Here is a 54,746-nt window from a genome sequence, read left to right as displayed (position 1 = left end):
CAAGATCGAGGTGGGCGCGCTGGCCGAGGCCAACTACCGCGCGCTGTTCCGCCGCCACTGCCGCCAGGCCGGCCTGGCCTGCGACGAGGCGGCGCTGGGCTATTTGATCGGCCAGCTGCACGGCGGCAGCGGGCGCGCCCTGCTGGCCAGCCTGCCCGGCGAGATCGTCGGCCGCATCGCCGACTTCGCCGGCTTCGCCGGCGTGGCGCCGCAGCTGAGCATGGCGGCGCTGGACCAGGCCTGGTCCAGCATGTTCGCCGTCGCCGCCGCGCCGGCCGAGGCCGAGCCGCAAGAAAGCATGCAATGAAGAACCGGCGCGCCCTGGTGATGCTGGCCTGCGCCGTGCTGCTCGGCCTGGTCGCGGTGCTGCTGGCCTCGCGCTGGCTGCTGCGGCAGAACCCGGGCAGCGGCAAGCAGATCGTGGTGGCGGCGGCCGACGTCAACCTCGGCCAGCGCCTGGTGCCGGACATGCTCAAGCTGGCCGAGTGGCCGGCCGACAGCCTGCCGCCGGGCGCCCTGCTCACGCCGGCCAAGCTGCAGGGCCGGGTGCTGAAGAGCAGCGCGCTGCGCGGCGAGCCGCTGACCGAGGCCAAGCTGGCGCCGGTCGGCACGCTGGGCGGCCTGTCGGCCCTGATCAGCGAGGGCCGGCGCGCCATCACGGTGCGCGTCAACGACGTGGTGGGGGTGGCCGGCTTCGCCCTGCCGGGCAATTTCGTCGACATCATCGTGCACACCCAGAGCGAGGCGGCCGGCGGCGGGCGCGACCAGGCGATCTCGAAGATCGTGCTCGAACGCATGCTGGTGCTGGCCGTGGCGCAGGAGGTCAGCCGCGACGACACCAAGCCACGCGTGGTCAACGCGGTGACGCTGGAGGTGACGCCGGAGCAGGCCGAGAAGCTCGACCTGGCGCGCAGCGTCGGCACGCTGTCGCTGGCGCTGCGCAACCAGATCGACCCGCGCCCCGGCGTGACCGGCGGCGCCACCAAGGGCAGCCTGCTGGGCCTGCGCGCCGAGGCGCCGGCCGAGGCGCCGGCAGCGGCGCCTGCGCCGCCGCCGCCGCGGCTGGTGCACGCCGCCGCCGCGCCGGCGCGCCACTGCATCGCCGTGATCGACGGCATGCGCAGCGCGCAGGAGTGCCTGTGAGCGCCGCGCGCACGCCGGCGCGCCGCGCCGCCCGGCTGGCCGGCGCGGCGCTGTGCCTGTTGTCGTGGCCGGCGCTGGGCGCCGCCGTGTCGGCCGCGTCGCAGCCGACCTCGGCCTTGGCGCGGGCGGCGGCGCCGGACGGGGCGGCCCCTGGGGTGGCCCAAACGGCGGCCGCGCAGGGCGCCGGCCGGCCGGCGCCGAGCGCCGCCGGCGGCCCGCGCTGCGCCGGCCAGGCGGCCACGCCCGGCAGCCTGGCGCTGGCGCTGGGCAAGTCGACGCTGATGCGCCTACCCGACACCGTGCTCAGCCGCAGCGTCGGCAACCCCGAGGTGCTGCAGGCCATGCTGGTGGCGTCGGACACCTTGTACCTGGTGGGGGCCGACGTCGGCAGCACCAACCTGATCGTGCAGGGCCGCAACGGCCTGTGCAGCGTGGTCGAGGTGACGGTGGCGATGGACGGCGCCGGCCTGCAGGCGGCGCTGGCGGCGCTGCTGCCGGAGGAGAGGAACATCCGCGTCAGCGCGGCGGCCGACACGCTGGTGCTGAGCGGCAGCGTGGCCGACGCCGGCGCCGTCGCCCACGCGCTCGAGCTGGCCGGCGCCTTCGTGCGGCGCCCGGCCAAGGCGCTGCAGCTGCACAAGGAGGGCAAGGACGGCGACAAGGCCGAGACGGCGTCGGCCGCGCCGGCCGGCGGCGGCGGCGTGCGCGTCATCAACCTGCTCAGCGTCAGCGCGCCGCAGCAGGTGATGCTGGAGGTGAAGATCGCCGAGGTGTCGAAGAGCCTGCTCGACAAGCTCGAGGGCGGCGCCTCGCTGCGCTTCGCCTCGGGCAGCTGGGTCGGCACCCTGCTGAGCAATTTCTTCAGCAACACGATGCGCAGCGCGGTCGGCGTCGGCAGGACGGCCGGCAACCACGTCGGCCTCCAAGCGGAGAAGCAGGACGGCCTGGTGCGCATCCTGGCCGAGCCGACGGTGATGGCCATCAGCGGCCAGGAGGGCAGCTTCCTGGCCGGCGGCAAGATCTTCATCCCCGTCGCGCAGGACAACAACAAGGTCACGCTGGAGGAGAAGGAGTTCGGCGTCGGCCTGCGCTTCACGCCGACCGTGCTGGCCGGCGGGCGCATCAACCTGAAGGTGGCGCCCGAGGTGTCCGAGCTGTCGCGCGAGGGCATCGGCATCTCGGCCGTTGGCGTCGCCGGCAGCGCCGTGCTGCCGCTGATCACCACGCGGCGTGCCGCCACCACGGTGCAGCTGCTCGATGGCCAGAGCTTCGCCATCGGCGGCCTGATCAAGAACAACCAGGTCAGCAACATCCGCGCCCTGCCGCTGCTGGGCGAGCTGCCGGTGCTCGGCGCGCTGTTCCGCAGCAGCGACTTCCAGCAGGACCGCAGCGAGCTGCTGTTCGTCGTCACCGCCCACCTGGTCAAGCCGCTGCCACCCAACTACGCGCTGCCGACCGACCGCCTGGCCGCGCCGGAGCGCGCCGCGCTGTTCCTCGGCGGCCGCATGGAGGGCCCGGCCGCGCCGGCCGCGCCCGCCGCGCCGCCGCCGGCGCAGGGATTCGAGTTGAAGTGAGGCCGGCGCCACGCGCCGCCACCCAGAAGGAGGAGCCACCATGCACAGCTTTGCACCACGTCCCCGGGCCGCCGCCGCGCTGGCCGCCGCCGTCCTGTTGTCCGGCTGCGTCGCCACCACGCCGGACTGGGACCAGCACTTCGGCGAGGCCAACCGGGTCGCCTGGGCGCAGCAGGTGCTGCAGCCGGCCGCCGGGCAAAACCCCGACCCGGTCGCCGGCCTGGACGGCGCGGCCGCCGTCGCCGTGCGGGCGCGCTATCTGAAGTCCTACACCGAGCCACCGGCGCCGGCCAGCTTCACCATCGGCGTGAGCGGCGGCAAATGAGCACGCCGCGCCTCCGCCCGCGCCAGCGCGGCGCGCTGCTGATCAGCTTCGCGCTGATGCTCGTCGTCGTGCTCGGCTTCGTCGGACTGGCGCTGGACCTGTCGCGCCTGTACAACCGCAAGGTCGAGCTGCAGAACCTGGCCGACGCCGCCGCGCTGGCCGCCGCCGGCCAGCTCAACGGCACGGCGGCCGGCGTGGCCGCCGCCGCCGGGCAGGCCGCCGTGGTCGCCGCCGCGCACAAAATTGGCTACTGGTCCCCCGTGGTATGGAACGCCGCCGCGCTGAGCTTCGCCAGCACGCCGTTCGCCCCGGCCGGCGCCTGGCAGTCGCTGGCGGCGGCGCAGGCGGCACCGAGCGGCATGCTGTTCGCCCGGGTCGACAGCAGCCAGCTCGACGCCGCCACGGGCGGCGTCGCGTTGACCTTCATGCGCGCGTTGATGCCCGCCGCCGCCGACCCGCAGCTGGGCGCCAGCGCCGTGGCCGGCCGCGCCTCGCTCAAAATGACGCCGCTGGCGGTGTGCGCGATGGGGCCGGCGACGGCGCAGCGGCTCAACCCGCCGGCCACCGCCGAGCTGGTCGAGTACGGCTTCCGCCGCGGCGTCGGCTACAACCTGCTGAACCTGAACCCGAACGCCACCACGCCGGTGTACTACTACGTCAACCCGCTCGACCCGCCGGGCGCGGCCGGCGCGCCGGCCAACCTGGCGCCGGCCGTGCTGGCGCCCTTCGTCTGCAGCGGCACGCTGGCGCTGGCGCGCATCGGCGGCGCCTCGATCAGCGTGGCGCCCGGTCCGGCAGCCTTTCCGCTGGCGGCCGAGCTGAACTCGCGCTTCGACCTGAACATGGGCGTCAACTGCCAGCCATCCGTCGCGCCGCCCGACAAGAACATCAAGGCCTACACCGGCAGCGGGGCGGGCTGGTGGATGAGCGTGACGCCGGCCGGCCAAACGGCGGCGGCCAAGACCGGGGCCGCCTCGCTGGCCACCGTGGCCGACACGGCGCCGCCGGTGGCCGGCGTGGCCGCCACCAGCTACGGCCCGCTGTGGAGCTACGCCGGCGCCGTCGCCTGGAGCGCGGCACCGCCCTACACGGCGTTGGCAACCACCAGATGGGGCGCGCTGTATCCCGGCGTGCCGGCCGCGCCGGCCGCCGTCTCGTATCCGGCGACACGGCCGTACCTCGCCAACATTGGGGCGAATTTCCAAGCACCCAATCCGTCCCGTCCGGGGCTGCGCAACCGCCGTGTGCTCAACATCGCGCTGTTGTCCTGCCCGGTGCCGGCCGGCGCCAACGCGCTGGCCCAGGTGCTGGCAGTCGGCCAGTTCTTCATGACGGCGCCGGCCAGCGGCGCCGCCGTCAGCGGCGAGTTCGCCGGCGTCGTCGACGAGCAGACGCTGGGCGGCCCGGCGGAGCTGTACCAATGAGGCCGCGCGTGCCGCCGGGGCGCCTGCAGCGCGGCGTTGCCGCCGTCGAGCTGGCGCTGATCCTCGCCTTCGGCTTGGCCCTGGCGCCCAGCGTGGTGGTGCTGGGGCGGGTGTTCTGGACCTACACCGCGCTGCAGAAGGCCACACACGACGCGGCGCGCTACCTGGCCAGCGTGTCGGTGATTGATATGACGACGTCCGCCAAGGCCCTTGCCGCCGCCGACGTGGCGCGGCACATGGTGGTCCAGGCCGCCGCCGCCGCGCATATCAGCCCGGCGTTGTCGGCCGGCCTGGTGACGGTGCTGTGCGACGGCTTCAACTGCGGCTCTGCTCCGGGCGCGCCGGTGCTGATCCAAGTGCATGTGTCGGTGACCATGTTCGACCAGTTGAACGGCGACGACGATAGCCTGTTCGGCGGCGACACCGCCATCGTCGCCGGCGCGGTGGTGCATTATGCGAACTGAGCCGTCCGCACCGCCCCGGCGCCCGGCCGTCCCGGCGCGCCGCGCAGGCGGCGCCACGGTGGTCGAGTTCGCCTTCGCCGTGTCGCTGTTCTTCCTGTTCGTGTTCGGCATGCTCGAGTTCGCCCGCGCCGTGTACCTGTGGAACACCGCGCAGGAGGTCACCCGGCGCGCCGCCCGCGCCGCCGCCATAGCCGACTTCGGCGACGCCGCCGCGCTGGCCGCCATCCGCCAGAACGCGGTGTTCCGCAGCACGCCCGGCGCGCTGGCGCTGGGCGGCGACGTGGGCGACGGCCACGTGCAGATCGGCTACCTGTCGCTCGACGTCAACGGCAATCTACAGGACATCGCGGCGGCGGCCCTGCCGGCCGGGCGCGGCGCCAACGCGCGCAACTGCACCGCCAACCCGCAGGCGGCCGACTGCATCCGCTTCGTGCGCGCCCGCCTGTGCGCGCCCAGCTCGGCGGCGGACGCCTGCGACGGCATTTCCTATACGCCGATGGTGGCCCTGCTGGCGCCGCTGTTCAGCGCCGACGGCCTGCTGCCGCTGTCCCTGCCGCCGTCGACCACCGTGCTCAAGGCCGAGTCGCTGGGCTACACGCCCGGCGCCGTACCGTGACGGCCGGCCCCACCCCACCACCCACAAAGGATGCACAATGAAAGCGTTGATGATTAGCCATGACAGCCTGCTGCACGCCGAGGTCGCCGCGCAGGGCTCGGCGCGCATGCCGGCGGTGCAGCTGGTGGCCTCGCGCAACGGCCTGCGCGAGGCGGTCGAGCGGCCCACCCCCGAAGCGCCCGAGCTGGTGATCGTCGACGCCAGCGGCCTGGCGGTCGACGAGGTCGAGCTGGTCGAGCGCCTGTGCAAGCTGTACCCGGACAGCTCCTTCATGCTGCTCACCCGCGAGGCGCAGCAGGACCTGCTGATCCGCGCCATGCGCGCCGGCATGCGCGAGGTGCTGCAGCTGCCGCTGCTGCACCGCGCCTTCCACGAGGCGATGGACCGCATCGAAATCGCCGCCGGCGTCACCCAGCAGCGCGACGGCAAGGTGCTCGCCTTCATCTCCTGCAAGGGCGGCAGCGGCGCCACCTTCCTGTCGACCAACTTCGGCTACGCCCTGGCCGCGCTGGCCGACAAGAAGGTGCTGCTGATCGACCTGCACGGCCAGTTCGGCGACGCCACGTTGTACGTGTCGGACCAGAAGCCGGGCATGACCTTGTCCGACATCTGCGCCCAGATCGGCCGCATGGACGGCGCCTTCCTCGAGTCCTGCCTGGTGCACGTGGCGTCGAACTTCGGCGTGCTGGCGGCGGCCGACGACCCGACCCACCAGGTGGAGATGAAGTCGGAGCACATGGACGCCATTTTGCGCGTGGCGCGCCAGCACTACGACTACATCGTGCTCGACGTCGGCCGCCAGATCGACGCCATCTCGCTGCGCGCGCTCGACCATGCCGACGCCATCTACCCGGTGCTGCAGCTGGCCCTGCCCGACATCCGCGACGGCCGCCGCCTGCTCGACATCTTCCGCTCGCTCGGCTACCCCAGCGAGCGCACCCGCCTGATCGTCAACCGCTACGAGAAGGGCGGCAAGCTGCGCCTGGCCGACCTCGAGCACGCGCTCGGCGCCGACGTGGTGCACACCGTGCCGAACGACTACCTGTCGGCCACCGACTCGGTCAACCAGGGCATCCCGGTGCTGCAACTGTCGCGCAGCAGCGCGGTGGCGCGCAGCCTGGCCGAGCTGGTCGAGCTGGTGACGGCGCGCCGGGTGGCCGAGAGCAAGGGCTTGTTCGACCGCCTGTTCGGCCGCGGCGAGGTGGCGCTGTGAGCGCCGCCGCCGGCGGGGGCACGCCGTGAGCCTGCGCGAGCGCCTGGCCGGCGCCGACGACGCCCGGGCCCAGCCGGGCGGCCAGCAGGGCCTGGCGCACGCCGCCTACCAGGAGCTCAAGCGCAGCATGCACCAGATGATCCTCGACCGCATCGACCTGGAGCGCCTCAAGCGCCTCACGCCGGAGCAGTTCAAGCACGAGCTGGCGCTGCTGGTGCAAAGGATCATCGAGGATGAGCGCATCGCGCTCAACCAGAACGAGCGGCACAGCCTGGTGCTCGACATCCAGCACGAGATGCTCGGCTTCGGCCCGCTCGAGCCGCTGCTGGCCGACGCCGACGTCTCCGACATCCTGGTCAACACCTTCGACCAGGTCTACGTCGAGCGCCGTGGCCGGCTCGAGCTGACCGAGGTCACCTTCCACGACAACGCCCACCTGATGAAGATCATCGAGAAGATCGTCTCGCGGGTCGGCCGCCGGGTCGACGAGTCGAGCCCGATGGTCGACGCCCGCCTGCCCGACGGCTCGCGCGTCAACGCCATCATCCCGCCGCTGGCGGTGGACGGGCCGATCCTGTCGATCCGCCGCTTCGCCGCCAACCCGCTGACGATCGACAAGCTGCTGGCCTACAAGAGCCTGACGCCGCCGATGGTGCAGGTGCTGCAGGCGCTGGGCCACGCCAAGGTCAACATCCTGATCTCGGGCGGCACCGGCAGCGGCAAGACCACGCTGCTCAACGTGCTGTCGGGCTTCATCCCGGCCAACGAGCGCATCGTCACCATCGAGGACGCCGCCGAGCTGCAGATGCGCCAGCCGCACGTGGTGCGGCTGGAGACGCGGCCGCCCAACATCGAGGGCAAGGGCGAGGTCAACCAGCGCGCCCTGGTGCGCAACGCGCTGCGCATGCGGCCCGACCGCATCATCCTCGGCGAGGTGCGCGGCGCCGAGGCGCTCGACATGCTGCAGGCGATGAACACCGGCCACGAGGGCTCGCTGGCGACGATCCACTCGAACACGCCGCGCGACGCCCTGGCGCGGCTGGAGAACATGGTCGGCATGGCCGGCGTCAACCTGAGCGCGCGCGCCGCGCGCCAGCAGATCTGCTCGGCGGTGACGGTGGTGATGCAGGTGTCGCGCCTGACCGACGGCGCGCGCAAGCTGGTCAGCCTGCAGGAGATCACCGGCATGGAGGGCGACGTCATCGCCATGCACGAGATCTTCCGCTTCGAGCAGAGCGGCGTCGACGCGGCCGGCCGGGTGCAGGGCCGCTTCTTCGCCACCGGCGTGCGGCCGCACTTCGCCGAGCGCCTGCGCATGTTCGGCGCCGCCGTGCCCGACAGCGTGTTCGACCCCGACCGCGTGTTCGAATAGGGGGCCGGCGTGGACCTGGTCTTTTCGGCCTTCGTCGTGCTGCTGTTCGCCGCCGTGATCCTGCTGGTCGAGGGCGCCTGGCTGTGGTGGAGCGCCAGCCACGGCGGCGGCGCGCGGCGCATCGCCAAGCGCCTGCGGCTGATGTCGGCGCGCGGCGGCGGCGGTGGCGACAAGGTCAGCATCCTCAAGCAGCGCCGCTACAGCGCCAACCCCTGGCTGGAGCCGCGCCTGCGCCGCCTGCCCCGGCTGGCGCTGCTCGACCGCCTGCTGCTGCAGGCCGGCGGGCGCTGGTCGGTGGCGCAGTTCTTGGCCTGGTCGGCCGCGCTGCTGCTGGCCGGGCTGCTGCTGCCGCCGCTGTGGTCGCCGCCGCTGGCGCTGGCGCTGGCGGCGCCGGCGCTGGGCGCGGCGCTGCCCTATCTGCTGGCGCGCCGCCTGCGCCGCGCCCGCCTGCACAAGCTCGAGCAGCAGCTGCCGGAGGCGGCCGACTTCCTCGGCCGCGCGCTGCGCGCCGGCCACTCCTTCGCCAACGTGCTGCAGATGGTGGCCGACGAGTTGTCCGAGCCGATCGCCGGCGAGTTCCGCGCCACCCACGAGGAGATCAACTACGGCGTGCCGATGAACGAGGCGCTGCAGAGCCTGGCGCTGCGGGTGCCGCTGACCGACCTGCGCTACCTGGTGATCGCCGTGCTGATCCAGCGCGAATCGGGCGGCAACCTGGCCGAGGTGCTGGGCAACATCAGCCGGCTGATCCGCGAGCGCCTCAAGCTGCAGGCCCAGGTGCACGTGATGTCGGCCGAGGGCCGCCTGTCGGCCTGGATCCTGGTGCTGTTGCCGCTGGCGGTGATGCTGGTCATGTCGCTGACCAACTACGCCTACATCAGCGTGCTGTGGACCGATCCGGCCGGCGTCAAGCTGTTGTGGTACGCCGCCGGCGGCATGCTGGCCGGCATCGTCTGGATGCGCGGCGTGATCCGCATCCGCATCTGAGCAAACGCTTCGAACCGGGGGAGGGGCCATGAGCGGCGCACAAATCGCATTCCTGTTGCTGGTGTTCGTGGTGGCGGCCGGCCTGGCCGGCCTGGCCATGCTGGCCTTTTCCAAGGTGCCGCTGCGCGAACGCCTGGGCGGCTTCATGGCGCCGGACCAGGCCGCGCCGCGCCAGGAGGGCGGTTGGGTCGAGCGCGCCGCCAAGGTGGCGCAGCCGTTCACCCGCCTGTCGCTGCCGGAGGAAGGCTGGGAGCGCTCGCCGCTGCGCACCCGCTTCATGAACGCCGGCTGGCGCGACGCCAACGCGCCGACGCTGTACTTCGCCGCCAAGACGGTGCTGGCGCTGCTCATGCCGGCCCTGCTGGCGGCGCTGGGCAGCGGCGCCCTGCGCGACGGCGGCGGCAACGGCTGGATGCTGCTGCTGCTCGGCGGCGCCAGCGTCGGCTACTACCTGCCCAACCTGGTGCTGGGCAGCGCGGCGGCGCGGCGCCAGCGCGAGATCTTCGAGAACCTGCCCGACGCGCTGGACCTGCTGACGGTGTGCGTCGAGGCCGGCCTGACCCTGGAGCGGGCGCTGAGCAAGGTGGCCGGCGAGATCCACATCAAGAGCCTGGCGCTGGCGCAGGAGCTGCAGATGGTGATGATGGAGCTGCGCGCCGGCTTCAGCAAGGACAAGGCGCTGCGCAACCTGGCCCTGCGCAGCGGCGTGGAGGACGTCGACACCCTGGTGGCGATGTTGATCCAGTCCGAACGCTTCGGCACCTCGATGGGCGACTCGCTGCGGGTGCACTCGGACAACCTGCGCAGCCGGCGCAACCTGCTGGCCGAGGAGGCCGCCGCCAAGGTCGCCCTCAAGCTACTGTTCCCGCTGATCTTCTGCATCTTCCCGACGCTGATGGTGGTGCTGCTGGGACCGGCGGCGATTCAGATCCAGCGCGTGCTGATGCCGGCCATGGCCGGCTCCTGAGCGGCGGGCCACCACCACCGCGCGGCGGCGCCGCGCAACCGGGAGAAGCGCGATGCGCACCACGATTCGTCTGATCAGCCTGGCCTGCGCCAGCGGCATGCTGTTCGCCTGCAGCGGCATGGGCCGGCCGCCACCCTTCCAACAGGCGGCGCCGCAGCCGGCGCCGCCCAGACCCGAGCGGGCGGCGGCCGGGCCGGACGCCGACGGCTACTACGCGCTGGGCCGGGCGCAGCACGGCGCGCTGCGCTACGAGGCGGCGCTGGCGGCCTACCGGCGCGCGCTGCAGCTCGACCCGGCGCACGTCAACGCGCGCAACGGCCTGGCGGTGCTGCACGCCGGGCGCGGCGAATACGCCGAGGCGATCGCGCTGTGGCGCGCCCTGCTGCCGGCGCCTGGCGCAGGCGCCGGCACGAGTGCGAGTAGCGGCGCCGGCCCGCAGGCGGCCTTCTTGTGGGGAAATCTCGGCTACGCCTACTTCCTCAGCGGCGCCGACGAGCCGGCGCTGGCCGCGCTCGAGCAGGCCTGCCTGCTCGACCCGCTCAACGCGCTCAGCTGGGAGCATCTGGGCGAACTGCTGCAGCGCATGGGGCAGGGCGAGCGCGCCGCCCTGATGCGCCGGCAGGCGGCCAGCCTGCGCCAACACGACTACCGGCGCGACTATGCGCTGCTGGCCGGCGGCGGCGGCGGGCCGGCCGGCGCGCCGGCCGCGCCGCCGGCATCCGCCATCGCCACTGCCACTGCCGCCACCGGCACCGGCTCCGTCACAGCGGGGCCGCCCGCCTGGCCGCCGGCCTTGGCGCAGACCGAGGTGCGGCGCGAGGGCGCGGCCCTGGTCAGCGTGCATCGCGTGGCCGCCGGCGCCGCCGTGTCGTCGTCGGCGGCGCCGGTGGCGGCAGCGGCAGTGCCGGCGCCGCCGCCGGCAGCGGCGCCGAGCGACAGGCGGGTCGGTTTCCGCCTGGCGGCCTTGACCGGCGAGGACATCGACCCGGCCGCCACGCTGGCGTCCGTCGCGTTGTCCCCCCGGAGCTGGGCCACCTCGGCGCCGGCCCGGCTGGAGATCAGCAACGGCAACGGCGTCGCCGGCATGGCCGCCGCGCTGGCGCGCACCGTCGCCGGCGACGCGCTGCAGGTGGTACGGTTGAGCAACGTGCGCCATTTCGCCGTGCCGTCGAGCCGCATCGAGTACCAGCAGCCGCAGGAGGCGGCGGCGCGCGCGCTGGCGGCGCGGCTGGGCTTGCGCGTGGCGGCGCAGGGCGAGGCGCGCGGCAGCGCCGAACTGCGCATCGTGCTGGGCCGCGACCTGCTCGATCCGGCGCTGCTGCGCCAACGCTACCTGAAGTAGCGCGGCCGGCGCGCCGAGCCGGGCGCGGCGGCGGCCGGCGGCGGCCGGCGTGCGGCCGACTCGGGCGCGGGCGGGCGCTCGGCCGGGAGGGGGCGGGACGACGGGTGAGAGCGAGGGGATCAGCGAGCGGGGCGAGCGAGCGGAACGTGGTCGGGTGCGGGCGAAGGGCCGGCGCCGGCCGGATCGCGCCGGCGCGGCTAGCGCTGGCCGGCGGCGCTGGCCGCGTCGGCGGGCGCGTAGCGGGCGACGATGTAGAGCAGCGCCTGGGCCTGCCAGTCGATGCCGTCGATGAAGTCCTGCAGCAGCGCGCAGGCCTGCTCGTGGCCCAGCTCGGCGCCGGCGGCGTTGAGCAGGCGCACGTTGCTGCGCGGCGCGCTGATGCGCCGCAGGTCGACCCGGCTGGCCGCCTGCATCTGCCAGTCCCAGCCCAGCGTCAGCGCCGGCTGGCCCTGGCTGACCCACTCGGTGTAGCCGGTGATGGCGCTCAGCACGGCGTCGCCGCCGCCCGGCGGGCAGTCCTCGTCCAGGCCGGAGATCAGGTGCACCACCTGGCTGTCGCGCAGCGCGTGGAAGGTCAGGCGGACGGTGCCGTCGTTGAGCATGGGGGCGGGGCTTTCATGATCGGGGCCGGCGGGCGCGGCCGGCCAACCCGGCCAGCGGCACGGCGCGGCGGCGCCCTTACGCGCCGGCCTCATCGCCCAGCTCGATCCAGCAGGCGAAGATCGGATGGCCGCCGACGATCATCGGCGGACCGGCGCGATGGGCGTGGATGCCGCCACGGCGCAGCAGGCGCTCGATGCCGATCGGCGAGACGGTGATCAGGCGGCGCGCGCCGTGCGCCTTGGCGCAGGCGATGGCCTGGTGCAGCAGCTGGATCGAAAAGCCGGCCGAGAACTGGTCCAGCGCCGAGCTGGCCTGCTGCTCGAAGTCGACCGCCGCGAAGCGCGACAGCTCCCACACGTCCGGGCTGCAGGGCACCGGCGCGCCGTTCATCAACTGCGGGAAGACCTCGCCCAGCAGATACGGGCTGCTGGTCGGCAGCAGGCGGGCGCAGCCGTTGATGTGGCCGGCCTCGTCCTTCGACACCACGTACAGCGTGTCGTCGTGGTCGAACTGGTCGACCTCCTGCCGGTTGCGGGTCTCCAGTTCCCAGCCCAGCGTTTCGATGAAGACCTTGTAGCGGTAGCTGGCCATGTCGGCCATCAGTGCCGCGGAAAGAGTTTCTGCTTTGCCTGAGATAACGTTCATGTCTGCCCCTGATTGGTTGAAGATGCGATCTCTTCATTGGACCCGAACGCGGGGGCAGCGGTAAGCTGTCAATCTTGACAGTCACTCCAAGTTGCCGTTCAGACCAGGCGCGGCCGGCTCAGATAGTCCAGGGTGGCGGTCTGCCACGGTTGCCGGTCGACATAAAATTCAAGTAACATTGCCGTTTTTGCTTGACCATGGTCAACCCTGCTGCTATCGTCGACCAACATGACATTGCTGCGCGGCGCGTGCAGGCGGCGCGGCCGGGCGCCGGGTCCGGTGGCCGGCAGTTGCCAGTCCCAGCCCAGCGAAATGGCCGGCCAGCCGGCGCTGACCCACTCGGTGTAGCCGGTGATGTCGGTGGCGACGGCGGCCGACATGGCGCGCGCGCCGCCCTGCCCATCCAGACAGGAGATCAGATGGCCCAGCGTGATGGCTTCCAGCTCTTGCAGCGACAGGCGCACGTAGCCGTCGGCCGAGACGGACAGCGGGGGAAGGGGCGTGGTCAGTAGCATGGCGTCGTGGTCTTTCTGCGGAAATACCGAAAAGGCTGGGCAACTGTAGCGTAGCGCGAACGCGCCCGGGCCGGCAGCTGTCAACTTTGACAGGTGGCGCCAGGCCGGCGGCGGCTTGCATCTTGCATGTCGATACTTCATGGAGGGGGGATGCATTTGCACAAGACCAACAACGCCACCTGGCAGGAGCTCAGCATGCAGGCGCTGCTGTCGGCCGGCAGCGAGACCGAGCTGTTCGCCGTGCTGTCGAAGACCGCCGAGGAGCTCGGCTTCCAGTACTGCGCCTACGGCATGCGCATGCCGCTGCCGCTGACCAACCCGAAGACCGTTCTGCTCAACAATTACTCGCGCGCCTGGCAGGAGCGCTACGCCAGCCAGAATTATCTGGCGATCGACCCGACCGTGTCGCACGGCATGAGTTCGGTGCTGCCGCTGGTCTGGTCGGACGACCTGTTCACCTCGTCGCGCCAGTTCTGGGAGGACGCCCGCGCCCACGGCCTGCGCGTCGGCTGGGCCCAATCCTCCTTCGACGCCAAGGGCGTGGCCGGCATGCTGACCCTGGCGCGCTCGGACGACGACCTGTCGGCCGCCGAGATCAGCGCCAACTCGCTGCGCATGTCCTGGCTGGCCCAGGCCGCCCACGAGAGCCTGGCGCGGCTGATCGCCAAGCGCTCCAACGAGCAGCCGGTCGTGCTGACGGCGCGCGAGGTCGACGTGCTGCGCTGGACCGCCGACGGCAAGACCTCGGGCGACGTCGGGCAGATCATGAACATCTCCGAGCGCACGGTGAACTTCCACGTCAACAACGCCGTCGAGAAGCTGGGCGCGGCCAACAAGACGGCGGCGGTGATCAAGGCGGCGCTGCTGCGGTTGTTGTGAGGTAGACGCGGCGCGCCGTATCGCAGGCCGCCGCCGCGATGACCAATTCCGCAATGTTGATTCATCTGGGTTATGATGCATCTCGGCAATATTCGCCGGGATGAACGCTCCGGCGCCGTCATTTTTCATAGGGAATCGATATGATTGTCGGGATAGACCTGGGCACCACCAACAGTCTGGTCGCCGTTTGGCAGGATGGTGCGGCGCGCCTGATACCGAACGGTTTGGGTGAAGTGTTGACGCCGTCTTGCGTCAGCGTCGACGAGGACGGCAGCATCCTGGTCGGCCGCGCCGCGCGCGAGCGACTGCAGACCCATCCGACGGCGAGCGCCGCCGCGTTCAAACGCCACATGGGCAGCGACAAGCGGATCATGCTCGGCCAACGCGCCTTCCGGCCGGAGGAGCTGTCGGCGTTGATCCTGCGCTCCTTGAAGGAGGACGCCGAGGCCGCCCTCGGCCAGCCGGTGACGGATGCCGTCATCACGGTGCCGGCCTACTTTTCCGACGCCCAACGCAAGGCCACGCGGGCCGCCGGCAAACTGGCCGGCCTGAACGTCGAGCGCTTGCTCAACGAGCCGACGGCGGCGGCGCTGGCCTACGGCATCCATCAGCGCGGCAGCGAGAGCAAATTTCTCGTGTTCGACCTGGGCGGCGGCACCTTCGACGTCTCGGTGCTCGAGTTGTTCGAGAACGTGATGGAGGTGCGCGCCTCGGCCGGCGACAACTTCCTCGGCGGCGAGGACTTCGTGCACTGCCTGGTCGAGCGCTTTTTCGCGCACGAGAAACTGGCGCCGGCCTACCGCAACGACGCGCAATTCATGCAGCGCCTGGCGGCCCAGGTTGAACTGGCCAAGCGCGCCTTGAGCGATGCGCCGCGGGCGACCATCCGCGTCGCCGACGGGGATGCGGAATTTTCCATGGAGCTCGACGAGGCGGCGCTGGAAAAATCCTGCGAAGGCCTGCTGGCCCGGCTGCGCGAGCCGGTCGAACGGGCGCTGCGCGACGCCAACCTGGTCAGCAGCGAACTCGACAACGTCGTCCTCGCCGGCGGCGCCACCCGCATGCCGGCGGTGCGCCGCATGGTGGCGCGGATGTTCGGCCGGCTGCCGGCCTGCGACATCAATCCAGACGAGGTGGTGGCCCTCGGCGCGGCGGTGCAGGCCGGCCTGAAAATGCGCGACGCCGCCCTCGACGAGGTGGTGATGACCGATGTGTCGCCCTATTCGCTGGGCATCGAGACCAGCAAGCCGCTCGACGCGATGACATTCTCCTACGGCCATTTCGATCCCATCATCGAGCGCAACAGCGTGGTGCCGGTGAGCCGGGTGAGGAGCTACTATCCGGTCCAGGACGGCCAGCGCTGTCTGGAGATCAAGGTGTTCCAGGGCGAGGCGCGTATGGTGGCCGACAATATACGCCTGGGCCAACTGCACGTGCCCCTGCCGGCCGGCGCGCGCGCCGACGGCGGCGTCGACGTGCGCTTCACCTACGACGCCAACGGCATCCTGCAGGTCGAGGCGACCGTCCAAAAGACGCGGGAAACGCTGGCCCTGGTCATCGAGGGCAACCCGGGCACCATGAGCGAGCAGGAGATCGCGCACAGCCTCGCCGCCCTGTCCGGGTTGAAGATCCACCCGCGCGAACGCATCGAGCATCGCACCATGCTGGCGCGCGGCGAGCGCCTCTACCAGCAGTTGCGCGGCAAGGCCCGCGAGCACATGGGCAATCAAATCCTGCGCTTCGAGCGCACCTTGGAGACGCAGGACCAGCGCCAGTTCGAACCGGCCGCGAAGGCCTTTCTCGAGGTGCTGGAATACTTCGAGCAGCAGAGCGTACTCCACAGCGAGGACTGAGGCGTGCCAGAGCGCCAGCACTTCCTCACCAGACTGGGCCTGGACGGCGACGCCGACGCGCGGACCATCCGGCGCGCCTACGCGCGCGAGTTGAAACAGATTGACCAGGAGCGCGACGCCGTCGGCTTCCAGGCGCTGCGCGAGGCCTACGAGGCGGCTCTGTCTTGGTCCGATCTGGGCGCGGTGGCAGCTCCCGCTTCGGCTCCCGGTCACGGCGCGCGCCCGCCGCCGGCCACGCCCGACTACGGCGCCGCGCGCGTCGCGGTGCCGCTGCGGGTTCCCGAGGCGGCGCCGGCGTCGACCAACCCGATGCCAGCGCCAGCCGACCCGGCGCCGGCAACAACCGACCCAGCGCCGGCGCTGGCCGAACCGACGCCAGCGCCAGCCGACCCGGCGCCGGCAGCAACCGACCCGACGCCGGCGCCACAAGTCAGCGTCGATGAGTGCCTGCCGGCGCCGCTGGCGCAAGGCGGCGTCAATCCGAATCAACTGGCGCAGGCGGCGTTGCAGACCTTCCGCGCCGCCTGCGCCGATCTGCTGCAGGGGCAGCGGGCCCGGCAGGAATCCACGTGGCGCGACGCCCTGCGGCGGTGTCTTGACGACGAGGCGATGGAAAATATCGCCGCGCGCGGCATCTTCGAGGCGCGCATCGCGGCCGGCTTGGCGCATGGCTGGGCGGCGGGCAACGAGATCCTGTTTGGCGCCGCCTGCAGCGTGTTCAACTGGGCCGAGGACCGGCGCCGCCTGCTGCGGTTTGGCCACGACGGCACCGTGTTGGACCGGGCGCTCGAAGAGCGCGACATGTTCAACGCCATACCGGAACTGGAAAAGGAGGCGCAACGCGCCGTCATGGCCAGGCTGCGCGACGCCAGGCCGCCGACCCGCGAAGAACTGCGGCGCGACCGATTCCACTTCGAGCGCCTGACGGCACGTTTTCCAACCATGATGGCCTTGCTCGTCGACGCGAACCATCTGCAGCAGTGGCGTCGTTCGTATGCGCAGATGTCCGAGCCGCAAGGCGAGCAGCCGCGCGCGGCGGGCATTGGCCGCTGGCGGCGCTTCGCCGGCCACCCCATCGTATTGGCGCTGAGCGGCGCCGGCACCATCGCCGTCGTCTTGGCACTGAGCGCCTTGTTGCGTCTGGCATCCAATCTCCTCGACTCTCCGCCGGATGCGGCCGCGTCTGCGTCATCGAATCCACCAGCGCTGTCGGCGCCGGCGAACCCGTCCGGCGAGCGGGACCAGCCGCCGACGCAGGAGCGCATGGCCGAGATGAAGGCGCGGATACAGTACATCCCGTCGCGGTACACGGCAGGCACCAAGCTGCAGGTCAAGTACCAGGTTTCCCTCGACGAGGAGCGCCACGTCGTCCGCGTCTACAAGGTAAGTGGATCGGGCAATTTGCTGTTCGACGAGGCGGTCGCCAAGGCAATTCTCGACACGCCGCCGTTCCCCAAGAACACGATGCGGGAGTTTCGCTTTTCGTGCGCCTATGTGGGGGAATTTGGCGCGACGGCGCCCGAACCGGATGGTGGCGAGCACGGCGGATAGCGGCCGGCGATGGTCTGGCTACTTCGTTGCGGGCTGTATGTTTTTCTTCAGCGCGAGGATGGCGTGGATGGCGTCCGCATCCTGCATCCAGGCGGCGTATTCCCGCCGGTCCATGCCGAGGAAATCACGCAGCGTGAGGTTCTGGCCGGCAATGCCGTCGTGCCACTGCGCGACATAATCGTCGATTTGTTCGGGCAATGCCGTGCCGAGCAGGCAGCGCTCCATGAACGTGGCTGTGTTAGACATCGATCTTCCTCCCCCTGACCGCATCCTTGATTTGCTCACCTGAAACGGCGTCGAACGCCCCAAGGTGGTGGCCCCGCAGATTGAAGCCTTCGAGTTCGCCGTGCAAGGAATCCCAAGTGTAATACCGGCTGCGGTCCGGACTCGCCCAGATCTGCTGGCCGCCTTGCACTTTTACCTTATCACAGGTATCGAGAAAGGATGGAGTTGGTTGCGGAATCGGGACCATACAAATCGCAGCGGAAGCAGTCAACGATTTGGCTATGTAGCGATGATGGTAGCGTGATCAGGTCGGCCGGGATGTGGGCCGGGACAAGGTTTGGTGCCGCAGCGGACACGGTCAGCCCGGCTGCCACGTCGGCTGCCCCGGCCTAGGGGCGCCGGCGACCAATAGATGTTTGTGGATTTCGCAAAAGTACTCGCCGTGCCATCCGTAGTGCGGATCATTGCAGATCGAGTACACCACGCCTTTCGGCAGTTCGTTCTTGCGTGTCTTGAAATCATGGGCCAGCGACGCGAGTACCGAACCAGGCTCCGGCCAGTCCGTTCTGATTGGCGGTTCAGATACCGCGTTTCCACGCTCCAGCTCGACATGGAGGATGTGTTGTAGTTCCTGGCATAGGCATCCAGCAGGCGCCGTAAATTGTTTCTTTCCCATGAATTCCCCCAATGCCGTTGGTGTGGAGACTCGCGTTTCCAAGTATCAGCGCAACCCTGCCGGCTCAACTGTCGCCAGACTAGTATTCTGCTGTAGGAAACCGGTCTTCAGTTTGACCAAACGCGGGTTGCATGAGGCGGTCATGCGCCCATACGTTTGCCTCCTTCTCCTCGATCGAGTGGGCGCCATCGCGGCCTGGATCGTCCAGAAACACGGCGGTCTTTTGTTTGCTGAGCAGTAGGATGTGCGCCGCCTGGTGGAAGAGGCTGAACCAGAACTGCTCAGTGGTCTTGCCGAGTGACAGTTGAATCATCGGCCGGTGCGCGTTGAGCCAACGGGCAACGGCGGACACGCGGCTGCGCGGCAGCGCCGCCACCACAACCAAGGTGACACCCGCAGCGTTCAACAGGCTCCGCAGACGCGGGCCGGCCTGCTCCGGTGCTTGCCTCGGCAGCGTTGAAATCTGCCCAAGTGCCTGACGAAAGGACGTCTCGTTGTAGCGCGGGGTATCCATCCGCTCGGCCGCCCGTTCGCCAAGGCGCAGCCATGCCGAGATGGCGGCCACGTCGTCCTGGTCCTCATGGCTGCGCCGAAATGCCGACTGCCTACGCGCGTACTGGCCGTCCCATTGCGCCGGACTGGCCACGCCGAAAAAGGCCAGCAACTCGCCGACCACCTCAGGCTTGCTCTTGCCGACCGGGCGGCCCCTGACGAGCGCGCCCACCTCCATCAATTCCTTGAGCGGGAACAGCTCAAGCCAAGGAATCGCCGCCGCGTTGTGCTCGGCGGCGGCGAGCAGGGCCGCGCGTTCCCGGTACTGCGCCTCGCGGGTCAGCCAGAAGCCGATGGATGCGCCCAGCACGTTCCGCAGACGGATGGCGGCGTCTTCCGTCAGCGACACCTTTTCCTTGATGAGCTGGTTGACGTGCTTGAGCGAAAATCCAAGGCGGTCCGCCAACTGCTGCTGGGTCCAATCGCGTTCGTCGAGCAGGTCGAGCATCGTGTCGCCCGGCGGCGACACCCAGTCCGGCACGAGCGGTGCGCCGTCGAAGACCACGGCCGAGCAGCGGACCGACATCATTGCCAAGTATGGGCAGGGCGAGAGCGTCAGCGCCCTGGCCCGCATGTACGAGGTGTCACGGGCGAATATCTTGGGAGTAGTAAAACCTCAATGATAGCGAACAACGCCCGTCGCTATTACGCCTAACCCTTCATTCGATTGGTGACATACCCGGACATCGCGCTGGAAAGTATGGCACCGCCAAGCAGCGTTTTAAGCGTGCCGATTTGGTCGTCGTTTAGAAAATGCCATGACTCCGGCGTAATCATATGGAATGTAAAAATAAAAATACTCACAATCAAACAGGCCATGACAGACCAGAAGACTATTAGCGTGGCCCGATTGATATGGTTGCGAAAGGTCTGATGGCGGTTGTGCTCTTGCTTATCGGCGTCGGCCTGTAGCGAGCCGTTGGAAATTGCGATAGCCTCCTTGCTTGCTAGCGCATCATTGCCGACTATGTCGTTTGGAGTAAACGAAGACTCGCCGAAGACGGCGTCCGCCTCAGCGGCGGCAGCGTCTTCAGACGCAGTGATATTGTCTTGGGCCGTCACAGTGCGGAATGCGATGGTGCCTTCATGATCGATTCGTAGAAATTCTGAATCAAATCATTAGAAATTGGCGACGAACGTGGCGCGGACGCCCACGTCTGGTACCACGGACTACCTGGCTGATGAGTTGCAGCGGACAGAGTAACCCCGCTCGCCCGGCCATAGTTCTTCGTCACGAAGTCCATTGTGGCAATCTCGTCCGGCGTGAATTGTTCATCTGGCGCATCTATCTGGACAACCGGGCCGCTACCATAGCGCTTAATTGCCTGATATACACTCGGCACAACCGGACCGTATTGCCAAGCCTCTACCGACTCGGGGAAAAGCACGCGACCGTGTTTCCCGAGCATCCAACCCTGAGCGACATAAACCAGCTTGAGCAATTGCATCGGCGTAAGGGTTATTCCCAGATGTGTAGCATTCGCGAGTATTTGCTTCGCCACTGCAACGGCTCTAGACCTTTGGGCAAACATAATTATCTCCAAGTCTTAGGGCGCACTGTATGCATATACAGCATCGTAACAGAGCTTCCGTTTGCATGCCTATTCAATATGCAGCCTTCTGTTGCATTGCGCAAGAGGCTTGTGTATCGAGTTTTCCTAAACAGTGCCTACATGTAGCCAAACAGCAAAAAGCCCAACCTGTTGAGGCTGGGCTAAGTGCTTGATTTTACTGGTGCCGACTGCCGGTTTCGAACTGGCCACCTGATGATTACAAATCAACTGCTCTACCAAATGAGCTAAGTCGGCGAAACTTGTACGGGGCGAATTATACGCTATTTAATTCGCGTGAGGGTGGGCCGGCCGCCCTTTTTGGGCGGCTCGTCGTCGCCCCCGGGGCCGCTGGCAGCCTCGCTTCTGGCCTCGTTCTGGCTGCTCGGCACGGCCGCCAGCGCGGGCGCCGGGGCGCTTTGCTGGGGCGGTTCGGCCTGCTCGCCGGACTTGTCGCCGGCCACCGGCGGCTCGAAGGCCATGCCTTGGCCGTTCTCGTTGGCGTAGATGGCCAGCACGTTGTTGACGGGCACGTAGATCTCGCGCGAGACGCCGCCGAAGCGGGCGTGGAAGCGGATGCTGTCGTTGTCCATCTTCAGGCCGGAGGTGGCGCCGAAGCTGATGTTGAGGACGATTTCGCCCTTTTTCACGTATTCCATGGGAACCGTGGTGCCGGCGTCGACTTTGACGGCCAGATAGGGGGTGTAGCCGCTATCGGTGCACCATTCGTAGATGGCGCGCAGCATGTAGGGCTTGGTTGAGATGTCGGGCATGATCGGTGGGGCTAGTGAGACAAACGCGGCGCGCCGCCGGGGCGGGCGCGCCGATACTTCGAGTGAGGCGGTGCTGCGCCGTGCGGCCGCGCGCGGCGCGGCCGGCATCGCTTAACGGCGCATGACCTTTTCCGACGGCGTCAGCGCTTCGATGTAGGCCGGACGCGAGAAGATGCGTTCGGCGTACTTCATCAGCGGCGCGGCCGTCTTCGACAGTTCGATGCCGTAGTGGTCCAGGCGCCACAGCAGCGGCGCCACGGCCACGTCGAGCATCGAGAACTCGTCGCCCAGCATGTACTTGTTCTTCAGGAACAGCGGCGCCAGCGTCGTCAGGCGGTCGCGGATCTCCGCGCGCGCCTTGTCGTGGCTCTTGTCGTTGCCCTTGGCGCGCTCGGACTCGAGCACGTGGACGTGGACGAACAACTCCTTTTCGAAGTTGAACAGCATCAGGCGGGCGCGCGCGCGCATCAGCGGGTCGGCCGGCATCAGCTGCGGATGCGGGAAGCGCTCGTCGATGTACTCGTTGATGATGTTCGATTCGTACAGGATCAGTTCACGTTCGACCAGGATGGGCACCTGGCCGTAGGGATTCATGGTCGAGATGTCTTCCGGCTTGTTGAACAAGTCGACGTCGCGCACTTCGAAGTCCATGCCTTTTTCAAACAGGACCAGGCGGCAGCGTTGAGAGAATGGGCAGGTTGTGCCCGAATAGAGAACCATCATTTTTATAGTTCCTTAGAAACAAAGGGGGTGAAGCCGCGAACGGATCACCCCAGACCGCACCCGCCAACGCGGGCAACGCAAAACAGGCGCCGGACTGGCCGGCGCCCTCACTTATTTGACTTCTTTCCAGAACGAGGCGTTCAAACGCCACGCCAGCAGGGCGAACAGCGCCAAGAACAGCACCACCGCCACGCCGATGCGCTTGCGGGTCTGCTGGGCCGGCTCGGCCATCCACTCCATGTAGCCAACCAGGTCGGCCACGGCGTTATCATACTCGAGCTTGCTCAACTGGCCCGCTTTGACCTGCTGGAAGCCACCGAACTTGTGGATCTTCTTGCCCGCCTCGTGGGGATCGGCCACCTCGTCGAACTTGGCCGTCTGGATGCCCTGCAGTTCCCACAGCGCGTGCGGCATGGCCACGTTCTCCAGCACCAGGTTGTTCCAGCCGGTCGGCCGCGCCGGGTCCTGGTAGAAGGTGCGCAGGTAGGTGTACAGGTAGTCGCCGCCGCTGCCGGCGCCGGACGACTTGGCCCGCGAGATCACCGACAGGTCGGGCGGCACGGCGCCGAACCAAGCCTTGGCGTCCTTCGCGTTCATGCTGGTGGTCATCATTTCGCCGACCTTCTCGCCGGTGAACAGCAGGTTCTCCTTGATCTGCGCCTCGCTCAGGCCCAGGTCCTTGAGGCGGTTGTAGCGCATCGAGGAGGCGTTGTGGCAGTTCAGGCAGTAGTTGACGAACAGCTTGGCGCCGTGCTGCAGGGCGGCCATGTTGTTCGAGCGGTCGGGCGCCTTGTCGAGCGGATGGCCGCCCTCGTTGGCCAAAGCCAGGCCCGGCAGCAGTGCCAGGATGGCGAGCAATTTCTTAGCAAAATTCATGTGATGTCCTTTGTGTGCTTGAGCAGGTCGTCGATTAGTGCGGATGGAACGTCACGCGATCCGGCACGGTCTTGAACTTGCCCATCGTGCTCCACCATGGCATCAGCAGGAAGAAGCTAAAGTAGATCAGGGTGCACACCTGCGACACCATGGTCTTGGTCTCGGTCGGCGCCTGGGTGCCCAGGTAGCCGAGGATCAGGAACGACACGCCGAACACCAGGTACACATACTTGTGCCAGTGCGGACGGTAGCGGATCGACTTGACCGGCGAGTGGTCCAACCACGGCAGGAAGGCCAGGATCACCACCGAGCCGCCGAAGAAGACCACGCCCCAGAACTTGGCGTCGAGCACCTGCGGCAGCATGCCGACGATGGCCACCAGGGCGACGGCGGCGAAGGCCGTCTTGACCATGCTCGACAGGCGCGACTTGAGCCAGACGAACACCACGTAGGCGGCGACGGCGGCCATCAGCACGTACATGAAGTCGGCGGTGGTGGCGCGCAGCACCGAGTAGAACGGCGTGAAGTACCAGGTCGGCGCGATGTGCAGCGGGGTCTTGAGCGAGTCGCCCGGCAGGAAGTTGTTGTACTCGAGGAAGTAGCCGCCCATTTCCGGCGCGAAGAACACCACCGCGCTGAAGATCAGCAGGAACACCGAGACGCCGAACAGGTCGTGCACCGTGTAGTAGGGGTGCGACGGGATGGAGTCGAGCGGATGGCCGTCGGCGCCCAGGTTTTCCTTCACCTCGATGCCGTCCGGGTTGCCCGAGCCGACTTCGTGCAGCGCGATCAAGTGCGCCGCCACCAGGCCCAGCAGGACCAGCGGGATGGCGATCACGTGGAAGGCGAAGAAGCGGTTCAGCGTGGCGTCGGACACCACGTAGTCGCCACGGATCCACAGCGACAGGTCGGGGCCGATGAAGGGGATGGCGCCGAACAAGTTGACGATCACCTGGGCGCCCCAGTACGACATCTGGCCCCACGGCAGCAGGTAGCCGAAGAAGGCCTCGGCCATCAGGCAGAGGAAGATGGCGAAGCCGAACAGCCAGATCAGCTCACGCGGCTTGCGGTAGGAACCGTACAGCAGGGCGCGCGTCATGTGCAGATAGATGATGATGAAGAAGGCCGAGGCGCCCGTCGAGTGCATGTAGCGCACCAGCCAGCCGGCCGGCACTTCGCGCATGATGTATTCGACCGAGGCGAAGGCCAGGTTGGCGTCCGGCTTGTAGTGCATGGTCAGGAAGATGCCGGTGACGATCTGCAGCACCAGCACCAGCATGGCCAGCGAGCCGAAGATGTACCAGAAGTTGAAGTTTTTCGGGGCGTAGTACTTGCCCCATTGGTCGTTCCACAGCTTGGTCAGCGGGAAGCGGTCATCGACCCAGCCCAGCGCCTTTTGTGCCGCCGGCGCGTCGGCCGGGAATTTGGTTTCTTTGAAAGCCGCCATGATTATGCCTCGCCATTCTGGTCACGACCGATGACCAGCTTGGTCTCGCCGGCGTACATATGGCGTGGCACTTGCAGGTTGTCCGGTGCGGGTTTGTTCTTGAAGACGCGGCCGGCCATGTCGAAGGTCGAACCGTGGCAGGGGCAGAGGAAGCCGCCGGCCCAGTCGTCCGGCAGCGAGGGCTGCGGGCCGGGGGTGAATTTCGACGACGGCGAGCAACCCAGGTGGGTGCAGATGCCGACCGCCACCAGGATTTCCGGTTTGATCGAGCGGTGTTCGTTGCGGGCGTATTCCGGCGTGAACTCCTCCGGGTTGCGCTTGGAGTCCGCGTCGGCGACCTTGCCGTCGGTCTGTTTCAGCGACGCCACCATCTCCGGCGTGCGCTTGAGGATCCAGACCGGCTTGCCGCGCCATTCCACCGTCATCATCTCGCCCGGCTTCAGGTTGGAGATGTCCACTTCCACCGGCGCGCCGGCGGCTTTGGCCCGCTCGGACGGCTGGAAAGTACTTACCAAGGTTCCTGCTGTGGTCAAACCGACCACACCACCCGCCGCGCACGTGGCGACGAGCAGCCCGCGTCGGCCAGAATCGACCTGCTTTTCGTTACTCATACAAACCCCAATCAGTCAAAATGCACAAAATGCAAAACCGTTAAGAAGTGTTAACCGGACTCCTAGCAACCTTAAATTATAGGTGAAGCGTGGTGCGATTTAAAGAAAAAACGTTGCAATGGCCATAATTGGTGCGATTTCCAGGCCTTTTTGCCCTTGAAATTTGACGACTTCGGCCCTACTGACGGACGCCAACTGCGAAATTTGATATAAGTCAAATTTATAACGTAAATTCGCGGCGGAAACGCAAGCGGTTCGGGTGTTTGGATTCTAATTGAAAAAATAGTATGATCCACACGCAAGTTTGTTTACAAAAGACCACAGGTCGTAGGAGTGTATGAATGGCAATGATGCAGGAATTTAAAGAATTCGCCATGAAGGGCAACGTGGTCGACTTGGCCGTCGGCGTGATCATCGGCGGCGCCTTCGGCAAGATCGTCGATTCGCTGGTGCAGGACATCATCATGCCGCCGATCGGCAAGCTGTTCGGCGGCCTCGACTTCGCCAACTACTACCTGCCGCTGAACGGCCAGGACGCGGCGCTGAGCCTGGTCGAGGCGAAGAAGCTGGGCGCGGTGTTTGCATACGGCAACTTCGCCACCATCCTGCTCAACTTCGTCATCCTCGCCTTCATCATCTTCCAAATGGTCCGCCTGATGAACAAGGCGCGCAAGGTCGAGGAGCCGGCCGCCGCCGCGCCGGCCCCGGCCACGCCGGAAGACATCGTGTTGCTGCGCGAGATCCGCGACTCCCTGAAAAAATAAGCCCGGCTCGGGCGCTCTGTTAGCAAGGCTATGCGACGACTCTGGTTATTGTTTGCGCAAACGGTGACCGTCGCCCTGGCGCTGTACTTCGTCTACACGGCGCTGGCGCCGCGGCGCGGTGGCGACGCCGGCGGCGCGCCGGCCAGCCAGCTGCGCCAGCTCGGTGGGCAGAACGGCGCCCAGCTGAGCGAGGCCGTCGGCGGGCCGGCGCCGGCCTCCTACCGCGCCGCCGCCGCGCGCGCCATGCCGGCCGTGGTCAACATCCTGACCAGCAAGGCGCCCAAGCGCGGCAAGCATCCGCTGCTGCCCGACCCCTTCTTCAAGAAATTCTTCGGCGAGCGCGGCGACGACGGCGACGACGACGAGTCCAGCCTCGGCTCGGGCGTGATCGTCAGCCCGCAGGGCTATATATTGACCAACAACCACGTGGTCGAGGCCGCCGACGAGATCGAGGTGGTGCTGGCCGACGGCCGCAAGGCCGCCGCCAGCATCGTCGGCACCGACCCGGAAACCGACCTGGCCGTGATCAAGATCGGCCTGGCCAAGCTGCCGGTGATCGCCCTGGGCCAGGCCGAGCAGGCCCAGGTGGGCGACGTCGTGCTGGCCATCGGCAACCCCTTCGGCGTCGGCCAGACGGTGACGATGGGCATCATCTCCGCCCTCAAGCGCAACAACCTGCACATCAACCACTTCGAGAACTTCATCCAGACCGACGCGGCGATCAACTTCGGCAACTCCGGCGGCGCCCTGATCGACAGCAACGGCAATCTGCTCGGCATCAACTCGGCGATCTACTCGCAGAGCGGCGGCTCGGTCGGCATCGGCTTCGCCATCCCCGTCTCGACCGCCAAGTCGGTGATGGAGGCGATCATCCAGTCGGGCCACGTGGTGCGCGGCTGGATCGGCGTCGAGACGCAGGAGATCACCCCCGAGCTGGCCGACAGCTTCGGCCTGAGCCGGCAGAGCGGCGCCATCATCGCCGGCGTGGTGCGCAACGGCCCGGCCGACCGGGGCGGCATGCGGCCCGGCGACATCCTGCTGACGGTCGAGGGCAAGCCGGTGGCCGACACCAACGAGATGCTCAACCTGATCGCCCAGCTGACGCCGGGCGGAAAAGCTAAAATGACGGTGCTGCGCAAGAGCCGCGAGACCACCCTCGACATCACCGTCGGCAAGCGGCCCGCCGCCACCAAGTAGGCGCCGCGCCGCCGGCCACGCCCCGCCGCGCCCCGACCCGACCATTCCTCCCATCCGGACCACCCCATGCACCTGCGCGACCTGACCCAATTCCTCAAAGAACTGTCCGAAAACAACAACCGTCCCTGGTTCATCATGAACAAGCCGCGCTACGACATCCTGCGCGAGGAGTTCCTCGAGGTGGTGACACAGTTGATCGTCGAGCTGGGCAAGTTCGATCCGGCCGTCAAGTTCTGCAACCCGAAGAAGGCGATGTTCCGCATCAACCGCGACGTCCGCTTCGCCAACGACAAGAGCCCGTACAAGACGCGCTTCTCGGCCGCCATCGCGCCCAACGACATGCGCCGCCCCAGCAAGGCCGGCGGGCCGACCTACTATATGCAGATCGACGGCGCCGGCCACCTGCTGTTCGGCGCCGGCGAGTACATGCCGCCGCCGCCGCGCCTGCGCGCGCTGCGCCAGCACATGGTCGACGACGCCGCCGGCTTCGGCAAGGTGCTGAAGAACAAGCGCCTGCGCGCCACCTTCGGCGACATCCAGAACGAGGGCAAGCTGATGCGTCCGCCCAAGGGCTTCGCCGCCGACGCCGAGCACATCGAGTACATCAAGCTGAAGAGTTTCTTCGTCTGGACCGAGGTCGACTTGAAGTTGAACCAGCCGGAGCTGTTGGTGGGCCAGATCGCCAGCGGCATGCAGGACGCCTTCGCGCTGGTCAGCTGGATGCGCGAGACCAAGGACGAGCCGGTCGAGGAGTAGGCGGCAGCCACCCCGGGGCGCGACTCGGCCGCCGGGGTCGGACCCCGTACGGGGTCCGACCCCTTGCCTGTGGGGGTATGCCGCCGCGCTACTTCGCCGCGCCGGCCGCCATCTCGTCGCGCGGGTCGCGCGCCAGCAGGCGCGCCACCATGGCCTGCGGCAGGTCGCCGTCGAACAGCACGCCGGCCACGGCGTTGGTGATCGGCATGTCGACGCCCAGCTTGCGCGCCAGTTCGCGCACCGCCTTGGCGCAGGGCACGCCCTCGGCCACATGGCCCAGCTCGCCGACGATGGTCGCCAGCGGCTTGCCCTGGGCCAGGCCGAGGCCGACGCGGCGGTTGCGCGACAGGTCGCCGGTGCAGGTCAGAATCAGGTCGCCCATGCCGGTCAGGCCCATGAAGGTCTCGACCTGGCCGCCCAGGGTGCTGCCCAGGCGGGTGATCTCGGCCAGGCCGCGGGTGATCAGCGCGGCGCGCGCGTTCAGGCCCAGGCCCAGGCCGTCGGCCACGCCGGTGGCGATGGCCAGCACGTTTTTCACCGCGCCGCCCACCTCGACGCCGACCAGGTCGGTGCTGGCGTAGACGCGGATGTTGCCGCCGTGCACGGCCGCGACGACGTCCTCGCGCAGCGCCGCCGAGTCCGAGGCGATGGTCAGCGCGCAGGGCAGGCCGCGCGCCACCTCCTGCGCGAACGAGGGGCCGGACAGGGCGCCGCCGGGCACCGCGCCGCCCAGCACCTGCTGGACGATCTGGTGCGGCAGCAGGCCGGTGTCGTACTCGAAACCCTTGCACAGCCAGACGATGTTGGGGATGGCGCGGCCCTTGAGCTGCTCGAGCAGCGGGCGCAGGCCGGCCACCGGGCAGGCGGCGACCAGCAGCGCGCCGGGGCCGTGGGCGTGGGCCAGCGCGGCGGCGAAGTCGGCGCCGACGGCCAGCGCCGGCGGGAAGGGGCAGCCGGGCAGGTAGGCCAGGTTGTCGCGCGCCGCCGCCATCTCGGCCATGACGGCGCCGTTGCGCCCCCACAGCAGGACGTCGTGGCGCTGCGCCAGGGCGATGGCCACGGCGCTGCCCCAGGCGCCGGCGCCGAGCACGGTGATACGGCGGCGGGCGCCGCCTTGCTTCAGGGGGGAGTCAGACATGGTGGTGGTGTGGCGGTGATGGGCGATGGCAACATTGTTGCATATCGCGGGGGCGCCTACAGGCCCCAGACCTCGGTATTTTTCACGTAGCCGACCAGGCCGTCGCGGTGGCGCACCTTGATCCAGGCGGCGCCGTTGGCCGGCTCGGCCAGTTCCAGCAGCACGCCCTTGTCGACGGTGAACACGGCCAGGGCGGCCTCGTCGGCCGTGGCGCGCACCTTGACGCCGGCGCTGCGCACCACCAGGTTGCGTTTGTTGGACAGGCCCTTGGCCTCGGTCCAGGCCAGTTCGCCGCTGAAGTCGCGCACCTTGACCCATTCGCCGTAGGTCAGCACGACCTCCAGCGGGGCGCCGCGCGGCACCACGAACAGCTTGCCGCCCTTGGTCGAGGGGGCGTCGTACAGGATGGCCGGGGCGGCGCCCACCGTCTTGTAGTCGAACGCCTGGCTACCCGCCGCTGCCAGCAAGAGGGTGATGCCTGCGATCAAACGGGGAAATGTCATGGCCTGCCTTGCTCAAGTGAATAAAGCCCGAAGACCGGGGACGGCCTTCGGGCGCGACAGCGCGCAGGGCGCGGCGTGTCGGTACTGCATGCGTACTGCTTGCTGCTTAGTGGGTCGCTGCGCCGTCCGCTGGTGCGGCGGCCTTGGCGGCGTCGGCCACGGCTTGCAGGCGTTGCTGGTAGAACACTTCGAAGTTGATCTCGGCCAGGTGCACTGGTGGGAAGCCGGCGCGGGTGATCACGTCGGCGATGTTGGCACGCAGGTAAGGGTAGACGATGTTCGGGCAACCGATGCCCAGCAGCGGATCGAGTTGCTCGGCAGGAATGTTGCGCGCCTCGAAGATGCCGCCTTGCTTGCCTTCGACCAGGAAGGCGACCTTGTCCTTGATTTTCGCGGTGACGGTGATGGTCACGGTCGACTCGAAGATGCCTTCGGCCAGGGGCTCGGCGCCCACGTCCAGTGCCACTTCGATGGTCGGGGCTTCTTGCTCCAGGAAAATAGCCGGGGAATTCGGTTGTTCCAGCGACATGTCTTTCAGGTAGACGCGTTGGATTTGGAAGACTGGTTGCAGGTTTTCGTCGGACATGGAACGCTTTCGTTATATTGGAAACAGGCGGCGGGGCCGCTCAGGTTGGGGGCTTGCGATGGGCTTTTCGACGGCTCAAATCAAACGCGAGGGCAATTGTATCAAAACCAATATAAATTCAAACTATTTCTACCCTCGCGTCGCTATTTGGTGCCGTTTATCCTTTTAACAAGGGGTCGAGGCCGCCGGCTTGATCGAGCGCATACAAATCGTCGAAACCGCCGACGTGGGTGTCGCCGATGTAGATCTGCGGCACGGTGCGGCGGCCGGTTTTTTCCATCATCAGCACGCGCTGTTCCGGATCGAGGTCGACGCGGATCTTTTCGATCGCGGTCACGCCCTTGGCTTCGAGCAGGCGCTCGGCGCGGACGCAATAGGGGCAAACGGCGGTGCTGTACAGTGTGACGTGGGCGCTCATGGGGTTTTCCTTTGGCTTATTTGGCGATCGGCAGGCCGGCGCTCTTCCAGGCGCTAACGCCGCCCTCGAGGTTGAGCACCTCGGCGAAGCCGGCTTGTTGCAGCTGGTTGGCGGCCTTGGCGGCGCGCGCGCCGCTCTGGCAGACCACGATCACGCTCTTGCTCTTGAACTTGTCGAGCTCACCCATGCGGGTGGCCAGCTCGGCCAGCGGGATGTTCTTGGCGTCGGGCAGGTGGCCGTCGGCGAACTCCTTGGCCTCGCGCACGTCGACAATGGCCGCCTTGCCACGGTTGATCAGCTGCGTCACCTCGAGCGCCGAGGCGCGTTTGCCGCGCTGGGTCAGCAGCGGCCAGAGCAGGGCGCCGCCCGACAACAACACGATGGCGAGGATAAAAATATTGTCAATGAAGAATTTCACGGGGATCCAATGGTTTAAGTCAATGCGCGCATTATAAAATAGAAGCTGGCAGAGTTCTGCAATCGCATTCGTTTGACCGATGTTTGTCCACTAGTTTCCTTAAATCACCTTTTGAAGATTGCCTTATGTATAAAATCGTATTCATGCGCCATGGCGAGTCCACCTGGAACCTGTCGAACCGCTTCACCGGCTGGACCGACGTCGACCTGACCGAGAAGGGCGTGGCCGAGGCCAGCGCCGCCGGCCGCGTGCTCAAGGAGGCCGGCTTCAGCTTCGACCTGGCCTACACCTCGGTGCTCAAGCGCGCCATCCGCACGCTCTGGCTGTCGCTCGACGCGATGGATATGATGTACCTGCCGATCAAGCACGACTGGCGCCTCAACGAGCGCCACTACGGCGCCCTGCAGGGCCTGGACAAGGGCGAGACGGCGGCCAAGTACGGCGACGAGCAGGTGCTGGTGTGGCGCCGCAGCTACGACACGCCGCCGCCGCCGCTGGCCGAGGACGACCCGCGCACCTCCTTCAACGACCCGCGCTACGCCGGCCTGCCGAAGGCCTCGATTCCGCTCACCGAATGCCTGAAGGACACCGTGGCCCGCGTCATGCCGGCCTGGGACGAGGAGATCGCGCCGGCCATCCGCGCCGGCAAGCAGATCCTGATCTCGGCCCACGGCAACAGCCTGCGCGCGCTGATCAAGATGCTCGACGGCATCAGCGACGAGGACATCGTCGGCCTCAACATCCCCAACGGCCAGCCGCTGGTCTACGAGCTCGACGCCGACCTCAAGCCGATCCGCAGCTACTACCTGGGCGACGCCGCCGCCATCGCCGCCGCCCAGGCCGCCGTGGCCAACCAAGGTAAGGCCAAGTAAGTTTTGCCCTTCCTCTCCTCCCGTATCGGCGGCCGCGCTGCGGCCGTTCTGCTGGGCCTGCTGCTGGCGCTCGCCGGCGGCGCCGCCCAGGCCGCGCCCAAGGCCACCGAACGCAGCAAGCAAAAGGCGGTCGCCGAGGCCGAGCGCGCCGGCCTGCAGCAGAAGCTCAGCGCCCTCAAGCGCGACATCAGCCAGACCGAGAGCGCCAAGGACAACGCCGCCGACACGCTGGCCGAGTCCGAGGGGGCGATCTCCAACGCCAACCGGGCGCTGCGCGACCTGGCCGTCGAGCAGGGCGAGACCAACGTCAAGCTGGGCCAGCTGGGCGCCGAGCAGACGCGCCTGGCCGCCACCGTCGAACAACAAAAGAAACAGCTGGCCAAGCTGCTGCGCGAGCAATACGTCGCCGGCAACGAGGACCGCATCAAATTACTGCTGTCGGGCGACAACCCGAACCGCATCAACCGCGACCTGCAGATGATGGCCTATGTCTCGCAGGCGCAGGCGCGCCTGCTCGAGTCGCTGCGCGCCAACCTGCGGGCGGTCGAAACCAACCAGGCCGAGGCGCAGAACGCCAAGGACGAGCTGGCCGAGATCGCCGCCGAGGAATTGCAACAAAAGGCCCTGCTGGAGCAGGAGAAGGGCCGCCGCGCCGCGCTCTTGGCCACCCTGTCGAAGCGCCTGGTGGCGCAGCGCAAGGAGGCCGGCAACGTCGAGCGCGACGAGCAGCGCATGGCCGGTCTGGTCGACAAGCTGGCCAAGCTGATCGAGGAGCAGGCCGCCGCCGCCGCCGCCGAGAAGCGCCGCCTGGAACAGGTGGCCGCCGCCAAGGCCGCCAAGGCCAAGGCCGAGCAGGAGGCGCGCCTGCTGGCGCGCGCCAAGGCGGCCGAGGCCGAGCGCGAACGGCTCGCCCGCCTCAAATCCGACAAGGCCGACAAGGCCGAGCGCAACAAGGCCGGCAGCATCAAGCCGGCGCCGCCGGCCAAGCTCGATCCGATCGACGCCGACGAACCCAAGCTGGCGCACAAGCCGGAGGCGCGGCCCGACACCCGGCCCGACATCCGCCCCGAGCCCAAGCCGGAACCGAAGGAGGAAGCGGTGCGCGCGCCGGCCCGCGCCGCCGACGTGGCGCTGGCCCCGGCCGCGCCGGCCGGCGCCTTCGCCGGCCTGCGCGGCCAGCTGCGCGCGCCGGTGGCCGGCAAGCTGGCGGCCCGCTTCGGCGCCAAGCGCGGCGACGGGCCGAGCTGGAAGGGGGTGTTCATCCGCGCCGCCGAGGGCAGCGACATCCACGCCGTGGCCGGCGGCCGGGTGGTGTTCTCCGAGTGGCTGCGCGGCTTCGGCAACCTGATCATCGTCGACCACGGCGGCCAGTACATGAGCATCTACGGCAACAACCAGAGCCTGCTCAAGCGCGCCGGCGACGTGGTCAAGGGCGGCGAGCCCATCGCCAGCGCGGGAAACAGCGGCGGCAACGAGGAATCGGGTTTATACTTCGAGCTTCGCCACCAGGGCCGGGCGTTCGACCCCGCCACCTGGGTCAAGTTTTAGCAAGCACACCAAGCACAGCATAGCGGAGCGCGGATACACAACATGGGCAACAAAGTCAAAAGCCTGGGCCTGATCGGCCTGGGCATGGTGGCCGGCATCACGGCTTCGCTGCAGTTCTCCGCCAGCGCCCAAAAGGCCGGCGGCCTGCCTTCGCCGCTGCCGCTCGAGGAGTTGCGCCAGCTGTCCGACGTGTTCGGCCTGATCAAGTCCGACTACGTCGAGACGGTCGACGACAAGAAGCTGCTCACCGAGGCCATCAGCGGCATGGTCGCCTCGCTCGACCCGCACTCGGTCTACCTCGACAAGAAGGCCTTCCGCGACATGCGCGAGGCGGTCGCCGGCAAGTTCGTCGGCATCGGCATCGAGGTCGCCATGGAGGACGGCTACATCAAGGTCGTCTCGCCGATCGAGGACTCGCCCGCCTTCAAGGCCGGCATCAAGGCCGGCGACCTGATCACCCGCATCGACGGCGCCGCCATCAAGGGCCTGAACCTGGACGAGGCGGTCAAGAAGATGCGCGGCGAGCCGCACTCCAAGGTGCTGCTCAACATCACCCGCAAGGAGCTCGACAAGCCGCTCACCCTGAGCATCGTGCGCGAGGAGATCCGCGTGCAGAGCGTCAAGGCGAAGATCGTCGAGCCGGGCTACGGCTGGCTGCGCATCGCGCAGTTCCAGGAGCCCACCGTCGAGGACATGGCCAAGAAGCTGGCCGCGCTGTACGCCCAGGAGCCGCATTTGAAGGGCCTGGTGCTGGACCTGCGCAACGACCCGGGCGGCGTGGTGCCGGGCGCGATCGGCGTGGCCGCCGCCTTCCTGCCGAAGGACGCGGTGATCGTCTCGACCAACGGCCAGCTGGCCACCTCGAAGGAGACCTTCTACGGCCGGCGCGAGTTCTACGCCCCCAACAAGGGCGCCGACCCGCTGGCCAAGCTGCCGGCGGCGCTGAAGGACGTGCCGATGGTGGTGCTGGTCAACGCCGGCTCGGCCTCGGCCTCGGAGATCGTCGCCGGCGCGCTGCAGGACTACAAGCGCGCCATCATCATGGGCAGCCAGACCTTCGGCAAGGGCTCGGTGCAGACGTTGCGCCAGCTGACCCCGGACACGGCGGTCAAGCTGACCACGGCGCGTTACTACACGCCGCACAACCGCTCGATCCAGGCCAAGGGCATCGTGCCCGACCTGCTGGTCGACGAGACGGCCGACGGCGACGGCATGAACGGCCTGCGCGTGCGCGAGGCCGACCTGGTGAAGCACCTGAACAACGACGACGACAAGGGCGCGGCAGCACCGGCCAAGGCCGCCGGCAACGACGAGCTGGAGGAGGAGCAGCGCCTGGCCGCCCTGGCGCGCAAACAGAAGCCCTTCGAGTTCGGCGCCAAGGACGACTTCCAGCTGGCCCAGGCCTTGAACCACTTCAAGGGCCTGCCGCTGAAGCTGGCCAAGGCCGAGACGGCGGCGCCGGCCGTCGCCGCCGAAACCAAGCTCGACGGCAAGGCCAGCGCCAAGCCGGCGTCCGCCGCGGCCGCCAAGGCCAAGGCCGAGGTCGAGGCCAAGCCGGCCGACAAGCTCCAGCCGCCGAAAAAATAGCCCGCCATCCGGCGCCGCACCTGCGAACAACGACATGAACGACGCCCAACTGCTGCGCTACTCGCGCCACATCCTGCTCGACGAGATCGGCATCGAGGGCCAGCAAAAGCTGCTGGCCGCGCGCGTGCTGGTGGTCGGCGCCGGCGGCCTCGGCTCGCCGGCCGCCATGTACCTGGCCTCGGCCGGGGTCGGCCGGCTGACCCTGGTCGACGACGACCTGGTCGACCTGACCAACCTGCAGCGCCAGATCGCCCACACCACGGCGCGGGTCGGCCAGCCCAAGGCCGAGTCGGCCCGCGCCACCCTGTTGGCGATCAATCCCGAGATCGAGGTGCTCGCCCTGGTCGAGCGCGCCGACGAGGCGCGCCTGGCCGAGCTGGTGGCGGCGGCCGACGTGGTGCTCGACTGCACCGACAACTTCGCCACCCGCCACGCCGTCAACCGCGCCTGCGTGGCGGCGGCCAAGCCGCTGGTGTCGGGCGCGGTGATCCGCTTCGACGGCCAGGTCAGCGTGTTCGACCCGCGCGGCGGCGCGCAGCCCTGCTACTCCTGCCTGTTCCCGCAGGACCAGCAGTTCGAGGACGTCGCCTGCTCGACCATGGGCGTGTTCGCGCCGCTGGTCGGCGTGGTCGGCGCCATGCAGGCGGCCGAGGCGCTCAAGCTGGTGATGGGCATCGGCCAGTCGCTGGCCGGCCGCCTGCTGCTGCTCGACGGCCTGCACATGGAATGGAACAGCATCGCCATCGGCCGCAACGTCGACTGCCCGGTGTGCGCCGCGCGCGACGCCGCCGACGCTGGCTGAACGGCAAGCCTGACATCTTGGCAAGACCCTGTTAGCATGTCCGACGATCCGACCCCGCCGCGCGCCGTCCGGGGTGGGTCGCCGCATCCGTCGTTCCGTCGTCCCGCGTTGCAATCACCCATAAGGAGATGAATTTGAAGCTGAGCAGACTTCCCGCCCTACCCCTGGCGTTGAGCATGGCCGTCGCGGCCGCCTTCAGTGCGCCGGCCTACGCCGCCGCCACCACCACCACCTTCCTGATCATCGCCGAGAACGGCAAGCAGATCGGCCAGCAGGTGGTCGAGCGCGCCGACGACGGCCTGACCAAGGTGAACTTCATCTACAAGGACAACGGTCGTGGCCCCGAGTTGACGGAACAGTTCCGCCTCGGCGCCGACGGCACCATGACCGACTACGCCGTCAAGGGCAATTCCACCTTCGGCGCCGTGGTCGACGAGCGCTTCGAGCGCAAGGGCGACCTGGCCAGCTGGAAGTCGACCTCCGAGCAGGGCCAGAAGAGCGTCAGCGGCGCCGCCGCCTACGTGCCGCTGAACAGCTCCTTCGAGGTCAGCTCGGCGGCCATCGGCGCGCTGGCGGCGGCGCCGGACGGCAAGCTGGCGCTGCTGCCCTCGGGCACGCTGGCGCAGCGCGTGCTCGACAGCATGGAGGTCAGCAGCGCCGACGGCAAGACGCAGACCGTGCAGCTGCTGGCGCAGACCGGCATCGGCCTGTCGCCCTCGTTCATGTGGGCCACCACGGGCGCCAAGCCGCGCCTGTTCGGCGTCATCATGCCCGGCTTCGCCAACATGCTCGAGCAGGGCTGGCAGGCCAACGTGGCGGCCATGGCCGAGCGCCAGAAGGCCGCCGAGAGCAAGATGCTGACCGACGTCGCCGCCCAGCTGCAGCATCCGCTGCCCGGCCTGACGGTGGTGCGCAACGCCCGCGTGTTCGACAGCGACAAGGCGACCCTGGGCGCGCCGTCCGACGTCTACGTGCTGCGCGGCCGCATCAGCGCCGTGCTGCCGGCCGGCGCGCCGGTGCGCGGCGCCGTCAACGAGATCGACGCCGCCGGCCGCGTGCTGCTGCCCGGCCTGTTCGACATGCACGGCCACGTCGACCGCTGGTCCGGCGCGCTGAACCTGGCGGCCGGCGTCACCAGCGTGCGCGACATGGGCAACGACAACGCCCAGCTGCAGCTGATGCTCGACGAGACGGCCGCCGGCAAGCTGCTGGCGCCGCAGGTGGTGCCGACCGGCTTCCTCGAGGGCGAGAGCCCGTACTCGTCGAACGGCGGCTTCGTCGTCAAGGACCTGGCGCAGGCCAAGAACGCCATCGACTGGTACGCCGAGCACGGCTATCCGCAGCTGAAGATCTACAACTCCTTCCCGCACGCCATCCTCAAGGACACCGTGGCCTACGCCCACGGCCGTGGCATGCGCGTCTCCGGCCACATCCCCGCCGGCCTGCGCGCCCAGCAGGCGATCGACGCCGGCTACGACGAGATCCAGCACATCAACCAGGTGATGCTCAACTTCCTGGTCACGCCGAGCACCGAGACGCGCACCCTGGAACGCTTCATCCTGCCGTCCGAGAAGGTGGCCGGGCTGGACTTCCAGTCCAAGCCGGTCAAGGACTTCGTCGCCACGCTGGCGCGCAAGAAGATCGCCATCGACCCGACCCTGGCCACCTTCGCCTTCCTCAAGCAGCGCGACGGCGACATCAACGAGCCCTTCGCGCCGATCGCCGAGCACATGCCGCCGGACGTGCGGCGCGGCTTCTCGGTCGGCACCATGAAGATCGCCGACGCCGCCACGCTGAAGCGCTACGAGCAGTCCTACGCCAAGATGGTGCAGTTCGTCGGCATCCTGTACCGCGCCGGCGTGCCCATCGTCGCCGGCACCGACGAGCTGGCCGGCTTCACCCTGCAGGCCGAGCTGGCCATGCTGGTCAAGGCCGGCCTGACGCCGGCCCAGGCGCTGCAGGTGGCCACCAAGAACGGCGCCCTCTACACCCGCACCAGCCACGAGCGCGGCAGCATCGCGGCGGGCAAGCTGGCCGACCTGGTGCTGGTCGACGGCGACCCGACCCGCGACATCGCCGACGTGCGCAAGGTGGCGGCGGTGATCACCCGTGGCTACCTGGTGTATCCGCACGAGATCGACGCCGCGCTGGGCATCGTCCCCTTCGTCAAGGACGCGCCGCAGTTGAAGGCGCTGGCGCCGGTGTCGAGCAAGCACGCCGCCGCCGGCGGCAACGAGGGCGCGCTGGGCCGTGTCAACGGCATCGCCCGCAAGCGCGACTAGGCGTGGCCGGGGCTCCGCGTCACGTAATTGTCATAAAAACGGCTAAATTGGCGCCATGTTGGCGCCATTAAGCCGTCTTTAAGAGTGCGCGCCGCAAAATACATGTCACACCTTGGCCGCTGCGGCGGTTCGGCCTTATACTCTCCCCTCATTTCAATTCAATCATCATTGCCGCCCCTCCTATGAAAAAACTGTCTATTCCACGTCGTGTCGCGCGCGGCTTTACGCTGATCGAAATCATGGTGGTGGTGGTCATCATGGGCGTGCTGGCCGCGTTGGTGGTGCCCAAGCTGCTCAGCCGCACGGGCGAGTCGAAGATCGCCGCCGCCAAGGTCGACATCTCGACCGTCATGCAGGCGCTCAAGCTCTACAAGCTGGACAACCAGCGCTATCCGACCACCGAGCAGGGCCTGCAGGCGCTGCTGAGCAAGCCGAGCACCGGCCCGGCGGCCAACGGCTGGAAGGCCGGCGGCTATTTGGAGAAGATGCCGAAGGACCCGTGGGGCTACCCCTACCAGTTCCTCTCGCCTGGCGTCAAAGGCGAGGTCGACGTGTTCTCGCTGGGCGCCGACGGCCAGCCGGGCGGCAGCGGCGACGACGCCGACATCGGCTCCTGGGACATCTAAGCCCCCCGCGCCGTCGAGCGGAACCTGTCCACCATGCGCACCGGCCTTCGCAACGGCCGCCAGCGGGCCTTCACGCTGATCGAGCTGCTGGTCGTGATGGTCATCTTCGGCGTCACGCTGGGGCTGGTCTCGCTCAACGCGCTGCCCAGCCAGCAGCAGTCGCTGCAGCAGGAGGCGCAACGCATCGCGCTGCTGCTGCAACTGGCGCGTGACGAGGCCATCGTGCGCAACCGCCTGATCGCCTTCGAGGCCGAGCCGGAGCGCTACCGCTTCCTGATCCGCAACGAGCAGCGGTGGCAGCCGGCGCAGGACGACCTGCTGCGCGAGCGCAGCTTCAAGCACGGCCCGCTCAACCTGCTGCTCGACCCGCCCAGCGGCCTGCCCGGCGCGCCGCTGCGCATTACCTTCGGCCGCGAGCCGGTCGACAAGCCCTTCGTGCTGACCCTGGCCGGCGACAAGGGCAGCGTGGCTATCCGCGCCGACGGCGTCGGCCACTTCAGCGTCGACTGATATGCGAGTTCACCCCCATCCGTCCGGCCGCCGCGCGCGCGGCTTCACCCTGCTCGAAGTGCTGGTGGCGCTGGTCATCGTCGGCACCGCGTTGGGCGCCTCGCTGCGCGCCGTCGGCAGCCTGACGCAGAACAGCGACGGCCTGCGCGCCGCCATGATGGCCACCTGGTCGGCCGAGAACCGGCTGGTGCAGATCCGCCTCGACAAGGTGTTCCCGGCGGTGGGCAAGCAGAGCTTCGCCTGCCCGCAGGGCGACATGCAGCTGGTCTGCGAGCAGGAGGTCATCGTCAGCCCCAACCCGCGCCTGCGCCGGGTCGAGGTCAGCGTGTACGACCAGGCCCAACCCGAGCGCCGCATCATCAAGCTGGTGCAACTGGTGCTGAACCAATGAGGCCGGCCATGCGCACATTGCCGCGCCGGGCCGGCTTCACGCTGGTCGAACTGCTGGTGGCGATCTCCATCCTGGCCATCGTCGCCGTGCTGGGCTGGCGCGGCCTGGACGGCATCATCCGCTCGCGCCAGGCGCTGACCGCGCAGATGGAGCAGACCCGCGGCATGCAGCTGACCTTCGCCCAGATGCAGAGCGACGGCGAGCACCTGGCCGACGCCGTCCTGCTGCGCAACCGCGCCAACCTGCTGGCGCAGAACGACCGCCTGACCCTGGTGCGCACCGTGCTGGCCGAGAACGAGCCGTCGCGCCTGCAAGTGGTGTCCTACCGCGTCAAGGACGGCGTGCTGACGCGGCGCGAGTCGAACGGCACGCGCGAGCTGACCGAGCTGGACGCTTTGTGGCAGGCCGCACTGGGCGACGCCGAGCCGGCGCCGGCGGTGACGCTGCAAACGGCGGTGGCCGGCATCACGCTGCGGCTGTGGCAGAACGGCGGCTGGCAATCGACCAGCACCGGCGCCCAGCAGACCGCGCCGGTCCCGCTGGTCAACACCGGCCCGACCAGCCTGGAGGTGACGCTGGTGTTGGCGGGCCAGCAGACCGGCATGGTCAAGAGCTTCCTGCTGGGGGGCCTATGAGCGCGCCCCGGCGGACGCCGCGCCCGGCGCGCCAGCGCGGCGTGGCCGTCATCACGGCGCTGCTGCTGACCACGCTGGCGGTGACCATCGTCGCCAGCCTGTTCTGGCAGCAGCAGGTGCAAGTGCGCTCGATGGAGAACCAGCGCTTGCACCTGCAAACCAAATGGATCTTGCGCGGCGCGCTGGACTGGACCCGGCTGATCCTGCGCCAGGACGGCCAGGACCACGGCGGCTACACCTGGGACCAGGACGTCTGGGCCACGCCGCTGGCCGAGACGCGGCTCGACGATTACGTCGAGCGCGAGCGGGTCGACGGCGAAAAGTACGACGCCACCCTGTCGGGCCAGATCATCGACGCCCAGTCGCGTTACAATCTCGCCAACCTGGCGGACAAGAAGCAGGCCAATCCGGCCCAGGTCGCCGTGTTCGCCCGTTTGCTGCAGAACCTGCAGCTCAACCCCGCGCTGGCGCAGGCGGTGGCCGACGAGGTGGCGGCCGGCCAGTCGCCGGCCTTGACGAGTACGCCGGCGGGCGGCGGCAGGGAGACCATGGCGCCGCTGCGGGTCGAGGATCTGCTGGCGGTGCCGGGCTTCACGCCGCAGACGGTGGAGCGGCTGCGCGACCTGGTGGTGGTGCTGCCGGCGCAGACCGTGATCAATCTGAACACCGCGCCGGCCGAGGTGATCGCCGCGCTGATACCGAATTTTTCGCTGGCCGAGGCGACCGCGCTGGTCAATGCCCGCAAGCGGGCGGCGTTCAAGGACAAAGGCAGCTTCAAGGCCTTGCTGGGCGGGCGCGACGTGCCGGCCGGCGTGACGACCGACTTCAAGAGCGACTACTTCCTGGTGCGCAGCCGGGTGCGGCTGGACCGCGCCGCGCTGGACGCCGAGGCGCTGATCTGGCGCCAGCCCGGCCTGCTGAAGACCGACGTGTTGTGGATACGCGAATACTGAGATGGCGATGAACGAAAGCGAGACCCTGTGACAACCTTATATATCCGCTATCCGGCCAAGGCCAGCATCGAGCACGGCGCGGCCCAGTCCTGCCCGTTCGCGCTGGTGGGCGACGGCGGCAACCTGCTGCAGCAGGGCGCCGCCGCGCTGGGCAACCTGGCCGACCTGGTCGCCTCGGCGCGCCGCGTGGTGCTGCTGCTGGCCGCCTCCGACGTGACGCTGTTGCGCGTCAAGGTGCCGCCGCTGTCGGCGGCGCGGCTGAAGGCGGCGCTGCCCAACCTGGTCGAAGAGCAGGTGCTGGGCGACCCGGCCGACTGCGTGCTGGCCGCCGCCCCGGCGGCCGACAACAGCGGCATGCGCACCGTGGCGGTGGTGCAGCGCGCCTGGCTGGAGGTGCTGGTCAAGGCGCTGCTGGCGCAGGGCGCGCACAGCGTCAGCGCGCTGCCGGCGCAGTTGTGCCTGCCGTTCCAGCCGGGCAGCGTGTCGGCCGCGCTGAACCCCGGCGACAAGGGCCTGGAGCTGACCCTGCGCCAGTCGCAATACGAAGGCCTGGGCCTGGCGCTCGGTGCCGAGCCGCAGGACGCGCTGCACACGCTGCGCGCCTTGGCCGGCGACGCCCCGGTCAGCCTGTACCTGGCGCCGGCCATGCACGCCGCCTGGCAGCCGCTGCTGGCCGCGCCCGAGCTGGCCGGCATCGCCCTGCTGGAAGACCATTGGGCGCACTGGGTGGCCGCCGCCAAAACGGCGGCGCCGGACCTGGCGCAGGGCCTGGGCGCGGCCAGCGCCAGCGCGCGCCAGTGGCAACGCTGGCGCTGGCCGCTGCGGCTGGCCGTGCTGGCGCTGCTGGTCAACGTGGTCGGCCTGAACGCCGAGTGGTTGCGCCTGCGGCGCGAGGCCGACGGCGTCAAGCAGGCCATGCTGCAAACCTTCAAGGCCGCCTATCCGAAGGAGACGGTGATCCTCGACCCGGCCGCGCAGATGCGCAAGAACATCGCGGCGGCCCGCGTCGACGGTGGCGCCGCCGCGCCCGACGAGTTCCTGGCCCTGTGCGCCGCCTTTGGCGAGGCCGCCGCCGGCCTGGCCGGCAAGGACTTCGTCGCCTCGCTCGACTACCGCGAACACGCGCTGCAGGTCAAAGTCAAACCCAACACCGTCGACGGCGCCGCGCTGGCCCAGTTGAAGGCGGCGCTGGCGACGCGCCAGCTGGAGTTGTCCGAGGCGGCGCCCGGCACCTGGCAGATCCGCCTCGGCGGCGGGAGAAAATCATGAACAAACTGAAGCAAGCCATGCAGGCCTACCAGGCCGCCGGGGCCGCCTTCTGGCAGGCCCGCAGCGAACAGGAGCGCCGCTTCCTCGGCGTCGGCGGCGCCGTGCTGGCGCTGGCGCTGGGCTACGCGCTGCTGCTGGCCCCGGCCTTGGACGGCCGCGTCAAGCTGCAGCGCGAGCTGCCGCTGCTACGCCAGCAGGCCGCCGAGCTGCAGGCGCTGGCCCTCGAGGCGGACCAGTTGAAGGGACAGAACCAGGTGGCGCCGGCGCCGCTGACACGCGAGACCCTGGCCACCAGCCTGGCCGCGCGCAGCCTGACGGCGCAGTCGATCAGCCTGACCGGCGACTACGCCAAGCTGCAGTTGAACGGCGTGCAGTTCGCCAACCTGATGGCCTGGCTGGAGGCGCTGCGCGCCGACAGCCGCGTCGCCGTGCAGGAGGCCAGCGTCAGCGCGCAGTCGCCGGCCGGCACGGTCGACGCGGTGCTGACGCTGCGCCAGGGCGGCGCCAAATGATCGCTCCAAAGTTCGCCCAAATGAGCGCCCAACCGAGCGCCACAACGATCGCCAAAACGATCGCCAAAACGAGCGCCGTGCCCGTCCCGTTCGAGCCGACGCCGTCGCGCCGCGCGCGCGGGCAGGGCGCGCCGGCCGGCGAGCGGGGCGGCCGGTGAAGCGCGCCGTGCTATGGTTGCTGATCGTCGTGCTCAGCGCGGCGGCCACGCTGCTGTTCTGCTTCCCCGCCAGCTGGCTGGGCGCGCTGGTCGAGCGCCAGACCGGCGGCCGTTTGACGCTGGGGGACGCGCAGGGTACGCTGTGGCGCGGCTCGGCCTTCGTCGGCGGCGCCGCCGGCGGCAAGGGCCCGGTCACGCCGCTGCTGCCGGGCCGCTTCGTCTGGCGCCTGTCGCCGCTGGCGCTGCTCGGCACGGTCGACCTGCGCTTGGAAAACCCGGACGCGCTGGCCCAGCCGGTCGACTTCCGCGGCGGCTGGTCGCGCTGGCAGCTCAGCCCGTCGGCGCTGCTGCTGCCGGCCGAGGGCCTGGCCGGCCTCGGCGCGCCGCTGAACACGGTGGCGCCCAGCGGCACCATGCGCCTGGAGTGGACCACGCTGGCGCTGGCGCTGGCGCTGGAGCAGAACACGGTCGCCGTCGAGGGCCGCACCACGCTGGAGATGAGCGACATGGCCTCGCGCCTGTCGCCGATCCGGCCGCTGGGCAGCTACGCCCTGGCGCTCGACTGGCACGGCCAGCAGGCCCGGCTGACGCTCAGTTCGCACAAGGGGCCGCTGCTGTTGAGCGGCACCGGCAGTTTGGATCACGGCCGCTTCCAGTTCTCCGGACAGGCCGAAGCAGCAACAGGATATGAAGAGACGTTGGCCAATTTGTTGAATTTACTTGGTCAGCGCCGTGCCAACAGCGCCAAAAACATCATCGCGTTAGAGTTCAGATAATGAAAAAACAGTCCGCCAACACCCTCCACCTTCCCGTCCTGCGCCGCCTGAGCGCCGCCGCCCTGCTGTGCTGCGGCGTGGTCGCGGCCAGCGCGGCGCTTGCGCCGATGGCCGCGCGCGCCGCCGCCAGCGACGAGGCGGCCCTCAACTTCGTCGCTGCCGACATCGAGTCGGTGATCAAGGCGGTCGGCCACTACACCAACATCACCTTCGTCATCGACCCGCGCGTCAAGGGCACGCTGACGGTGGTGTCGGAGAAGAGCGTGAGCAAGTCGCAGGCCTTCAGCCTGCTGACCTCGGCGTTGCGCCTGCAGGGTTACGCGGTGGTCAGCGGCGACGGCTACGCCAAGGTGGTGCCGGAGGCCGACGCCAAGCTGCAGTCGGGACCGACGGTGATCGGCGCCGGCGCCGTGGCGCCCAAGGGCGACCAGATCGTCAGCCAGGTGTTCCACCTCAACTACGAGTCGTCGGCCAACCTGGTGACGGTGTTGCGTCCGCTGATCTCGCCCAACAACACCATCAACGCCAACCCGGGCAACAACTCGCTGGTGATCACCGACTACGCCGACAACCTCAAGCGCCTGGCCAAGATCATCGCCGCGCTCGACGCGCCGGCCGCCACCGACCTCGACGTGATCCCGGTGCGCTACGCCATCGCCAGCGACCTGGCCAGCATGGTCAACAAGCTGATGGAGCCGGGCGCCGCCGGCGGCAGCGCCGACAGCGGCCGGGTCAGCGTGCTGGCCGACTCGCGCACCAATTCGCTGGTGCTGCGCGCGCCGTCGGCGGCGCGGGCCAACCTGGCCAAGTCGCTGATCGCCAAGCTGGACCAGCCCACCGCCCAGCTGGGCAACGTCCACGTGGTCTACCTGAAGAACGCCGACGCCACCAAGCTGGCCGCCACGCTGCGCGCGGTGACCAGCGGCGAGAGCGGCGCCGGCGCCAGCCAGAGCGGCGGCGCCAGCGGCAGCGGCACGGGCAGCAACCAAAGCGGCACCAACCAGGCCGCCGGCCAGGGCGGCAGCACCGGCTCGACCAACCCGGCGCTGAGCAACAGCGCCACCGGCCAGCAGGGCGCCACCGCCGGCGGCGCCGGCTTCATCCAGGCCGACGCCTCGACCAACACGCTGATCATCACCGCGCCGGAATCGGTCTACCGCAACCTGCGCGCCGTGATCGACCAGCTCGACGTGCGCCGCGCCCAGGTCTACATCGAGTCCTTGATCGTCGAGGTGACGGCCGACCGCGCCTCCGAGTTCGGCGTGCAGTGGGTCGGCGCCAGCGGCACCGAGAACAGCCCCTACCGCATCGGCGGCCTGCAGTCCTTCACCTCGGGCAACAACAACCTCGCCACCATCGCCAGCACCATCAACAGCGGCAAGCCGACGCTGCCCGGCGCCGGCCTGTCGATCGGCGTGTTCAAGCAGGTCGCCGGCCAGCTCGGCCTGGGCGCGCTGGCGCACTCGCTGGAGACCGACGGCAACGCCAACATCCTGTCGACGCCGAACATGATCACCCTCGACAACGAGCTGGCCACCATCAAGGTGGGCCAGAACGTGCCGATCCTGACCGGCCAGTTCACCAGCTCCTCGGGCAACAACACCAACCCCTTCCAGACCATCGACCGCAAGGAGGTCGGCCTGACGCTGAAGGTGCGGCCGCAGATCTCCGAGGGCGGCACGATCAAGATGGCGATCTACCACGAGACCTCCAGCGTCGACAAGTCGTCCCTGACGGCGCCGGCCGGCATCACGCTGAACAACCGCGTCATCGAGAACAACGTGATCGCCGACGACGGCCAGATCATCGTGCTCGGCGGCCTGATCGAGGACAGCACCGGCGACGGCACCGACAAGGTGCGCGGCCTGGCCGACATCCCCATCCTCGGCAACCTGTTCAAGTACCAGTCGCGCACCCGCAAGAAGACCAACCTGATGATGTTCCTGCGCCCGGTGGTGATCCGCACCAAGGAGCAGAGCAACAGCCTGGCCACCGACCGCTACGAGTTCATGCGCAGCGCCGAGCAGGCCATCAAGCCGGCCGACAGCATCCTGGTCAACGACTTCGGCCAGCCGGTGCTGCCGGCGCTGCTGAACGGCCAGCCGCAGGGCGGCGCCATGGCGCCGCTGCCACCGGTGGCGCCGCGGCCGGCGCCAAGCCAGGTGCCAGGCGCCGTCCCTAACGGCAGCAAGCCAGCGCAATGAGCCAGCTGCTGCCCTTCGCCTTCGCGCGCGACTTCCTGCTGCTGGCCCAGCCCAGCGACCAGGCCGAGCACACGGTCGAGCTGCGCGTCTGCGGCGCCACCAAGCCGGCCGCCATCGCCGAGGCGTCGCGCCGCTTCGGCCGCGTCATGCTGAAGAGCGTGCCGCGCGCCGAGCTCGACGAGGCCATCGCCGCCGCCTACGCCGGCGCCGGCGGCAACGCCTCGCAGGTGGCCGACGAGTTCGACGCCGACCTCGACCTGACCAAGCTGCTGCAGGACGTGCCGGCCATCGAGGACCTGCTCGAGTCGTCCGACGACGCGCCGGTGATCCGCATGATCAACGCCCTGCTGACCCAGGCGCTGCGCGACGGCGCCTCGGACATCCACATCGAACCGTTCGAGCAGACCTCGGTGGTGCGCTTCCGCGTCGACGGCAGCCTGCGCGACGTGGTGCGCCCGCGCAAGGCGATCCACGGCTCGCTGATCTCGCGCATCAAGATCATGGCCCAGTTGGACATCGCCGAGAAGCGCCTGCCGCAGGACGGCCGCATCACCCTGCGCATCGGCGGCAAGCCGGTCGACGTGCGCGTCTCGACCCTGCCGACCGGCCACGGCGAGCGCGCCGTGCTGCGCCTGCTCGACAAGGAGGCCGGCCGGCTCGACCTGCAACACCTCGGCATGGGCGCCGACATGCTGCCGCAGTTCGACCGCCTGATCAAGCAGCCGCACGGCATCGTGCTGGTCACCGGGCCGACCGGCTCGGGCAAGACCACCACGCTGTACGCCGCGCTGTCGCTGCTCAACGCGACCACCACCAACATCATGACGGTGGAGGACCCGATCGAGTACGACCTGGCCGGCGTCGGCCAGACCCAGGTCAACGCCCGCATCGACATGACGTTCGCCAAGGCGCTGCGCGCCATTTTGCGGCAGGACCCGGACGTCATCATGATCGGCGAGATCCGCGACCTGGAGACGGCGCAGATCGCCGTGCAGGCCTCGCTCACCGGCCACCTGGTGCTGGCCACGCTGCACACCAACGACGCCGCCGCCGCCGTCACCCGCCTGCTCGACATGGGCATCGAACCGTTCCTGCTGTCGTCCTCGCTGCTCGGCGTGCTGGCGCAGCGCCTGGTGCGCAAGCTGTGCGGCTCTTGTAAAACCTTCGACGGCACGCACTGGCAGGCGGTTGGCTGCGAGCACTGCGGCCACACCGGCTACCAGGGCCGGGTCGGCGTCTACGAGCTGCTCGAGACCACCGAACAGATCCGCGCGCAGATCCACAACCGCGCCTCCGAGGCCGAGGTCAAGGCGGCCGCCGTGCGCGGCGGCATGCGCACCATGCGCGAGGACGGCGAACGCTGGCTGCGCGACGGCACCACCACGCCGGCCGAGATGCTGCGCGTGACCAAAGACTAGGCCGACCACCATGCCCGCATTCCGCTACGAGGCCGTCGACGACGGCGGCGCCACCAAGAAGGGCGTGCTCAACGCCGACAGCGCGCGCGCCGCGCGCGCCGAGCTGCGCGGCCAGGGCCTGCTGCCGCTCAAGGTCGACGCCATCGCCGCCCAGCTCGACGCCGCCGGCGTGGCCAAGAGCCGCGCCTTCGGCGAGCGCCTGTCGACCACCGAGCTGGCGCTGTTCACGCGCCAGCTGGCCAGCCTGCTGGAGGCCGGCCTGCCGCTCGAGCAGGCCTTTTCGGCCCTGCTGGAACAGGCCGAACGGCCGTATGTGCGCGACCTGATCGCCTCGGTGCGCTCCGAGGTGATCGGCGGCGCCGCCCTGTCGGACGTGCTGTCGCGCCACCCGCGCGACTTCGCCGAGATCTACCGCGCGCTGGTCGCCTCGGGCGAGCAGATCGGCCACTTGTCGCGCGTGCTGTCGCGCCTGGCCGACTACATCGAACGGCGCAACGCGCTGGTGCAGAAGGTCAAGCTGGCCTTCACCTATCCGGCCATCGTCACCGTGGTGGCCTTCTCCATCGTCATCTTCCTGCTCACCTACGTGGTGCCGCAGATCGTCTCGGTGTTCGCCAACACCAAGCAGAAGCTGCCGCTGCTGACCACGCTGATGCTGGCCGTGTCCGACTTCGTGCGCAGCTACGGCCTGCTGGCGCTGGTGCTGCTGGTGGCGGCCTGGTTCGGCTGGCGCCGCGCCCTGACCGACCCGGCGCTCAAGCTGCGCTGGCACACCTGGCTGTTGACGGCTCCGCTGTACGGCAAGTTCGAGCGCAGCCTGAACACGGCGCGCTTCGCCAGCACCCTGGCCATCACCACCGGCTCCGGCGTGCCGATCCTGCGCGCCCTGCAGACCAGCCGCGACACGCTGTCCAACGTCGCCCTGCAGCGCCTGGTCGACGACGCCAGCGACAACGTGCGCGAGGGCGTCAGCCTGGCGCGCGCCCTGTCCGAACAAAAGCATTTTCCGCCGATGCTGATCCACATGATCCGCGCCGGCGAGATCACCGGCGAGCTGCCGGCCATGCTCGACCGCGCCGCCAGCGCGCAGGAGCAGGACCTCGAGCGGCGCACGCTGACCATCGCCGGCCTGCTCGAGCCGGCGCTGATCCTGGCGATGGGCGTGGTGGTGCTGCTGATCGTGCTGGCGGTGCTGATGCCTATCATTGAAATCAACCAGCTGGTGCGCTAGCAAGGAAAGCCCGAACGATGAAACGACTCCCCCTCTTCTGCACCGTGCTGGCGCTGGCCGCCCTGTCGGCCTCGCTGGCCTACTGGGCGCTGCAATGGTTCAAGCCGCCGCAGCGGACGATCGCCGCGCCGCCCGCCCAGGTCGCCGCCGGCCCGGCGCCGGAGGCCGCGCGCGGCCTGTTCGGCGGCCAGGTGGCGCTGGCCACCGTTAGCAACTACCAGCTCAAGGGCGTGGTGGCGGCCGCCGACGGCCGTGGCAGCGCTGCCATCCTGGCGGTCGACGGCAAGCCCGCCGAGGCGCTGGCGGTGGGGCGCGAGGTGGCGCCCGGCGTCGTCGTCAAGGAGATCCACGCCAAGCACGTGCTGCTGTCCGAGGGCGGCGTGATCAAGCGCATCGAGCTGGCCAGCGACGGCGGGGCCGGCGCCGGCGTGCCGGCCTCGCCGCTGCCGGCGCAGGGCGGCCAGCCCGGCGCGGCCGACAACGTCGGCGGCGTCAACCCGCCGCCATCGCCGCCGCCACGCATGAGCGCCTCGCCCACCACGCTGGGCCCGCCCGACCGCCAGTAGGCGGCGATCCGCCAGCGCGCGACCTTGACCGACCGTCGCCAGCCCCGCCGCAATCGAGCCGCGCGCGCCATGTGCCGCCGCGCGCGCCGCCTGCCTTGCGCGCCCAGCGCGCCCTGGGCAGCCGCCCCATCCGTGCAACCTAGCGAGCCCGCCGCATGAAGTCCATTCCGATTCCTTTCCTGATCCGTCCGGCGCGCGCGCTGCTGCTGTTGTTGTGCGCCGTCGGCGCCGCCGCCGGAGCCGCCACAAACAATGCGACCAAGGCGCCCGCCGCCGCCAACGCCACCGCCAACGCCGCCGCCACCGCCACCGCCACCGCCACCGCCACCGCCGCCAACGCCGCCATACCCGCCGCCGACCCGGCCTACGCGCCGCGCCTGCGGCCCAAGGTGGCGCTGGTGCTGTCGGGCGGCGGCGCGCGCGGCTTCGCCCACATCGGCGTGCTGCGCGTGCTGCAGGAGTTGCGCGTGCCGGTCGACTTCGTGGTCGGCACCAGCATGGGCAGCGTGGTCGGCGGCGCCTACGCCGCCGGCAGCTCGGTCGAGCAGCTTGAACAACTGGTGCGGCGCACCGACTGGGTCGGCGTGATCGCCGACCGGCCGCCGCGCGACCAGCTGGCCTACCGCCGCCGCGAGGAGGACACCATGCTGCCCTCGCGCATCGAGTTCAGCGCCAGCATGGCCGGCGTGTCGCTGCCGCCGGCCGCCGCCGGCAACGCCGCGCTGGAGATCGCGCTGAGCGGCGTGCTGCCGGCCGGCGCCCGCGACAAGCCGGTCAACCGCCTGCAACTGCCGTTCCGCTCGGTGGCCTCGGACCTGCTCACCGGCAGCCTGGTCAACCTGGACGACACGCCGCTGTTCCTCACCATGCGCGCCTCGCTGGCGGTGCCCGGCGTGTTCGCCCCGGTGCGGGTCAAGGAGCGCCTGCTGGTCGACGGCGGCCTGGTGCGCAACCTGCCGATCGACGTGGCGCGCGCCATGGGCGCCGACGTCATCATCGCCGTCAACGTCGGCACCCCGCTGGCGCCGGAGAAGGAGCTGGGCAGCGCGATCGGCGTGGCGCAGCAGATGCTGCAGATCCTCACCGAGCAGAACGTGCAGCGCTCGCTCAAGGAGCTCGCCGCCAATGACGTGCTGATCGCGCCCGACCTGAACGGCATCGGCTTCCTCGACTTCGAGCGGCACGACCGCGCCATGCGCGCCGGCGAGGCGGCGGCGCGCGAGATGAGCGCGCGCCTGCTGCAGCTGGCGCTGCCCGAGGCGCAGTACGCCGCCTACGAGCAGCAGCGCCTGGCCGCGCCGGCGCCGGAGGACAAGCCGCTGCCGCTGGTCAGCCTGACCATCGAGCCGGGCCGGCGCATCAACCCGACGGCGCTGGAGGTGGAGACCGGCCTGGTGCTGGGCATGCCGATCACCATCGAGCAGGCGCAACGGGCCGGCGCCTCGCTGTTCGGCCGCGGCGACCTGGCGCGGGTCGAGACCGACGTGGTCGACCAGGACGGCGGCCGCAGCGTGCTGATCCGCCCGATCGAGGCCGAATGGGCGCGCAACCGCCTGCGCGTCGGCCTCGAGCTGGCCAGCGACTTCTCCGACAACAACAGCTTCGCGCTGAAGGTGATGCACGTGCGCAGTTCGCTCAACGACTGGGGCGCCGAGCTGCGCAGCTACGCCGAGATCGGCACCAGGCGCCGCCTCGGCCTGCAGTTCTGGCAGCCGCTGGGGGCCGGCTCGCAGTGGTATCTGGCGCCGTCGGCCGAGTACGGCGCCTACTCGGTCGACCTGTTCGACAAGGGCCGGCGCATCTCGCGGGCCGGCGTCAACTACAACAACGTCGGCCTGGCCTTCGGCCGCCAGCTGGGCAACTGGGGCGACCTGCGCTTCGGCGCGTCCCGCCTCAACGGCAACGTCGGCATCACCGTGCCCGACATCGGCGCGGCCGGCCACGAGCGCGTGCAGCAGGACGTGCAGAGCCTGAGCTTCAATGTCGACACGCTGGACTCGATCGCCTTTCCCAGCCGGGGCACGCTGGTCAGCCTGAACTGGCAGCGCAGCAGCGACGCCAACACCAGCGGCGCCCAGGCGCTGCCGAAGAACGAGCTGAGCCTACAGACGCTGAAGGCCTTCCACACCGGGCGCTGGGCCGGCCACGTCTACGGCGAGTGGTCGCGCAGCGCCAACGGCAACGCGCCCAACAGCCTGGGCGGCTTCCTGCGCCTGTCCGGCACGGCGCCGCTGTCGATCGACGGCAACAGCCTGATGCTGGGGCGGGTGGTCTTCGCGCGCGAGATCGGCGCCATGCCGGCGGCGCTGGGCGGCGTGGTGCGGCTGGGCTTTTCCGCCGAGATCGGCGGCGGCTGGGGCGGCGAGCAGCCGCTGCGCTGGACCAGCATGAAGCAGGCCGGCAGCGCCTTCGTCACCGTCGACACCCGCTTCGGCCCGCTCTACATCGGCGCCGGCAGCACCAAGGGCGCCGGCGGCACCGCCTACCTGTTCCTCGGCCCGATCTGGTGAGGCGGCGCGCGGCGCAGCGCGGTGAAGGCGGCGAACTCCCATGAGCGGAAGCCGACCAGCAGGCTGAAGCCGTCGCGCTCGGCCGGCGCCAGGCGGCGGTCGTTCTGGTGCAGCCGCGCCAGCTCGGCGGCCAGTTGCTGGATCTTCGCCACCAGCTCGCGCGCGCTGGGCTGCGACAGCCGCGCCGGCAGGAACAGCAGGGCCTCGCCGGCGCCGTCGAAGTTGCCGCCGAAGTAGTCGCTGACCACGTGCTGGCGGAAGAACTGCTGCACCGGGCCGTCGGCCAGCCAGCGGAAGGCGTTCGACACGCGCAGGCTGTAGCGGTTCAGCGGCTTGAGTTCGATCAGGCCGAGCCGGTCCAACTCGCTGAGCAGCAGGATCGCCTCCGGCTCGCTCAGCGTATAGGTCTCCAACACCTGCTCCAGGCTCCAGTGGCCCAGGCAGCAGGTGGCCATCAACAGCAGGTGCGGCTTGGCCACCAGCGACTTCTCCTGCGGCAGGGTGAGCGTGTCGGCGTGCGGCGTGGCGTCGGCCGCCGCGCGCAGCACGTCCTCCAGCGCGAGGCCGGCCGCCTTGCAGATCTGCGCCAGCCGCGACAAGGTCATGTCCTGCTGGCCGAACATGCGCTTGACGCTGGACTCGCTCATGGCGATGCGCTCGGCGAGCAGCTTGTAGGTCATGCCGGCGGCGCGCAACTGGCTGCGCAGCACCTGCAGCAACATTTCCGGTGAACTCATTCGGCTCCTTGGTAAAAATGCAAAAAGGTATCGTCACCCGCTACCTAATGTACAGAATTATGCGTCTCGGCACAATCAATTAGTACCCCCGGCAGAAATGGGCGACACTCCGCTCCGACGTCGCCGATGAAGCGACCTCTACCGGAAAAACGCTCACCACTAGGGAAAAATACAATGTCTTCGATGTCCATCCGCTTGTCCGCCGGCCTGATCGCCGGCGCCGCACTGCTCGCCACCGGCGCCGTCGGCGCCGCCGATCTGTCGCCCGGCTATGTCGGCGTCGACATCGGCCTGCGCAACCACTACAGCCTGGACTGCCTGGCCGGCAACGCCTGCGACAAGAACGCCAACCGCAGCGGCAAGCTGTACGCCGGCTACACCCTGGCCAGCGGCCAGCTGCTCGGCAAGGACACCACCCACGCGGTCGAGCTGAGCGTCTACAACGGCGGCACCGCCACCGGCGCCTTCAAGAACGGCAGCGGCGTGCTGCAGCAGGGCGAGGGCAAGCTGGTCGGCGTCGGCGTCGCCAGCGCCGGCTCGATCAAGCTGAGCGAGGAGTGGGCCCTCACCACCCGCCTCGGCGTGGTCTACCAGCGCGGCAAGGTCAACTATTTGAACTACGCGCCCAACACCAGCGTCGGCAGCGACGTGAAGAACCAGTTCGCGCTGACGGCCGGCCTGGGCGTGGCCTACGCGCTGGACAAGAACTGGTCGCTGAAGGCCGACTGGAACTACCTGCCGGTCAAGTTCGGCAAGGCCGATAGCAGCAAGCTGAACACCTTCTCGGTCGGCGCCGCCTACCACTTCTAGGCGCCGGCCCCACCATCACCTGAGAGCGGGCGCCATACCCGGCGCCCGCTGAAGGTCCCCCGCAACGCAACAAGCGCGCCATCGGCGCGCTTGTTGCGTTGTGGCCGGCCCCCGGCCCCTAGCCCTCGTCCTCCGGCGTCAGGCCGGCCTTGGCCAGCGCCCGCTTGGCGGCCTGGCGGGTGCTGCCCGGCGGCTTGGCGTGCGGCCCGGCGCCGCCGGCGCGCGCCTTGGCGGCGATGGCCACCGGGTTGCGCGGCTTTTGCGAGGGTTCGACGCGGAACTGCATCTTCTGCCGCGTCGCCAGTGCCTTGTTGGCCATGCCGCTCCCCCCTTACAAGACGTAGCGCGACAGGTCTTCGTTGACCGCCAGCGCGTCGAGCCGCTCGTTGACATAGGCGGCGTCGATGCTGACCACCTTGCCGCTGGTCTCGCTGGCGGCGAAGGAGACCTCCTCGAGCAGCTTCTCCATCACCGTGTAGAGCCGGCGCGCGCCGATGTTCTCGGTGCGCTCGTTGACCGAGAAGGCGATCTCGGCGAGCCGGGTGATGCCCTCCGGGGTGAACGCCACGGTCACGTCCTCGGTGGCCAGCAGGGCCTCGTACTGCTTGGTCAGGCAGGCGTCGGTGCTGGTCAGGATGCGCTCGAAGTCGGCGATGGCCAGCGACTCGAGCTCGACGCGGATGGGGAAGCGGCCCTGCAGCTCGGGGATCAGGTCGGACGGCTTGGCCAGGTGGAAGGCGCCGGAGGCGATGAACAGGATGTGGTCGGTGCGGATCATGCCGTACTTGGTGTTGACGGTGGTGCCCTCGACCAGCGGCAGCAGGTCGCGCTGCACGCCGGCGCGCGAGACGTCGGCGCCGCCCACCTCGGAGCGCGAGGCGATCTTGTCGATCTCGTCGAGGAAGACGATGCCGTTCTGCTCGACGTTCTGGATCGCCTTCTGCTTCATCTCGTCCTCGTTGATCAGCTTGGCCGCCTCCTCCTCGACGAGGAACTTCATGGCCTCCTTGATCTTCAGCTTGCGCGACTTCTTGCGGCCGCCGCCGATGCCGGAGAACATGGTCTTGATCTGTTCGGTCATCTCCTCCATGCCGGGCGGCGCCATGATCTCCATCTGCGGGCCGGCGTCGGCCAGCTCGAGCTCGATCTCCTTGTCGTCCAGCTCGCCCTGGCGCAGGCGCTTGCGGAAGGTTTGCCGGGTCGTCTCGCCGGGCGCCGGCTCGCCGGCCGCGGCGGCGGTGTTGAAGCCGAAGTCGCGCGCCGGCGGCAGCAGGATGTCGATGACGCGGTCCTCGGCGGCGTCCTCGGCGCGCAGCCGCACCTTGGCCAGCTCGGCCGAGCGGGTCTGCTTGACGCCGATGTCGATCAGGTCGCGGATGATGGTGTCGACGTCGCGGCCGACATAGCCGACCTCGGTGAACTTGGTCGCCTCGATCTTGATGAAGGGGGCGTCGGCCAGCTTGGCCAGGCGGCGCGCGATCTCGGTCTTGCCGACCCCGGTGGGGCCGATCATCAGGATGTTCTTCGGTGTGATCTCGTGGCGCAGCGGCTCGGCCACCTGCTGGCGGCGCCAGCGGTTGCGCAGGGCGATGGCGACGGCGCGCTTGGCCTTGGCTTGGCCGACCACGTGTTTGTCGAGTTCGGCGACGATTTCCAACGGTGT

Annotated in this window: 60 protein-coding genes and 1 tRNA gene (2 of these 61 running past the window's edge); 38 read left to right on the top strand and 23 right to left on the bottom strand. The window is 69.1% G+C overall.

Features of this window, described 5'->3' with window-relative positions; genetic code table 11:
• From BM252_RS06870 to BM252_RS06815, 12 genes are all read left to right on the top strand, one after another.
• On the top strand, window positions 1–307 hold the 3' end of the coding sequence (locus tag BM252_RS06870) for an ATP-binding protein (protein ID WP_245774135.1). The gene continues 1,073 nt to the left of window position 1, outside the view; the window shows 307 of its 1,380 coding nt (coding positions 1,074–1,380); its start codon lies off the left edge, out of view; its stop codon occupies window positions 305–307.
• Complete coding sequence (cpaB, locus tag BM252_RS06865) at window positions 304–1,143, top strand: Flp pilus assembly protein CpaB (protein WP_093385455.1); 840 nt, start codon at window positions 304–306, stop codon at window positions 1,141–1,143. The genes BM252_RS06870 and cpaB overlap by 4 nt, the downstream gene beginning before the upstream one ends.
• An 86-nt stretch (window positions 1,144–1,229) precedes the next feature.
• Complete coding sequence (locus BM252_RS06860; RefSeq protein ID WP_425442271.1) at window positions 1,230–2,717, top strand: type II and III secretion system protein family protein; 1,488 nt, start codon at window positions 1,230–1,232, stop codon at window positions 2,715–2,717.
• Window positions 2,718–2,757: 40 nt separating this feature from the next.
• Entirely contained in the window at window positions 2,758–3,042 is a 285-nt protein-coding gene (locus BM252_RS06855; protein ID WP_093385452.1) for a hypothetical protein, read from the top strand.
• Entirely contained in the window at window positions 3,039–4,466 is a 1,428-nt protein-coding gene (locus BM252_RS06850) for a pilus assembly protein TadG-related protein (RefSeq protein ID WP_093385449.1), read from the top strand. Before BM252_RS06855 ends, BM252_RS06850 begins: the two co-directional genes overlap by 4 nt.
• The gene (locus BM252_RS06845; protein ID WP_093385446.1) at window positions 4,463–4,930 is read left to right on the top strand and encodes a TadE/TadG family type IV pilus assembly protein; all 468 of its coding nucleotides are present in this window, start codon (window positions 4,463–4,465) and stop codon (window positions 4,928–4,930) included. The genes BM252_RS06850 and BM252_RS06845 overlap by 4 nt, the downstream gene beginning before the upstream one ends.
• Window positions 4,920–5,546, top strand: coding sequence for a TadE/TadG family type IV pilus assembly protein (locus BM252_RS06840; protein WP_093385444.1), 627 nt, complete (start codon window positions 4,920–4,922; stop codon window positions 5,544–5,546). The genes BM252_RS06845 and BM252_RS06840 overlap by 11 nt, the downstream gene beginning before the upstream one ends.
• 37 nt (window positions 5,547–5,583) lie before the next feature.
• Complete coding sequence (locus BM252_RS06835) at window positions 5,584–6,759, top strand: CpaE/TadZ family protein (protein WP_093385441.1); 1,176 nt, start codon at window positions 5,584–5,586, stop codon at window positions 6,757–6,759.
• Between the two features lie 25 nt (window positions 6,760–6,784).
• Window positions 6,785–8,131: a TadA family conjugal transfer-associated ATPase gene (locus BM252_RS06830; protein ID WP_093385438.1), complete on the top strand. Its 1,347-nt coding sequence runs from the start codon at window positions 6,785–6,787 to the stop codon at window positions 8,129–8,131.
• 9 nt (window positions 8,132–8,140) lie between these two features.
• Window positions 8,141–9,118 (top strand): type II secretion system F family protein, encoded by a 978-nt coding sequence (locus BM252_RS06825; RefSeq protein WP_093385436.1) that lies wholly within the window; start codon window positions 8,141–8,143, stop codon window positions 9,116–9,118.
• 28 nt (window positions 9,119–9,146) lie between these two features.
• Window positions 9,147–10,085: a type II secretion system F family protein gene (locus BM252_RS06820; protein ID WP_093385433.1), complete on the top strand. Its 939-nt coding sequence runs from the start codon at window positions 9,147–9,149 to the stop codon at window positions 10,083–10,085.
• Window positions 10,086–10,137: 52 nt separating this feature from the next.
• Entirely contained in the window at window positions 10,138–11,427 is a 1,290-nt protein-coding gene (locus tag BM252_RS06815; RefSeq protein WP_093385430.1) for a tetratricopeptide repeat protein, read from the top strand.
• A 197-nt stretch (window positions 11,428–11,624) separates the two neighbouring features.
• Here the strand turns inward: BM252_RS06815 and BM252_RS06810 are convergent, their stop codons facing one another.
• From BM252_RS06810 to BM252_RS06800, 3 genes are all read right to left on the bottom strand, one after another.
• On the bottom strand, window positions 11,625–12,029 hold the full coding sequence (locus BM252_RS06810) for a DUF4902 domain-containing protein (RefSeq protein ID WP_174900445.1): 405 nt from the start codon (window positions 12,027–12,029) through the stop codon (window positions 11,625–11,627).
• Window positions 12,030–12,105: 76 nt separating this feature from the next.
• Window positions 12,106–12,675: an acyl-homoserine-lactone synthase gene (locus BM252_RS06805; RefSeq protein ID WP_093385425.1), complete on the bottom strand. Its 570-nt coding sequence runs from the start codon at window positions 12,673–12,675 to the stop codon at window positions 12,106–12,108.
• A 98-nt stretch (window positions 12,676–12,773) separates the two neighbouring features.
• Window positions 12,774–13,190, bottom strand: coding sequence for a DUF4902 domain-containing protein (locus tag BM252_RS06800; protein ID WP_093385422.1), 417 nt, complete (start codon window positions 13,188–13,190; stop codon window positions 12,774–12,776).
• A 150-nt stretch (window positions 13,191–13,340) separates the two neighbouring features.
• Between BM252_RS06800 and BM252_RS06795 the strand changes: the two genes are divergently transcribed.
• From BM252_RS06795 to BM252_RS06785, 3 genes are all read left to right on the top strand, one after another.
• A complete protein-coding gene (locus tag BM252_RS06795) occupies window positions 13,341–14,069 on the top strand; it encodes a LuxR family transcriptional regulator (RefSeq protein ID WP_245774133.1) in 729 nt (242 codons plus the stop codon).
• A 140-nt stretch (window positions 14,070–14,209) separates the two neighbouring features.
• Window positions 14,210–15,922 (top strand): Hsp70 family protein, encoded by a 1,713-nt coding sequence (locus BM252_RS06790; protein ID WP_093385419.1) that lies wholly within the window; start codon window positions 14,210–14,212, stop codon window positions 15,920–15,922.
• A gap of 3 nt (window positions 15,923–15,925) precedes the next feature.
• Entirely contained in the window at window positions 15,926–17,473 is a 1,548-nt protein-coding gene (locus BM252_RS06785; protein WP_093385417.1) for an energy transducer TonB, read from the top strand.
• Between the two features lie 18 nt (window positions 17,474–17,491).
• Here the strand turns inward: BM252_RS06785 and BM252_RS06780 are convergent, their stop codons facing one another.
• The 12 genes from BM252_RS06780 to petA form a co-directional block, all read right to left on the bottom strand.
• Complete coding sequence (locus BM252_RS06780; protein ID WP_093385414.1) at window positions 17,492–17,719, bottom strand: hypothetical protein; 228 nt, start codon at window positions 17,717–17,719, stop codon at window positions 17,492–17,494.
• The gene (locus BM252_RS06775) at window positions 17,712–17,945 is read right to left on the bottom strand and encodes a colicin E3/pyocin S6 family cytotoxin (protein ID WP_093385411.1); all 234 of its coding nucleotides are present in this window, start codon (window positions 17,943–17,945) and stop codon (window positions 17,712–17,714) included. Before BM252_RS06775 ends, BM252_RS06780 begins: the two co-directional genes overlap by 8 nt.
• A 111-nt stretch (window positions 17,946–18,056) precedes the next feature.
• Window positions 18,057–18,374 (bottom strand): hypothetical protein, encoded by a 318-nt coding sequence (locus tag BM252_RS06770; protein ID WP_093385914.1) that lies wholly within the window; start codon window positions 18,372–18,374, stop codon window positions 18,057–18,059.
• A gap of 79 nt (window positions 18,375–18,453) precedes the next feature.
• Window positions 18,454–19,455, bottom strand: coding sequence for a helix-turn-helix domain-containing protein (locus BM252_RS06765; RefSeq protein WP_174900444.1), 1,002 nt, complete (start codon window positions 19,453–19,455; stop codon window positions 18,454–18,456).
• 122 nt (window positions 19,456–19,577) lie between these two features.
• Window positions 19,578–19,988, bottom strand: a complete 411-nt coding sequence (locus BM252_RS06760; protein ID WP_093385406.1) for a hypothetical protein — start codon at window positions 19,986–19,988, stop codon at window positions 19,578–19,580.
• Window positions 19,985–20,428 (bottom strand): Panacea domain-containing protein, encoded by a 444-nt coding sequence (locus BM252_RS06755; protein WP_174900443.1) that lies wholly within the window; start codon window positions 20,426–20,428, stop codon window positions 19,985–19,987. Before BM252_RS06755 ends, BM252_RS06760 begins: the two co-directional genes overlap by 4 nt.
• Before the next feature lie 230 nt (window positions 20,429–20,658).
• Window positions 20,659–20,734: transfer RNA gene (locus BM252_RS06750), tRNA-Thr, on the bottom strand.
• Between the two features lie 26 nt (window positions 20,735–20,760).
• Window positions 20,761–21,249 carry a ClpXP protease specificity-enhancing factor gene (locus BM252_RS06745; protein WP_093385401.1) on the bottom strand — a complete coding sequence of 163 codons (489 nt, stop codon included), beginning with the start codon at window positions 21,247–21,249 and terminating at the stop codon, window positions 20,761–20,763.
• A 111-nt stretch (window positions 21,250–21,360) separates the two neighbouring features.
• The gene (locus tag BM252_RS06740; protein ID WP_017877976.1) at window positions 21,361–21,972 is read right to left on the bottom strand and encodes a glutathione S-transferase N-terminal domain-containing protein; all 612 of its coding nucleotides are present in this window, start codon (window positions 21,970–21,972) and stop codon (window positions 21,361–21,363) included.
• Between the two features lie 111 nt (window positions 21,973–22,083).
• Window positions 22,084–22,848 (bottom strand): cytochrome c1, encoded by a 765-nt coding sequence (locus BM252_RS06735; protein ID WP_093385399.1) that lies wholly within the window; start codon window positions 22,846–22,848, stop codon window positions 22,084–22,086.
• A 34-nt stretch (window positions 22,849–22,882) separates the two neighbouring features.
• Window positions 22,883–24,295, bottom strand: a complete 1,413-nt coding sequence (locus BM252_RS06730; protein WP_093385396.1) for a cytochrome b — start codon at window positions 24,293–24,295, stop codon at window positions 22,883–22,885.
• A 2-nt stretch (window positions 24,296–24,297) separates the two neighbouring features.
• Window positions 24,298–24,906 (bottom strand): ubiquinol-cytochrome c reductase iron-sulfur subunit, encoded by a 609-nt coding sequence (petA, locus tag BM252_RS06725; protein WP_093385394.1) that lies wholly within the window; start codon window positions 24,904–24,906, stop codon window positions 24,298–24,300.
• Window positions 24,907–25,247: 341 nt separating this feature from the next.
• Here petA and mscL point away from each other — a divergent pair, with 341 nt between their 5' ends.
• The 3 genes from mscL to BM252_RS06710 all read left to right on the top strand — a co-directional run bounded on the left by mscL (window position 25,248) and on the right by BM252_RS06710 (window position 27,623).
• Window positions 25,248–25,670, top strand: a complete 423-nt coding sequence (gene mscL / locus BM252_RS06720) for a large conductance mechanosensitive channel protein MscL (protein ID WP_093385391.1) — start codon at window positions 25,248–25,250, stop codon at window positions 25,668–25,670.
• A gap of 30 nt (window positions 25,671–25,700) precedes the next feature.
• Complete coding sequence (locus tag BM252_RS06715; RefSeq protein ID WP_093385388.1) at window positions 25,701–26,867, top strand: trypsin-like peptidase domain-containing protein; 1,167 nt, start codon at window positions 25,701–25,703, stop codon at window positions 26,865–26,867.
• A 66-nt stretch (window positions 26,868–26,933) separates the two neighbouring features.
• Window positions 26,934–27,623 (top strand): DUF2461 domain-containing protein, encoded by a 690-nt coding sequence (locus BM252_RS06710; protein ID WP_093385386.1) that lies wholly within the window; start codon window positions 26,934–26,936, stop codon window positions 27,621–27,623.
• 88 nt (window positions 27,624–27,711) lie between these two features.
• Here BM252_RS06710 and BM252_RS06705 read toward each other — a convergent pair whose 3' ends face one another.
• The 5 genes from BM252_RS06705 to BM252_RS06685 all read right to left on the bottom strand — a co-directional run bounded on the left by BM252_RS06705 (window position 27,712) and on the right by BM252_RS06685 (window position 30,686).
• On the bottom strand, window positions 27,712–28,761 hold the full coding sequence (locus BM252_RS06705) for an NAD(P)H-dependent glycerol-3-phosphate dehydrogenase (RefSeq protein ID WP_093385383.1): 1,050 nt from the start codon (window positions 28,759–28,761) through the stop codon (window positions 27,712–27,714).
• A gap of 56 nt (window positions 28,762–28,817) precedes the next feature.
• A complete protein-coding gene (locus tag BM252_RS06700) occupies window positions 28,818–29,264 on the bottom strand; it encodes an SH3 domain-containing protein (RefSeq protein ID WP_093385381.1) in 447 nt (148 codons plus the stop codon).
• 106 nt (window positions 29,265–29,370) lie between these two features.
• A complete protein-coding gene (secB, locus tag BM252_RS06695) occupies window positions 29,371–29,850 on the bottom strand; it encodes a protein-export chaperone SecB (RefSeq protein WP_093385378.1) in 480 nt (159 codons plus the stop codon).
• Window positions 29,851–30,007: 157 nt separating this feature from the next.
• Window positions 30,008–30,268 carry a glutaredoxin 3 gene (gene grxC / locus BM252_RS06690; RefSeq protein WP_093385376.1) on the bottom strand — a complete coding sequence of 87 codons (261 nt, stop codon included), beginning with the start codon at window positions 30,266–30,268 and terminating at the stop codon, window positions 30,008–30,010.
• A gap of 16 nt (window positions 30,269–30,284) precedes the next feature.
• Window positions 30,285–30,686 carry a rhodanese-like domain-containing protein gene (locus BM252_RS06685; RefSeq protein ID WP_093385373.1) on the bottom strand — a complete coding sequence of 134 codons (402 nt, stop codon included), beginning with the start codon at window positions 30,684–30,686 and terminating at the stop codon, window positions 30,285–30,287.
• Window positions 30,687–30,811: 125 nt separating this feature from the next.
• On the opposite strand from BM252_RS06685, the gene gpmA reads away from it, so the two are divergent.
• From gpmA to BM252_RS06595, 19 genes are all read left to right on the top strand, one after another.
• A complete protein-coding gene (gene gpmA / locus BM252_RS06680) occupies window positions 30,812–31,558 on the top strand; it encodes a 2,3-diphosphoglycerate-dependent phosphoglycerate mutase (protein ID WP_093385370.1) in 747 nt (248 codons plus the stop codon).
• A 48-nt stretch (window positions 31,559–31,606) separates the two neighbouring features.
• Complete coding sequence (locus BM252_RS06675) at window positions 31,607–33,106, top strand: murein hydrolase activator EnvC family protein (RefSeq protein ID WP_093385913.1); 1,500 nt, start codon at window positions 31,607–31,609, stop codon at window positions 33,104–33,106.
• A gap of 42 nt (window positions 33,107–33,148) precedes the next feature.
• Window positions 33,149–34,693, top strand: coding sequence for a S41 family peptidase (locus tag BM252_RS06670; RefSeq protein ID WP_093385368.1), 1,545 nt, complete (start codon window positions 33,149–33,151; stop codon window positions 34,691–34,693).
• Between the two features lie 34 nt (window positions 34,694–34,727).
• Window positions 34,728–35,495: a HesA/MoeB/ThiF family protein gene (locus BM252_RS06665; RefSeq protein ID WP_093385365.1), complete on the top strand. Its 768-nt coding sequence runs from the start codon at window positions 34,728–34,730 to the stop codon at window positions 35,493–35,495.
• Between the two features lie 134 nt (window positions 35,496–35,629).
• The gene (locus BM252_RS06660; protein WP_245774132.1) at window positions 35,630–37,777 is read left to right on the top strand and encodes an amidohydrolase family protein; all 2,148 of its coding nucleotides are present in this window, start codon (window positions 35,630–35,632) and stop codon (window positions 37,775–37,777) included.
• A gap of 182 nt (window positions 37,778–37,959) precedes the next feature.
• Window positions 37,960–38,403 carry a type II secretion system major pseudopilin GspG gene (gene gspG / locus BM252_RS06655; RefSeq protein ID WP_093385360.1) on the top strand — a complete coding sequence of 148 codons (444 nt, stop codon included), beginning with the start codon at window positions 37,960–37,962 and terminating at the stop codon, window positions 38,401–38,403.
• Between the two features lie 33 nt (window positions 38,404–38,436).
• Window positions 38,437–38,913: a GspH/FimT family pseudopilin gene (locus BM252_RS06650; protein ID WP_093385357.1), complete on the top strand. Its 477-nt coding sequence runs from the start codon at window positions 38,437–38,439 to the stop codon at window positions 38,911–38,913.
• Between the two features lies 1 nt (window position 38,914).
• Window positions 38,915–39,304 carry a type II secretion system minor pseudopilin GspI gene (gspI, locus tag BM252_RS06645; RefSeq protein WP_093385355.1) on the top strand — a complete coding sequence of 130 codons (390 nt, stop codon included), beginning with the start codon at window positions 38,915–38,917 and terminating at the stop codon, window positions 39,302–39,304.
• 8 nt (window positions 39,305–39,312) lie between these two features.
• Complete coding sequence (locus BM252_RS06640; protein WP_245774131.1) at window positions 39,313–39,939, top strand: PulJ/GspJ family protein; 627 nt, start codon at window positions 39,313–39,315, stop codon at window positions 39,937–39,939.
• Window positions 39,936–40,892: a type II secretion system minor pseudopilin GspK gene (gene gspK / locus BM252_RS06635; RefSeq protein WP_093385350.1), complete on the top strand. Its 957-nt coding sequence runs from the start codon at window positions 39,936–39,938 to the stop codon at window positions 40,890–40,892. The genes BM252_RS06640 and gspK overlap by 4 nt, the downstream gene beginning before the upstream one ends.
• Window positions 40,893–40,919: 27 nt before the next feature.
• Window positions 40,920–42,161, top strand: a complete 1,242-nt coding sequence (gene gspL, locus BM252_RS06630; RefSeq protein ID WP_093385347.1) for a type II secretion system protein GspL — start codon at window positions 40,920–40,922, stop codon at window positions 42,159–42,161.
• Complete coding sequence (gene gspM, locus BM252_RS06625; RefSeq protein WP_093385344.1) at window positions 42,158–42,673, top strand: type II secretion system protein GspM; 516 nt, start codon at window positions 42,158–42,160, stop codon at window positions 42,671–42,673. Before gspL ends, gspM begins: the two co-directional genes overlap by 4 nt.
• Window positions 42,670–42,831, top strand: a complete 162-nt coding sequence (locus BM252_RS30890) for a hypothetical protein (RefSeq protein ID WP_174900442.1) — start codon at window positions 42,670–42,672, stop codon at window positions 42,829–42,831. Before gspM ends, BM252_RS30890 begins: the two co-directional genes overlap by 4 nt.
• Window positions 42,828–43,607, top strand: coding sequence for a type II secretion system protein N (locus BM252_RS06620; protein WP_093385342.1), 780 nt, complete (start codon window positions 42,828–42,830; stop codon window positions 43,605–43,607). The genes BM252_RS30890 and BM252_RS06620 overlap by 4 nt, the downstream gene beginning before the upstream one ends.
• Window positions 43,607–45,811, top strand: a complete 2,205-nt coding sequence (gspD, locus tag BM252_RS06615; RefSeq protein ID WP_093385339.1) for a type II secretion system secretin GspD — start codon at window positions 43,607–43,609, stop codon at window positions 45,809–45,811. The genes BM252_RS06620 and gspD overlap by 1 nt, the downstream gene beginning before the upstream one ends.
• Window positions 45,808–47,229: a type II secretion system ATPase GspE gene (gene gspE / locus BM252_RS06610; RefSeq protein WP_093385335.1), complete on the top strand. Its 1,422-nt coding sequence runs from the start codon at window positions 45,808–45,810 to the stop codon at window positions 47,227–47,229. The genes gspD and gspE overlap by 4 nt, the downstream gene beginning before the upstream one ends.
• Window positions 47,230–47,239: 10 nt before the next feature.
• Window positions 47,240–48,460: a type II secretion system inner membrane protein GspF gene (gene gspF / locus BM252_RS06605; protein WP_093385332.1), complete on the top strand. Its 1,221-nt coding sequence runs from the start codon at window positions 47,240–47,242 to the stop codon at window positions 48,458–48,460.
• Between the two features lie 17 nt (window positions 48,461–48,477).
• Entirely contained in the window at window positions 48,478–49,026 is a 549-nt protein-coding gene (locus BM252_RS06600; protein WP_093385330.1) for a type II secretion system protein N, read from the top strand.
• Between the two features lie 155 nt (window positions 49,027–49,181).
• Window positions 49,182–51,536, top strand: coding sequence for a patatin-like phospholipase family protein (locus BM252_RS06595; protein WP_093385327.1), 2,355 nt, complete (start codon window positions 49,182–49,184; stop codon window positions 51,534–51,536).
• Here the strand turns inward: BM252_RS06595 and BM252_RS06590 are convergent.
• Complete coding sequence (locus tag BM252_RS06590; protein ID WP_245774130.1) at window positions 51,509–52,273, bottom strand: helix-turn-helix domain-containing protein; 765 nt, start codon at window positions 52,271–52,273, stop codon at window positions 51,509–51,511. The two genes, BM252_RS06595 and BM252_RS06590, sit on opposite strands and share 28 nt — an antisense overlap.
• Window positions 52,274–52,447: 174 nt before the next feature.
• On the opposite strand from BM252_RS06590, the gene BM252_RS06585 reads away from it, so the two are divergent.
• Entirely contained in the window at window positions 52,448–53,083 is a 636-nt protein-coding gene (locus BM252_RS06585) for an outer membrane protein (protein ID WP_174900441.1), read from the top strand.
• Window positions 53,084–53,201: 118 nt separating this feature from the next.
• Here BM252_RS06585 and BM252_RS06580 read toward each other — a convergent pair whose 3' ends face one another.
• Window positions 53,202–53,402: a hypothetical protein gene (locus tag BM252_RS06580; protein ID WP_093385318.1), complete on the bottom strand. Its 201-nt coding sequence runs from the start codon at window positions 53,400–53,402 to the stop codon at window positions 53,202–53,204.
• A gap of 12 nt (window positions 53,403–53,414) precedes the next feature.
• Window positions 53,415–54,746, bottom strand: partial view of an ATP-dependent protease ATPase subunit HslU gene (gene hslU, locus BM252_RS06575; RefSeq protein WP_174900440.1) — the 3' portion only. The gene runs 9 nt beyond the window's last position; the window shows 1,332 of its 1,341 coding nt (coding positions 10–1,341); the start codon falls outside the window, past its right edge — the gene reads right to left on this strand; its stop codon occupies window positions 53,415–53,417.

Source organism: Rugamonas rubra (genome assembly GCF_900114705.1).
Lineage (GTDB): Bacteria > Pseudomonadota > Gammaproteobacteria > Burkholderiales > Burkholderiaceae_D > Rugamonas > Rugamonas rubra.
Note: the sequence above shows the minus strand (reverse complement) of the source record. Positions and strands in the feature narration are given on the sequence as shown.

Excerpts from the sequence above, each read along its gene's own strand:
- cpaB (WP_093385455.1), top strand. The coding sequence starts at position 304 with ATGAAGAACCGGCGCGCCCTGGTGATGCTGGCCTGCGCCGTGCTGCTC.
- BM252_RS06855 (WP_093385452.1), top strand. The coding sequence starts at position 2,758 with ATGCACAGCTTTGCACCACGTCCCCGGGCCGCCGCCGCGCTGGCCGCC.
- BM252_RS06850 (WP_093385449.1), top strand. The coding sequence starts at position 3,039 with ATGAGCACGCCGCGCCTCCGCCCGCGCCAGCGCGGCGCGCTGCTGATC.
- BM252_RS06845 (WP_093385446.1), top strand. The coding sequence starts at position 4,463 with ATGAGGCCGCGCGTGCCGCCGGGGCGCCTGCAGCGCGGCGTTGCCGCC.
- BM252_RS06840 (WP_093385444.1), top strand. The coding sequence starts at position 4,920 with ATGCGAACTGAGCCGTCCGCACCGCCCCGGCGCCCGGCCGTCCCGGCG.
- BM252_RS06835 (WP_093385441.1), top strand. The coding sequence starts at position 5,584 with ATGAAAGCGTTGATGATTAGCCATGACAGCCTGCTGCACGCCGAGGTC.
- BM252_RS06820 (WP_093385433.1), top strand. The coding sequence starts at position 9,147 with ATGAGCGGCGCACAAATCGCATTCCTGTTGCTGGTGTTCGTGGTGGCG.
- BM252_RS06815 (WP_093385430.1), top strand. The coding sequence starts at position 10,138 with ATGCGCACCACGATTCGTCTGATCAGCCTGGCCTGCGCCAGCGGCATG.
- BM252_RS06810 (WP_174900445.1), bottom strand. The coding sequence starts at position 12,029 with ATGCTCAACGACGGCACCGTCCGCCTGACCTTCCACGCGCTGCGCGAC.
- BM252_RS06805 (WP_093385425.1), bottom strand. The coding sequence starts at position 12,675 with ATGAACGTTATCTCAGGCAAAGCAGAAACTCTTTCCGCGGCACTGATG.
- BM252_RS06800 (WP_093385422.1), bottom strand. The coding sequence starts at position 13,190 with ATGCTACTGACCACGCCCCTTCCCCCGCTGTCCGTCTCGGCCGACGGC.
- BM252_RS06795 (WP_245774133.1), top strand. The coding sequence starts at position 13,341 with ATGCATTTGCACAAGACCAACAACGCCACCTGGCAGGAGCTCAGCATG.
- BM252_RS06790 (WP_093385419.1), top strand. The coding sequence starts at position 14,210 with ATGATTGTCGGGATAGACCTGGGCACCACCAACAGTCTGGTCGCCGTT.
- BM252_RS06780 (WP_093385414.1), bottom strand. The coding sequence starts at position 17,719 with ATGTCTAACACAGCCACGTTCATGGAGCGCTGCCTGCTCGGCACGGCA.
- BM252_RS06775 (WP_093385411.1), bottom strand. The coding sequence starts at position 17,945 with ATGGTCCCGATTCCGCAACCAACTCCATCCTTTCTCGATACCTGTGAT.
- BM252_RS06770 (WP_093385914.1), bottom strand. The coding sequence starts at position 18,374 with ATGGGAAAGAAACAATTTACGGCGCCTGCTGGATGCCTATGCCAGGAA.
- BM252_RS06765 (WP_174900444.1), bottom strand. The coding sequence starts at position 19,455 with ATGATGTCGGTCCGCTGCTCGGCCGTGGTCTTCGACGGCGCACCGCTC.
- BM252_RS06745 (WP_093385401.1), bottom strand. The coding sequence starts at position 21,249 with ATGCCCGACATCTCAACCAAGCCCTACATGCTGCGCGCCATCTACGAA.
- BM252_RS06740 (WP_017877976.1), bottom strand. The coding sequence starts at position 21,972 with ATGATGGTTCTCTATTCGGGCACAACCTGCCCATTCTCTCAACGCTGC.
- BM252_RS06735 (WP_093385399.1), bottom strand. The coding sequence starts at position 22,848 with ATGAATTTTGCTAAGAAATTGCTCGCCATCCTGGCACTGCTGCCGGGC.
- BM252_RS06730 (WP_093385396.1), bottom strand. The coding sequence starts at position 24,295 with ATGGCGGCTTTCAAAGAAACCAAATTCCCGGCCGACGCGCCGGCGGCA.
- petA (WP_093385394.1), bottom strand. The coding sequence starts at position 24,906 with ATGAGTAACGAAAAGCAGGTCGATTCTGGCCGACGCGGGCTGCTCGTC.
- mscL (WP_093385391.1), top strand. The coding sequence starts at position 25,248 with ATGGCAATGATGCAGGAATTTAAAGAATTCGCCATGAAGGGCAACGTG.
- BM252_RS06715 (WP_093385388.1), top strand. The coding sequence starts at position 25,701 with ATGCGACGACTCTGGTTATTGTTTGCGCAAACGGTGACCGTCGCCCTG.
- BM252_RS06710 (WP_093385386.1), top strand. The coding sequence starts at position 26,934 with ATGCACCTGCGCGACCTGACCCAATTCCTCAAAGAACTGTCCGAAAAC.
- BM252_RS06705 (WP_093385383.1), bottom strand. The coding sequence starts at position 28,761 with ATGTCTGACTCCCCCCTGAAGCAAGGCGGCGCCCGCCGCCGTATCACC.
- BM252_RS06700 (WP_093385381.1), bottom strand. The coding sequence starts at position 29,264 with ATGACATTTCCCCGTTTGATCGCAGGCATCACCCTCTTGCTGGCAGCG.
- secB (WP_093385378.1), bottom strand. The coding sequence starts at position 29,850 with ATGTCCGACGAAAACCTGCAACCAGTCTTCCAAATCCAACGCGTCTAC.
- grxC (WP_093385376.1), bottom strand. The coding sequence starts at position 30,268 with ATGAGCGCCCACGTCACACTGTACAGCACCGCCGTTTGCCCCTATTGC.
- gpmA (WP_093385370.1), top strand. The coding sequence starts at position 30,812 with ATGTATAAAATCGTATTCATGCGCCATGGCGAGTCCACCTGGAACCTG.
- BM252_RS06670 (WP_093385368.1), top strand. The coding sequence starts at position 33,149 with ATGGGCAACAAAGTCAAAAGCCTGGGCCTGATCGGCCTGGGCATGGTG.
- BM252_RS06665 (WP_093385365.1), top strand. The coding sequence starts at position 34,728 with ATGAACGACGCCCAACTGCTGCGCTACTCGCGCCACATCCTGCTCGAC.
- gspG (WP_093385360.1), top strand. The coding sequence starts at position 37,960 with ATGAAAAAACTGTCTATTCCACGTCGTGTCGCGCGCGGCTTTACGCTG.
- BM252_RS06650 (WP_093385357.1), top strand. The coding sequence starts at position 38,437 with ATGCGCACCGGCCTTCGCAACGGCCGCCAGCGGGCCTTCACGCTGATC.
- gspI (WP_093385355.1), top strand. The coding sequence starts at position 38,915 with ATGCGAGTTCACCCCCATCCGTCCGGCCGCCGCGCGCGCGGCTTCACC.
- BM252_RS06640 (WP_245774131.1), top strand. The coding sequence starts at position 39,313 with ATGCGCACATTGCCGCGCCGGGCCGGCTTCACGCTGGTCGAACTGCTG.
- gspK (WP_093385350.1), top strand. The coding sequence starts at position 39,936 with ATGAGCGCGCCCCGGCGGACGCCGCGCCCGGCGCGCCAGCGCGGCGTG.
- gspM (WP_093385344.1), top strand. The coding sequence starts at position 42,158 with ATGAACAAACTGAAGCAAGCCATGCAGGCCTACCAGGCCGCCGGGGCC.
- BM252_RS30890 (WP_174900442.1), top strand. The coding sequence starts at position 42,670 with ATGATCGCTCCAAAGTTCGCCCAAATGAGCGCCCAACCGAGCGCCACA.
- gspD (WP_093385339.1), top strand. The coding sequence starts at position 43,607 with ATGAAAAAACAGTCCGCCAACACCCTCCACCTTCCCGTCCTGCGCCGC.
- gspE (WP_093385335.1), top strand. The coding sequence starts at position 45,808 with ATGAGCCAGCTGCTGCCCTTCGCCTTCGCGCGCGACTTCCTGCTGCTG.
- gspF (WP_093385332.1), top strand. The coding sequence starts at position 47,240 with ATGCCCGCATTCCGCTACGAGGCCGTCGACGACGGCGGCGCCACCAAG.
- BM252_RS06600 (WP_093385330.1), top strand. The coding sequence starts at position 48,478 with ATGAAACGACTCCCCCTCTTCTGCACCGTGCTGGCGCTGGCCGCCCTG.
- BM252_RS06595 (WP_093385327.1), top strand. The coding sequence starts at position 49,182 with ATGAAGTCCATTCCGATTCCTTTCCTGATCCGTCCGGCGCGCGCGCTG.
- BM252_RS06590 (WP_245774130.1), bottom strand. The coding sequence starts at position 52,273 with ATGAGTTCACCGGAAATGTTGCTGCAGGTGCTGCGCAGCCAGTTGCGC.
- BM252_RS06585 (WP_174900441.1), top strand. The coding sequence starts at position 52,448 with ATGTCTTCGATGTCCATCCGCTTGTCCGCCGGCCTGATCGCCGGCGCC.
- BM252_RS06580 (WP_093385318.1), bottom strand. The coding sequence starts at position 53,402 with ATGGCCAACAAGGCACTGGCGACGCGGCAGAAGATGCAGTTCCGCGTC.